Source organism: Streptomyces sp. CA-142005 (genome assembly GCF_050942335.1).
GTDB lineage: Bacteria > Actinomycetota > Actinomycetes > Streptomycetales > Streptomycetaceae > Streptomyces.
Window position 1 is genome coordinate 3,720,607 of sequence record NZ_CP192078.1, and the last position, 57,671, is coordinate 3,778,277.

The following is a 57,671-nucleotide window of genomic DNA, read 5'->3' on the forward strand; positions in this document are numbered from 1 at the left end:
CGAACTGGCGGGAGCCGGAGCGCCGCTCGGTCACCCCGTCGGTGACGCACAGCAGGCTGTCGCCGGGCCGCAGGTCGAAGGTCTCGCTGGTGTACGTCTCGTCCTCGACCACGCCGAGCAGGGTCTGCGGGCCGGCGGCGGTGCGCACGGTGCCGTCGGGGCTCAGGACGAGCGGGAGCGGGTGGCCGGCGGAGGCGAGGGTGCAGCGGACCCCGCCGTCGTACGGGGTCAGCTCGCCGTAGAGGAGGGACAGGAAGCGGGTCTGCGGGCCGTCGCCGGTGGCCACCGGCCGGCCGCCGGCGGCGACGAGGGCGCGGGCGGCGGCGTCGGCGGCCTCGGTGGCGTCGTCCAGGAGGAGCTGGTTGAGGCGGTCGAGGACGTCGGCGACCCGGTAGCCCTCGCGGGCGAGGAGGCGCAGCCAGGGGCGGGCGAGGCCGATCACGACCGCCGCCTCGGGCCCCTTGCCCTGGACGTCGCCGACGGCGAAGCACCAGCGGCCGTCACCGGCCGGGAACAGGTCGTAGAAGTCGCCGCTGGGGCCGCCCTTGTCGCAGGGCTCGTAGACGAGCGCACTGCTCACGCCGGGGATCTCGGCGACCGCGCCGGGCAGCAGGCCGCGCTGCAGGACGGCGCTGATGGTGGCCTGGCGGGCGTACTGGCGGGCGGCGCCGATCGCCAGGGCGACCCGGCGGCCGAGGTCCTCCACGAGCCCGGTGACCTCGTCGGGGAAGCGCGCGAGCCCGCACCGGCCGATGACCAGCGTGCCGAGCGGCCGGCCGCCCGCGATCAGCCGGTACGCCAGCGCCGTGCCGTCGGCGCCCTGCGGGCCGAGCGCGTGGCCGGGCCACGGGTACGGCTCGGGGCCGGAGCGCAGCGCCTCACCCGGGCAGAGCGGCTCCTTCTCCAGGGCGCAGCGCAGTTCCTCGATGCGGTTCTCGCTGGCGTGCCAGACCCGGTCGGGACCGCCGGCGGCGCCGCCGCGCACGGTCGCCTCGTCCTCCAGCCACACCGCGCACCAGTCGGCGAGCCGGGGCACGATGAGCTGACCGGTGAGGGCGGTGACCAGGGTCTCGTCCAATTGTCCGGCGAGCAGGTCGGAGGCCTCGGCGAGGAACGACAGCGCGCCCCGGCCGAGCCAGTCCCGGTCGCCGTCGGCGCGGTGCGGCTGCGGGGCCAGGTCCTCGGCGACCTCCAGGGGGGCGTCCGGGGCGGGGCCGTCCGGGTCCTCGACGCCGCCCGGGGGCAGCCGCGCCCAGACGGTCTTGGCGCCGGCGCGGTAGGTGACGCCCCAGGTCTCGGCGAGCGTGGTGACCAGCCGCAGGCCGCGCCCGGACTCGGGGGTGTCGTACGGCCCCTCGCCGCCGAGCGGGTCGCGCGGGGCACGGGAGGGATGCCGGTCGCCCACCTCCACCACGAACGCCCCGGTCTCCTCCAGCAGCCATTCGACCACCACGTCCGTACCGGCGTGCACGACGGCGTTGGTGACCAGCTCGCTGACGACGGCCATGGCGTCGTCGACGAGCCGCGCCGGGATCGCGCACACCTCGGACGCCTCGGCCAGCGCGGCCCGCACCAGCGCACGCGCCGACCCGGGCGCGAGAGGGCTTCCGGGCAGCGTGGTGCGCCCGCGCACCTCCCGGGCCCGGGGCTCGCTCTCCCGCTGTGTCGGGATGGCCGCCATGTCCATGCGGCCAGGGTGACAGACAGGGCGCACCTATAAGCGCTGAGTTACCGAAGTGGGCAGAAGACGGCCACTTTCGAACGCCCGTGACTGTCAAAGGGGCGCGGGGCTGTGCCCGGTGTGCGGCCCCGCCGCGTGGCGCGAGCGACCACGGCGGAGCCGCACACTCACCGGACCGGCCCTTACTTCTCCCGGGTCCCGGCGTACATCTCCTCGATGAGGTGCTTGTACTCCCGCTCGACCACCGGCCGCTTCAGCTTCAGGCTCGGCGTGATCTCCCCGTGCTCCACGTCGAGGTCCCGCGGCAGCAGCCGGAACTTCTTGATGGTCTGCCACTTCTGCAGTCCGGCGTTGAGCTGCTGCACATAACCGTCGACCATCTCCACGGTCTGCGGCGCGGCCACCACCTCGGCGTACGGCTTGCCCTCCAGCCCGTTCTCCTTCGCCCAGTCCAGGATCGCGAGCTCGTCCAGGGCGATGAGGGCGGTGCAGTAGTTCCGGTCGGCGCCGTGCACCAGGATGTTGGAGACGTACGGGCACACCGCCTTGAACTGGCCCTCGACCTCGGCGGGGGCGACGTACTTGCCGCCGGAGGTCTTGATGAGGTCCTTCTTGCGGTCGGTGATGCGCAGATAGCCGTCGGGCGAGAGCTCGCCGATGTCGCCGGTGTGGAACCAGCCGTCGGACTCCAGCACCTCGGCGGTCTTCTCGGGCAGCCCGTGGTAGCCCTCCATGATGCCGGGGCCGCGCAGCAGGATCTCGCCGTCGTCGGCGATGCGCACCTCGGTGCCAGGCAGCGGCTTGCCGACCGTGCCGGTGCGGTAGGCCTCGCCGGGGTTGACGAAGGAGGCGGCGGAGGACTCGGTGAGGCCGTAGCCCTCCAGGATGTGGATGCCAGCGCCGGCGAAGAAGTAGCCGATCTCGGGCGCGAGCGCGGAGGCCCCGGAGACGCAGGCGCGCAGCCGGCCGCCGAAGGCCTCGCGGAGCTTGGCGTAGACGAGGGTGTCGGCGACCTTGTGCTTGGCGGCGAGGCCGAAGGGCACCGCGGCGGTGCCGGTGCGCCGGAAGTTGTCCTGGCTCACCTTGGCGTACTCGCGGGCCACCTCGGCGGCCCACTGGAAGATCTTGTACTTGGCCGGACCGCCCTCGCGGGCCTTGGCGGCGACGCCGTTGTAGACCTTCTCGAAGATGCGCGGCACGGCCGCCATGTACGTCGGCTGCACCACCGGGAGGTTCTCGATGATCTTGTCGACGCGGCCGTCGACGGCGGTGACGTGCCCGACCTCGATCTGGCCGGAGGTGAGGACCTTGCCGAAGACGTGGGCGAGCGGCAGCCACAGGTACTGCACGTCGTCCATGGTGACGAGGCCGGTCGCGGCGATCGCCTTCGCCATGTACGCCCAGTTGTCGTGCGGGAGCCTGACGCCCTTGGGGCGGCCGGTGGTGCCGGAGGTGTAGATGAGGGTGGCGAGCTGGTCCTTCTTGATCGCGCCGACCCGCTCCTTGATCAACGACGGGTGGGTCTCCAGGTAGGCCGCTCCGCGCCGCTCCAGCTCGGCGAGCGTGATCACCCAGTCGCTCGTCTCCACGCCCGTCGCGTCGATGACGACGACCTTGGTCAGCTCGGTCAGCTCGGCGCGCTTCTCGACCGCCTTGGCGACCTGCGCCGCGTCCTCGGCGATCAGCACCCGGCTCTCGGAGTCGGAGAGGATGAAGGCCGACTCGTCGGCGTTGGTCTGGGGGTAGACGGTGGTCGTGGCGCCACCGGCGCACAGGATGCCGAGGTCGGCGAGGATCCACTCGACCCGGGTGGAGGAGGCGAGCGCCACCCGCTGCTCGGGCTGCACGCCCAGTTCGATGAGGCCGGCCGCGATCGCGAACACCCGCTCGGCCGCCTGCGCCCAGCTGAGCGACTTCCAGTCGTCGGGGCCCTGGCCGGAGGCGGCCGGTACCGGGTAGCGGTAGGCCTCGGCGTCCGGTGTGGCCGCCACGCGCTCCAGGAAGAGGGCCGCCACGGACGGCGGACGGTTCTCGATCAAGGTCTGTGTGTCGCTCACGACATCCTCCGGGGCCCGCGACGGCGCGGCTGTACTCGGTGCGGCTGGGTTAACTCACGGTGGGGGCTCGAGCTTTGTAACACTGTTGTTTAACTCGCGAGTAACTATCGAGCAGGGATCAGAGTAAGCCGCGACCGGCTGCCGCGTAAGGGGCATCGGCCTGTCACTTTCCACGCAGAGCGACGCTACGCACGCGTAGGGGCCCGCCGCACTTTCGCACGACGAGCCCCTTTGTGTCCGCGTTTATGGACGTAACCCGTTGTTACCGCTAGTTACTTCTTGCCCTTGGCCGACCCCGCGCTGTCATCGCTGGACAGGACGGCGATGAAGGCTTCCTGCGGAACCTCCACGGAACCCACCATCTTCATCCGCTTCTTGCCTTCCTTCTGCTTCTCCAGCAGCTTCCGCTTACGGGAGATGTCACCGCCGTAGCACTTGGCGAGGACGTCCTTGCGGATGGCGCGGATGGTCTCGCGGGCGATGACCCGGGAGCCGATGGCGGCCTGGACCGGCACCTCGAAGCTCTGCCGCGGGATCAGCTCCTTGAGCTTGGCGACGAGCCGCACGCCGTACGCATACGCCTGGTCCTTGTGGGTGATCGCCGAGAAGGCGTCGACCTTGTCGCCGTGCAGCAGGATGTCGACCTTGACCAGGGAGCTGGTCTGCTCACCCGTGGGCTCGTAGTCCAGGGAGGCGTAGCCGCGGGTCTTGGACTTCAGCTGGTCGAAGAAGTCGAAGACGATCTCCGCGAGCGGGAGGGTGTAGCGGATCTCGACACGGTCCTCGGAGAGGTAGTCCATGCCGAGCAGGGTGCCGCGCCGGGTCTGGCACAGCTCCATGATCGCGCCGATGAACTCCGTGGGCGCCAGGATCGTGGCCCGCACGACCGGCTCGAAGACCTCGTTGATCTTCCCCTCGGGGAACTCGCTCGGGTTGGTGACGACGTGCTCGCTGCCGTCCTCCATGACCACGCGGTAGACCACGTTGGGGGCGGTGGCGATCAGGTCGAGGCCGAACTCACGCTCCAGCCGCTCCCGGATCACGTCCAGGTGCAGCAGGCCGAGGAAGCCGACGCGGAAGCCGAAGCCGAGGGCCGCGGAGGTCTCCGGCTCGTAGACCAGCGCGGCGTCGTTGAGCTGCAGCTTGTCCAGGGCCTCGCGCAGCTCGGGGTAGTCGGAGCCGTCGAGCGGATACAGACCGGAGAAGACCATGGGCTTCGGGTCCTTGTACCCGCCGAGCGCCTCCGTCGCCCCCTTGCTCTGGCTGGTGACGGTGTCACCGACCTTGGACTGCCGGACGTCCTTCACACCGGTGATGAGGTAACCCACCTCACCGACGCCGAGGCCGTCGGCCGGCAGCATCTCGGGCGAGTTGACGCCGATCTCCAGCAGCTCGTGGGTGGCGCCGGTCGACATCATCCTGATGCGCTCGCGCTTGTTGAGCTGGCCGTCGATGACACGGACGTACGTCACGACACCGCGGTAGGAGTCGTAGACGGAGTCGAAGATCATCGCGCGGGCGGGCGCGTCGGCGACCCCGACCGGCGCCGGGATCTCCTTGACGACCTTGTTCAGCAGCGCGTCGACGCCGAGACCGGTCTTCGCGGAGACCTTGAGGACGTCCTCCGGGTCGCAGCCGACCAGGTTCGCCAGCTCCTCGGCGAACTTCTCCGGCTGGGCCGCCGGCAGGTCGATCTTGTTCAGTACGGGGATGATCGTGAGGTCGTTCTCCATCGCCAGGTAGAGGTTGGCGAGGGTCTGCGCCTCGATGCCCTGGGCGGCGTCGACGAGGAGGATGGTCCCCTCACAGGCGGCGAGCGACCGCGAGACCTCGTAGGTGAAGTCGACGTGCCCCGGGGTGTCGATCATGTTGAGGATGTGGGTCGTGCCCTGGTCGGGGCCCTCGGTGGGGGCCCAGGGCAGACGCACCGCCTGGGACTTGATCGTGATTCCGCGCTCGCGCTCGATGTCCATCCGGTCGAGGTACTGAGCACGCATCTGCCGCTGCTCGACCACACCGGTCAGCTGGAGCATCCGGTCGGCGAGCGTGGACTTGCCGTGGTCGATGTGCGCGATGATGCAGAAATTGCGGATCAGAGCCGGGTCGGTACGGCTCGGCTCGGGCACATGGTTAGGGGTCGCGGGCACGCAGGGTCCTGTCTCTTGAGGCGCCTTATGCCTCGGGTCGGATCGATACGTAGTCTCCATGGTCCCACGCGGAGGGACCGGGCACCGTTTTGGGCCGCTCGCAGGGCCACTGGTACTGTAGATGGCTGTGCCTCATGTCCTCTCAGCGCGAGGCGCGTCAGAGAAATTTTGGATCACCGGTACGGGACCCGCGCGGCCCCGCACCAGAACCTGAAAAGGCTCCTTCGTGGCGAACATCAAGTCCCAGATCAAGCGGATCAAGACCAACGAGAAGGCTCGGCTGCGCAACAAGGCCGTCAAGTCCTCCCTGAAGACCGCGATCCGCAAGGCCCGCGAGGCCGCTGCCGCGGGTGACGTCGAGAAGGCCACCGAGCTGCAGCGCGCTGCCGCGCGTGCCCTCGACAAGGCCGTCTCGAAGGGCGTCATCCACAAGAACCAGGCCGCCAACAAGAAGTCGGCGCTTGCTTCCAAGGTCACGTCCCTCAAGGGCTGAACCTCCTTTTTGATCTGACCGCCGGAAGGACCCAGAGCGGGCCCTCTCTCATCCGCTCCCGCCCGGCACCCCCGGATTCGCACGCGGCCTGCGTTCGCCACGCGGGTGCGAGTCCACCAGCTTGATCCGAAGGCCCCGGCACCCTCCCTTCCCCAGGGTGGGCGGCGGGGCCTTCGGCATGCCCCTCTTACGACCGGAGCCGGGCCGCGCGCGTCGGCGCGCGTGGTGTCGGCCGTGACGTCACGGGTCGGGTAGCGGACGGCGATGGCGGGTGACTCCCGGCCGCACGGTGCCTGGCGTCCGGACCGCCGCCGGCAGTGCCCGCCGGCAGTGCCCGGAAGGGTGTGCGTGTCCCTGCGGGAGGGGGCGTTGTGGGGCTTGCGGACGAGCGTGCGGACGACCGTTGCGGGCAGGGCGTGGGCTTCCCTGGGTGGGCCTCCCTGGGTGGGCGCCCGATCCGCCCCGGCTCAGGAACCGTTCAGGACCAGGTCCGCCCGAGTCCGCGCCGGATCAGCTCCGGCCCCTCGACCGCGCCGCACGGGCGATCGTCACGACCGCCTTCTCCAAGGCGTACTCGGGATCGTCGCCCCCGCCCTTCACCCCGGCGTCGGCCTCGGCAACGGCCCGCATCGCGACCGCGACGCCGTCCGGCGTCCACCCCCGCATCTGCTGCCGCACCCGATCGATCTTCCAGGGCGGCATCCCCAGCTCCCGCGCCAGATCCGCCGGCCGCCCCCCACGCGCGGAGGACAGCTTGCCGATCGCCCGCACGCCCTGGGCCAGCGCGCTGGTGATCATCACCGGCGCCACGCCCGTCGCCAGCGACCATCTGAGCGCCTCCAGCGCCTCCGCCGTACGCCCCTCCACGGCCCGGTCGGCGACCGTGAAGCTGGAGGCCTCGGCCCGGCCGGTGTAGTACCGCCCGACGACCGCCTCGTCGATCGTCCCCTCCACGTCGGCGACCAGCTGGGAGACCGCCGAGGCCAGCTCCCGCAGATCGCTGCCGATGGCGTCGCAGAGTGCCTGGCACGCCTCGGGCGTGGCCGACCGCCCGAAGGAGCGGAACTCACCCCGCACGAAGGCCAGCCGGTCCGCGGGCTTGGTCATCTTCGGGCAGGCCACCTCCCGCGCTCCCGCCTTGCGCGCGGCGTCCAGCAGCCCCTTGCCCTTGGCCCCGCCCGCGTGCAGCAGCACGAGCGTGATCTCCTCGGCGGGCGACCCGAGATATGCCTTCACGTCCTTGACCGTGTCGGCGGACAGGTCCTGCGCGTTGCGTACGACCACGACTTTCCGCTCGGCGAAGAGCGAAGGACTCGTGAGCTCGGCGAGGGTGCCGGGCTGCAACTGGTCCGGGGTGAGGTCGCGTACGTCCGTGTCGGCGTCGGCGGCCTTGGCGGCGGCCACCACCTCCTGCACGGCACGGTCGAGCAGGAGGTCCTCCTGGCCCACGGCGAGCGTCACCGGGGCGAGAGGGTCGTCATTCGCAGTCTTCCTGGCCATCACCCACAGCATCCCACGCGGCACTGACAACGAACCGGCCCCGGCACCCTGACCGGTCCCGGAGCGGACCCGGAGCCCCGTCTCGGGGTCACGGCTCCTCGCGCCAGCCGTCCCACTCCCCGGCGAACTCGTCCAGCTCCGCCGGGTCCAGCCGCCCGTCCTCGTCCCGCAGGACCACCAGCCACTGCGCATCCTCGGCGTCGTCCTCGCCGGCCAGCGCGTCCCGGACGATCCGGGGCTCCTCGTCCAGCCCGAACCGCTCGCCGAGCACCTCGGCCACCTCCTCGGCGGCATCCCGGTCCGGCAGCACCAGCACGTGTCTCACATCGCTCACGGGCCCATTCTCCGGCACCCTTCGGAAGGCCGGGACGGCGCCGTACACCCAGGTCAGGCCTCGGTGCGCGGCGGGCACGTCAGGCGTAGGCCCGGACCCATTTCGCGGGAATCCGACACCAACGCCGGAACCGGACGCATTACGAATCCGGGTTTCTGCTCCGGTTCCGGTTCCGGTTCCGCACAGTCGGCACGCGGTCCAGCTCGATCCCGAACCGCTCCCGGTACGCCGTCAGCACCTCCTCGTCCGTCTCCAACTCCCACGTCGCGCGCGCACCGTCGCCGGCCGTCGTCTTCAGTTCCCGCCCGCTGAGCGTGATCCTCCCTCCGTCCTCGGTGACCCGTGAGCAGACCAGTGACCGGGTGAAGTGCGACAGCGGCGAGGTGCTGTGCCACCAGACCCCGGCCGCGAAGTCCCCGAGCACGCGGGGCCGCGTCTCCAGCCGGTACTGCGGGCTGCCGTCCCGTACGACGTCCAGGTCCCCGGAACCGGCCGAGCCGCCTCCGCTCACCCCGGCCGCGTCCGGCCCGGCCGCCACCACCCGGAACACGCCGGCCGGGTCCACCTGCTCCTCGCGTTCCGCGTAGCTCAGCGGGTGGTGACTGTGCGCGCCGAACCCGACGTCCGCGAGCCAGGTCTCCCCCTCCACCGTCCGCACCCGCAGGGCGAGATGGTCGTACGGGATGCCGAGCCGCCCCTCGTCGGCGTACCCGCGTGCCGCGAGCAGCTCGACCTCGTATCCGAGCGCGGCGAGCAACGTGCCGAAGGCGCCGTTCAGTTCGTAGCAGAAGCCACCCCGTCCGCGCCCGACCACCTTGTCCAGCAGCCGCTCCTCCTCCAGCACGATCTCCTCGCCGAGGTGGATCGACAGGTTCTCGAAGGGGACGGTCCGCAGATGGCGCACCTGCAGCTCGCGCAGCGCCCGGCCGGTGGGCTCCTGCGGGTGCTCGGCCCCGATCCGGCGGAGATAGGCCTCGACCTGGCTTGAGTTCATGGCCCCAGTCTGGCGAACATCCGGTCCTCAGTCTCTCGCCACCCGCACCTCCCCGTCCTTCCCTCCCGTCCCGCCGACCGCCAGTTCCCCGTCCCGGTCGGTGCGCAGCACCAGCGCCCCGCCCTCCCGCAGCGCTGCCACGGTCGCCGGTGCCGGGTGGCCATAGGGGTTGTCGGCGCCGCACGAGATGAGCGCCACCCGGGGAGCCGCGAGCCGTATCAGTTCCGGGTCCTGGTAGGCCGAGCCGTGATGGGCCACCTTCAGGACGTCCACAGCGGCCAGCTCGGCCGCCGCCGGTGACCGCACCAGCGCCTGCTGGGCCGGCGGTTCGAGGTCGCCCAGCAACAGCAGCCGCAGCCCGCCCGAGCGCACCAGCATCGCGACGCTGGCGTCGTTCGGACCGTCCGGCTCGGGCACCGGGCCCGGCCAGTACGGGCTCTGGGTGTCCCAGGGCGGCCGGGTGCTCGGCGGTGGCCACAGGACCCGCCAGGAGAGCGCTCCGCCACGCCGTTCCTCTCCCGCTACGGCCCGCGTGACCGGGATGTGCCGCGCCGCCGCCTCCCTTCTGACGAACTCGGCCTGGTCGGCGGGCTCCTCATACCCCGTGGTCTCGATCGCGGCCACGGAACGGCCCCGCAGTACCCCGGGCAGTCCCGCCACATGGTCGGCGTGGAAGTGGGTCAGGACGAGGAGCGGGATGCGCGTGATGCCCAGCTGCCGCAGACAGCGGTCGACCAGCGCCGGATCGGGGCCGGCGTCCACGACCACCCCGGCTCCCTCGCCCGCCGCCAGTACGGTCGCGTCGCCCTGTCCGACATCGCACATCGCGAACCGCCAGCCCGGCGGCGGCCAGCCCGTGATCACCCGGGTCAGCGGCGTCGGCCGCACCACCGCGAGCAGAAGCAGCACCCCGAGCAGCCCGCACCACCACGGATGCCGGGTGAGCCGCCGCCCGGCCAGGACGACGGCGACCGTGACCGCCGCGAGCAGCAGCGCTCCCGGCCCGCTCCCCGGCCAGTCCACTCCCGCGCCGGGCAGCGCCGCCCCCGTCCGGGCCACACCGGCGATCCACTCGGCGGGCCAACTCGCGCACCAGGCCAGCGCCTTGGCCGGCACCATCGCCAACGGCGCCGTCATGAGCGCCGCGAACCCCAGCACGGTGGCCGGTGCCACCGCCACCTCGGCGAGCAGGTTGCACGGCACCGCCACCAGGCTCACCCGCGCCGACAGCACCGCCGTGACCGGGCCGCACACCGCCTGTGCCGCGGCTGCCGCCGCCAGCGCCTCCGCGAGCCTCGGCGGCACCCGGCGCCGCCGCAGCGCCTCGCTCCAGCCCGGTGCCAGGACGAGCAGCGCGCCGGTGGCCAGCACGGAGAGCAGGAAGCCGTAGCTGCGGGCCAGCCACGGGTCGTAGAGCACCAGCAGCAGAGCGGCCGTGGCCAGTGCCGGGATCAGGGATCTGCGGCGCCCGGTGGCCAGGGCGAGCAGCGCGACCGCACCACAGGCGGCGGCCCGCAGCACGCTGGGGTCGGGCCGGCACACGACCACGAATCCCAGCGTGAGCACCCCGGCGAGCAGCGCGGTCGTCCGCAGCGAGAGGCCGAGGCGCGGGGCGAGACCACGGCGTTCGACCAGCCGGGCCAGTCCGGGCGGCCCGATGAGCAGCGCCAGCAGGACGGTGAGGTTGCTGCCGGACACGGCGAGCGTGTGCGCCAGGTCCGTCTCCTTGAAGGCCTCGTCCAGCTCGGGCGTGATCCGCGAGGTGTCCCCGACGACCAGCCCGGGAAGGAGCGCCCGCGCGTCCCCCGGCAGACCGTCGGTCGCCTCCCGCAACCCGGCCCTGAGCCGTCCCGCGAACCGTTGCGGCCCACTGGGCCCCGCCACGATCCGCGGCACCGGCCGGCCGCGCACCCGCAGCACGGCCGCGGTCCGCTCCCCACCCGCCAGCGCGGGCGCCAGCCGCCCGCCGACCCGCAGCCGCGTGGACGGCAGCAACCCGAGCCAGGCATCACGAGCGCCCTGCCTGCCCCGCGCACCCTTACTGTCGTGCGTGCCCCACGCGCCCTGCTCACCGTCGGCCGTCCCTCCCGGCGGGGGAACATCCGCGTCGACGACCAACAGCACCGGAGTCCGCGTCCGCACACTCGTCCCGTCGCTCTGTTCGACGCGCCGCACCTCCGCCCGGGCCAGTACCGCCTGCGGCGCGGCGTGATCACCGCGCACCCGTGGGCGGCTCAGCCAGGGGTCGCCGCTCACCTCGACCTCGGTGGTCACGATCGCGTACCGCCGGGCCAGCTCGGGTACCGGCCCGCGCCGCAGGTCCGCTCCGTGCAGCCCCGCCGAGGTGGCAGCCGCGGCGACGCACAGCAGCACGGCGGCGATCGAAGCGCGGGCCCACGCGGACCGCCCGAGCGGCCGTCCGGCCTGCGCTCTCCGCGTGACCTGCCCGGCCGGTACGGGCTGTGCGGGCCGTGGAGCCCTCCGCGCCGCCAGCAGGGCGAGCCCGCCCACCAGGCAGACGATCGCGATCCCGGCCGTCCAGCCCGCCGGGGTGTCCAGCGTCAGGGCCGCCGTGCCCCAGGCCGCGAGCGCGGGCGGCACCAGACGCAGGTCCATGGGCCCCGCCCGGTCGCCGCGAGCGGCGGTCCCGTCTTCCCTGGTGTCACGGACTACGGCGTCGCCGGCCTCCGGGTGTCCTGACCGCCGGCCTCCCCGCCGGGCCTGCGCGAGTACGCCGGAACTCCCGTGCCCCGGCGGCCCGTCGGTGATCGCCCGGCTCATGGCCGCACCAGGTTCCGCAGATCACCGAAGCGGCGGTCGCCGATGCCGTTGACCTCGCGCAGTTCGTCCACCGAGCGGAAACCGCCGTGCTGTGTGCGGTAGTCGATGATGTGCTGAGCGAGGACCGGGCCGACTCCCGGCAGCGCGTCGAGCTGGTCCGCCGTGGCCGTGTTGAGGGAGACGGGCGCCGCGGGGCCCGTGCCGGCCGGTCCGGAGGCGGGCCCGGTCGACGGGCCGGGCGGAGGTACCGCCCCGGCGGGCGCGCCGACGACGACCTGTTCGCCGTCGACCAGGAAGCGGGCGCGGTTGAGCCCTTCGACGCTTACGCCTGGCCGGACACCGCCTGCCGCCCGCAGCGCGTCGGCCACCCGGGAGCCTGCCGGCAACCGCTGGATGCCCGGGTGACGGACCTTGCCGCTGACGTCCACGACGATCTGCCCACCGGGAGTGGCCGAGGCGCCCGCACCCGCGCCGGCGGCCTCAGCGTCGCCTTCCTTCCTGGTGTGGTGCGTGTCCGACTTGGCGTAGGGCACCTGCGCGCGCACCACTTGAGGCGCGCTCACGGACTCGGTCCGCCCGGCCCAGAAGTGCTGCAGGGCGAACACCGCGGCGGCCACGAGCACCACGGCGAGCGCCATGACTCCCCGCCGCTCCACCCCGCACCGCGCCTGCAGCCACACCGGCAGCCGCTCCCGCAACCCCGGCCCGAACCGCTCCCACCAGCGGGGGCCTGCGCGGTCGGCCAGCCCTGACCGGCTTACATACCCCGCTGGTTCCGGGTCGTGGGTCGTGCTCGGTACCGGAGTCGGCATCGGCGCCGGCCCGTCGGCCGGCACGGCGTGCGGTGGCTCGGTCGGCGCAGGCACGACCGCGGCCGACATCGCCCTCGCCGGGACCAGCCCGGGTGCCCGGCCCGTGACAGACGCCGTGGCCGATGCCGTAGCCACCTGCGTATCCGCCCCCGTCGGCGCCTCGGTCGCGGCCCCGCTCGCCATCGTGGTCGCCGGGCCGTCGGACCCCTCCCCGTCCGGCGGCCCGTTCCCCGACTCCCGCCGTCGCACGGCCCGTTCACCGAAGAGGAGTTCCGCTCGGCGGCGCAGTTCCTCGGCCGGCGCCGGCGGCCGCTGGCGGGTACGGCCGCGGTCGATGCCACGGCGGTGGCGGATACGGCCGTCGGAGGTGGGGCCGCGGCCGGGGCCGCTGGTCGGAGTCGCTGTGCGTGAACGTGATCGAAGAGCCATGCGACGAGGATGGGACATCCCGCCGAATCGCGATGATCTTGTTCAATTCCCGGGGACAACAGCCCGGTTGTGGATAACTCCGCCACCCGTACGAGTGACTGGCTCAGCGGGGTGAGATCACCGCTCCGAGCAGCCCGGGACCGGTGTGTGCCCCGATCACCGCCCCGATCTCGCTGACATGGAGGTCGGCCAGGCCCGGCACCCGTTCGCGCAGCCGGTCGGCGAGCGCGGCGGCACGGTCGGGGGCGGCGAGGTGATGGACGGCGATGTCGACCTCGGCATCGCCCGCACGCTCGGCGGCGATCTCCTCCAGACGCGCGATGGCCTTGGACGCCGTACGGACCTTCTCGAGCAGGTCGATGCGGCCGCCGTCCAGCTGGAGCAGGGGTTTGACGGCGAGTGCGGAACCGAGCAGCGCCTGTGCGGCTCCGATGCGGCCGCCACGGCGCAGATAGTCGAGGGTGTCGACATAGAAGTAGGCGGACGTGCCCGCGGCGCGCTTCTCGGCGGCCGTGACGGCCTCGTCCACCGTGCCGCCGGTTCCGGCTGCCTCGGCCGCGGCGAGCGCGCAGAAGCCGAGGGCCATCGCGACCATCCCGGTGTCCACCACCCGTACCGGCACCGGCGCCTCGCGGGCCGCGAGGACGGCCGCGTCGTAGGTCCCGGACAGCTCGGCGGACAGATGCAGGGAGACGATGCCGCTCGCTCCGGACTCGGCGATCCTGCGGTAGGTTTCCGCGAACGTCTCGGGGCTCGGGCGCGAGGTGGTGACGGGACGCCGCTTCTGCAGAGCCTGGGCCAGGGAGCGGGTCGAGATCTCGGTGCCCTCTTCGAGCGCCTGGTCGCCGAGGACCACGGTCAGGGGCACCGAGGTGATGCCGTGACGCTCCATCGTCCGCGGCGGCAGGTAGGCCGTTGAATCGGTGACGATCGCGACATGGCGGGACATGAGCTGGAGGTTACCTGCCGTAGTGCTCGTGCGGCAGCCCGCCCCCCGAGGTGGGGGCGGGAGCGGCCGGGTCAGGTGGTGCTCTCGGGGCGCGGCTTCTTCTGCCAGGGGTAGGTGAGGCGCGGCGACGGCGGGGTGATCGCCTGGCGCGCCTGCTCCTCGGCGGACGTCCGCGAGCGGGCGTGCTGGGCCGCCGGGCCGTCGGGTGTGGACGCGGCGGATGTCTCGGGCTGCGGTCGCTGCGCCGGACCGGGACGGGCCGGGGTCCAGTGGCGCAGGGCGTCGGCCTCGATGTCTATCTGGTCGCCGAGCGCGCCCAGATCGTCGTCCACGAAGCGGCGCGCCCGGTCGCGGACCGCCCAGCGCAGTGAGTCCGCGGACGTGGTGATGCGTTCGGCGCGGCTGCGCAGCTCGGGCAGCCGCGCGCCGAGTTCGGCCCGGTCCGGTTCCGACTCCAGCCGCCTGAGGTCGGCGTCCAGTTCGTGCCCGTGCACGCTGAGCCGCTCGAAGAGGCCGAGGGACTCCTTCAGCGACTCGTCCTCGGCCGCACCCGCGCGCAGGGCGTCCTGAGTGGCACGCATGGAGGTGCGCAACGCGAGTCTCAGCTGCGCGATCTCGGCTGCCGGGCCGATCTGGACGAACGACTTGGCGCGCAGCGTGTGGTCCTCGACGGTGCGGCGGGCCTGCTCGATGGTCCGGTCCACCCCGCGCTTGGCGGCGCCGACCGCCTTGACCGTGGCGTACGCGCCAAGACCGATGAAGAGCACGAAAAGCAGGGCGAACACGGCGATCACTGCTTCCACGGCGCTCCTCCTCCGGCAGGTGCGGCACACGCCGCTGTGCTTTCCACGGTAAACGCAGCGGGCAGGCCCGGAGTTCCAGAAAAACCCCGAACCTGCCCGTAGGGGACTACCCCGAGACTGCCCGCTCCGGTGGCCTGACGGTCACGCCGGAACGATGTTCACCAGCTTCGGCGCCCGGACGATCACCTTGCGGATGCCCGCGCCGTCCAGCGCCGCGACGACCTTCTCGTCGGCCAGCGCCACCTTCTCCAGCTCCTCCTCGGAGATGGCCGGCGGCACCTCCAGACGGGCCTTGACCTTGCCCTTGATCTGCACCACGCAGGTCACGGTCTCGTCCACGACGTACTCCGGGTCGGCGACCGGGAAGTCCTGGTGGACGACCGAGTCGGTGCGGCCCAGTTTGCGCCACAGCTCCTCGGCGATGTGCGGGGCCAGCGGGGCGACCATCAGCACCAGCGGCTCGGCCACCGAACGCGGCACCGCGGTGCCGGCCTTGGTCAGGTGGTTGTTCAGCTCGGTGACCTTGGCGATGGCGGTGTTGAAGCGCAGGTTCTCCAGGTCCTGGCGGACACCGTCGATCGCCTTGTGCAGGGCGCGCAGGGTCTCCTCGTCGGGCTCGGCGTCGGTGACGGTGACCTCGCCCGTCGCCTCGTCGACGATGTTGCGCCACAGCCGCTGCAGCAGCCGGAACTGGCCGACCACCGCGCGCGTGTCCCACGGCCGGGAGACGTCCAGCGGGCCCATGGCCATCTCGTACAGGCGCAGGGTGTCGGCGCCGTACTCGGCGCAGATCTCGTCCGGGGTCACCGCGTTCTTCAGGGACTTGCCCATCTTGCCCAGCAGGCGGGTGACCTTCTCGCCCTGGTAGTAGTACGCGCCGTCCAGTTCCTCGACCTCGGCGGCCGGCACCGCGATGCCACGGCTGTCGCGGTAGACGTAGGCCTGGATCATGCCCTGGTTGAACAGCTTGTGGAACGGCTCGGCCGACGACACGTGACCCAGGTCGTACAGGACCTTGGACCAGAAGCGCGCGTACAGCAGGTGCAGCACGGCGTGCTCGGCGCCGCCGACGTACAGGTCTACACCGCCGTGCGGCCGGCCCTCGCGCGGGCCCATCCAGTACTGCTCGATCTCGGGGTCGACCAGCTGCCGCTCGTTGTGCGGGTCCAGGTAGCGGAACTCGTACCAGCAGGAACCCGCCCAGTTGGGCATGGTGTTGGTCTCGCGGCGGTACTTCTTGGGCCCGTCGCCCAGGTCCAGGGTGACGTTGACCCACTCCTCGTTGCGCGACAGCGGGGTCTCGGGCTGGGTGTTCGCGTCGTCCGGGTCGAAGGTGCGCGGGCTGTAGTCCTCGACCTCGGGCAGCTCCAGCGGCAGCATCGACTCGGGCAGCGCGTGGGCGACGCCGTCCTCGTCGTAGACGATCGGGAAGGGCTCGCCCCAGTAGCGCTGGCGGCTGAACAGCCAGTCGCGCAGGCGGAAGTTGACGGTGCCCTCGCCGATGCCCTTGTCCTGCAGCCATCCGGTGATGCGGGCCTTGGCCTCGACGACACCCAGGCCGTCCAGGGAGACCTCGTCGCTCGCGGAGTTGACCAGCTTCGCGTCGTACGAGACGAAGGCGTCGTCCCAGGCCGCGGTGTCGGTGCCGCGGCCGTCGGTCGGCTCGACCACGCAGCGGATCGGCAGCTCGAAGGCGCGCGCGAAGGCGAAGTCGCGGGTGTCGTGCGCCGGGACGGCCATGATCGCGCCGGTTCCGTAGCCCATCAGGACGTAGTCGGCGATGAAGACGGGGATCTGCTCGCCGTTGACCGGGTTGGTCGCGAACGCGCCGGTGAAGACGCCGGTCTTGTCCTTGGCCTCGGCCTGGCGCTCGACGTCGGACTTCGAGGCGGCCTGCGCGCGGTAGGCGGCGACGGCCTCGGCCGGGGTGGCGTGTCCGCCGGTCCACACCTCGTGCGTGCCCTCGGGCCAGGCCTCGGGGGTGAACTTCTCGACCAGCGGGTGCTCGGGCGCCAGCACCATGTAGGTCGCGCCGAACAGGGTGTCCTGGCGGGTGGTGAAGATCGTGATGTGCTCGCCGTCGATCGGGAAGTCGACGCGGGCGCCCTCGCTGCGGCCGATCCAGTTGCGCTGCTGCAGCTTGATGGCCTCGGGCCAGTCCAGCGCCTCCAGGTCCTCCAGCAGCCGGTCGGCGTAGGCGGTGATGCGCATGTTCCACTGACGCAGCTTGGCCTTGAAGACCGGGTAGTTGCCGCGCTCGGAGCGGCCGTCGGCGGTGACCTCCTCGTTGGCCAGCACGGTGCCCAGGCCCGGGCACCAGTTGACCGGCGCGTCGGAGGCGTAGGCCAGGCGGTACTCGCCCAGGATGTCGGCGCGCTCGCGGACGTTCAGTTCACTCCACGCGCGCGTGGTGCCCGGAATCGCGCGCTCACCGGACTCGAACTGCGCGATCAGCTCGGAGATCGGGCGGGCCTTCTTCGCCTCGTCGTCGTACCAGGAGTTGAAGATCTGCAGGAAGATCCACTGGGTCCACTTGTAGTAGTCCGGGTCGATCGTGGCGAAGGACCGGCGCTTGTCGTGGCCCAGGCCCAGCCGGCGCAGCTGGGCCTTCATGTTCTCGATGTTGGACTCGGTGGACACGCGCGGGTGCGTGCCGGTCTGCACGGCGTACTGCTCGGCGGGCAGGCCGAAGGCGTCGAAGCCCAGGGTGTGCAGGACGTTGTGGCCGGTCATGCGCTGGAACCGGGCGAAGACGTCGGTGGCGATGTAGCCCAGCGGGTGGCCGACGTGCAGACCCGCACCCGAGGGGTACGGGAACATGTCCATGATGAACTTCTTGGGCTTGGCGGCCAGCCCGGGGTCGCCCGCCAGGTCGCCCTTGGGGTTCGGCGCCGCGTACGTGCCGTCGGCGTCCCAGAAGTCCTGCCAGCGTGCCTCGATCTCGGCTGCCATGGCGGCCGTGTAGCGGTGCGGCGCGGCCTCCGCCGACGTGGCGGCGGCAGCGGGGTTCGTCTCGCTCATGATCCTCAAAGCTCCATCGATCGTCTCTGCCTGCGGAAATGAAAAAACCCCTCGCACAGGAGGGGACGCCGCGCCGATGCCGACCTCACCGGTTCGACCCGGGGTCGGTACTGATCAGCGCGGCCCGCTAAGCAGAAGGCGTACGGCACGCATGGCGCTAGGGTACCGCAGGCCTCGAGCGAGCGGCGACGGCCTTGAGCAAGCCGCGATCCGCTTCCGTATCCCTGGTGGACATTGCCACGACCACGAGGGGAGCTGAACCAAGGTCAACGATTACTTCGCGTACCGTCCGCAAAGGGACATCACCCCAGTCGCATGGTCCGTTGATAACAACGCAATAACTCAAACCCCCGTACTGATCGGTATGGCGCCACTTAGAGTTCGGCAGCGGGACCGCCTTCCCGAAACTGCTCGGAGTTGCCCCCATGAACCCTCGTCGTAGTACCCGCTCCCTCCCCAAACCGGGCCGCTCGGCCTATGGGGTGGCATCGGCTGTCGTCCTGCTGCTCATACCCGTGGTCGTGCTGGCCGGAGGCAACCAGTTCCGCGACTTCCTGAATTTCGGCGCGGGTGTGTTGTCCCTGGTCTCGCTCAGCTGCTCGGTGATCTGGGGCCTGTTCGCGCAGGACCGGATCTTCCTGAACATCCGGCAGCGGATCGTCGGCCAGGCGGTGCACCGCACGCTCGGGGTCGCCTCGATCGCGTTCCTCCTGCTGCACATCACCACGAAGGTCGCACTCGGCCACACGAAGGCGATCGCCGCGATCATTCCGTTCTCGCTCGGCGTCACCGGAATCGGCGGCCTGATCGGACTGGGTTCGCTGGCGGGCCTGCTGATGATCTTCGTGGGCGTCACCGGCGCCCTGCGCAGCAATTTCGCCACCCCGGCCCCGGTCGCCGCCCGCTGGCGCGCCATGCACATGCTCGCCTACCCGGCCTGGTGCGCCGCGCTGATCCACGGCCTGTACGCGGGTCGCGCGGCCAAGCCGTTCTTCGTGATCTCCTACGGCCTGTCGCTGCTGGGCGTGATGGCCGCCCTCGCGCTGCGCGCCGCCCCGCGCCCGGTCAAGCGCCGGGTCGCCGACCGGCTGGTGGCGCTGTTCGGCAGCTCGGAGCGGCCGGGACTGGAGGAGCTGGACGCGAGCCGTTCCCGGGTGGCCGAGCCGGCTCCGGCGGGCTTCGAGGGCCGGCGCGAGCCCAGGGGGGCCACCGCGCCGGCCGCGCCGCTGTACCAGTCCCCCGCGGCCCCCGCGGCGGAACCCGCGTCGGGCTTCGCGGCCGCCTACCGGGCCGTTTCCACACCGGGCCGCTCCCGGCAGGCGTACCCGGCCGGCCAGACCGCCCGCATGGACATGCCGCTGGACATGCAGGCCACGGAGGCCATGCCACGCGTGGACGGCGGCTCCAGCACCTCGGGCAGCTGGCCGATCCCGTCCCCGCCGCCGGTCGGCGAGGCCCCGCCGTCCGTGTACGACCCGCTCCAGGACACCGGGCAGACCATTCCGGTCTACGGCAATCCGGGCACCGCTGGGTACGGCGGAAGTGACATGTACGACACCGGTGAGACAAACGGCCTCTACGGCACGTACAACGCCGGTGACACGTACAACAGCGGTCCCGCTACCGAAACGCTGCCCGGCGCGTCCTACGACACTCCGGGTTCGGGCGAACCTTGGAACACGCCGTCCGGAGGCTTTAAGTGAACGAGGCCCTGCCCGACGTCCCAGAAGTCCGCGTGGTCGGCCTTCCGCAGCTCACGTCGGGCTTCGACCTTGTGGAACGGCTCGACCTGCCCATGCACCTGAAGGTGCACGGGCCGCTCGACCCGCTCGGCGGCGAGCAGCTCGCGCAGCTCGCCGAACGCATCAACCTCAGGGGCCGCGGCGGCGCGGGCTTCCCCTTCCACAAGAAGCTGCGCTCGGTCGCCGAGTCGGCGATCAAGCGCGGGGTGCGGCCGGTCGTCGTGGTCAACGGCAGCGAGGACGAGCCGGCCTGCCGCAAGGACACGGTGCTGATCAACCGCGCCCCGCATCTGATCCTGGACGGCGCGCTGCTGTGCGCGGAGGCGCTCGGCGCGCGGACGCTCGTGATCGGTGTCACACGCGAGTCCACGCAGCGTTCCATGGAGGCAGCGCTCGCCGAACGCGGCCTGAGCAACAGCCGTAGATCGGCGCTACGCGCGTGGGTGCAGCGCAACCCGGTGCGGATGGTCACCGGCGCCGCCGCCTCCCTGATCCGCTCGATCGACGGCGGCCCGGCGATCCCGCCCGGCCGCAAGATCAGTGCCTCGCAGACCGGCGTCGGCGGCGCGCCCACGCTGCTGTCCAACGCGGAGACGTTCGCGCAGCTGGCCATCGCCGCCCGCATCGGCCCCGAGCGCTACGGCAACACCGGTCTGTACGACGAACCGGGCACCGTCATGCTCACCGTGTCCGGAGCGGTCGCCCGCCCGATGGTGATCGAGGTCCCCACGGGTGTGCCGCTGCGCTACGTGCTGCAGCTGGCGGGTGCCCCGCCGGTGCCGCAGGGCGTGCTGACCGGCGGCTACCACGGCAAGTGGATCGACGCCGCGACCGTCAACGAGGCGATCGTCTCCCGCAACTCGCTGGACGCGGTGGGCGGTTCGCTGGGCGCGGGCGCGATCCTGCCGATCAGCCAGGAGACCTGCCCACTGGGCGAGTCGCTGCGGGTGGCGCAGTGGCTGGCCGAGGAGAGCGCGGGCCAGTGCGGGCCCTGCTACCTCGGACTGCCGGCCGCCGCGCGCGGCATGGAGGACATCCTCAACGGCGGCGGTCCGGCCGCCCTGGAGGCGCTGAAGCAGGTCGCGAAGAACGTCAAGCGCCGCGGCGCGTGTTCGCATCCGGACGGCTCGGCGATGTTCCTGGAGTCGACCATCAAGGCGTTCACCGACGACCTGGCCGCGCATGTCCTCGGAAACGGCTGCGGACGGCGCGTGGAGGGCGTTCTGCCGCTCTTCGAGGGAGGCAGGGCCCCCACGGGCATCCCAGGCGGCGGAGAGCCCGAGGAGACCGGTGCGAGCCGTCAGAAGATCTACGTCGACTGGACGCTGTGCCGGGGCCACGGACTGTGCGCCGACATCCTCCCGGAGGTGTTCGAACTCGGCGCCGACGGTTTCCCGACCGTCGCCCAGGCGCAGGTGCCGCGGTACGCGGAGGCGAAGGCCCTGCGCGCGGTGCGCCGCTGCCCGGCGCTCGCCCTGCGCATCGAGGAGGACACGCGCGGGCAGGCGCCGTCGCGCAACCTTCCGGTCGTCTCCCAGGGCCGCGGCCGGCGCGCTCTCGGCCGCTGAGCACACGAAGGGGCGTCACCCGGACCGGGTGACGCCCCTTCGATCGACTGCGACTCTCCGGACGCAACACGCCGAAAGCGGACCATCCGTCGGGATGATCCGCCTTCGACTTCTGTGGAGCTAAGGAGAATTGAACTCCTGACCTCCTGCATGCCATGCAGGCGCTCTACCAACTGAGCTATAGCCCCTTGTTTTGTTGTTTCGCCCGGTTCCCCCGGCGACGACTTAAACATTACAGGGCCGGGGACGCAGCGCCAAATCGGTTTCGGCTTCGCACCGATGCAGCCACTAATGTCTTATTTTGTTCGGTGATCGCCGTCCTGGTGCTTCGGGACCTGAGCCGCCGGACGACGCCATGGTTGCGGCACGCGCGCGGTGCGGCCGTCCCGCCGTACGGCTCATGGCGGTTCCGGGCGGACACGGTGTTCGCTGCGGGCCGGGCCGGTCATGCCGAGGGAACGGTCAACCGGGCTGCGTGGCGTTCTGGCGCGCGTTCTGCGCACACCCGACCCGGGAGCCCTCTCTGGGCCGCCTCGGCGGCCGTCGTGACCGCTCTGGGTCTCGCGGCCGCCGCGGCGGCGGAGTTGCGCGGGCGGCGGTACCGGGCGGTGTGCGCCTGCGCGGTCACCGTCCTGGTGGGTGCCGCACGGAACCGGGCGCCCCGAACTGGTCCAGGGGAACCCGGAATTGACGGTTTCGGCCCTCTATGCGCCAGCCGGGGCGCTGGTCCCCGTGGCGGTCCGGACCTCGTCGCCGTAACGCGACCACGGTGCGCCCCGGTATCAGGCGGTGACGAAGGAGTAGAAGCGCTTGAGTGTGCAGTGCTCTTCCAGAAGGCGGCCGTAGATCGGTTCGCCCTCCAATTCCCGGTACGTCTCGATCGGGTCGCCTTTTATGATCAGCGCCCGCGCGCATTCCTCGCACCAGTACTGGTAGTCGGGATTGATCGGCTCCATGTCACGGACGATCGGCGTACCGCTCCCACACCAGTCACACTTTCGCCTGTGTGCACCCATCGATCAGCTCCAGCAGTGGCCGCAGGCCGTGCACACGTAGGAGATTCCACCGTTGTCGCCGAGGACCTGGGCGACATGCGCGGAACCACAGGAAGGGCAGCTCAGCCGGGTGGTCGTGTCCCGTATCAACGCCGCACCGAGGAGGTGGCCGCCCTCCTCAAGGATGCTCGCAGGCATCGCTACTCCCTCCCGTCGGGCCACGCCCCCTTCCGGCCGTTTGATTCTGCCACGGCCGGAGCAATACGGTCAGCGACGCCTCAGTACCAGTCCGGACACGGCGCCCGCCGCAGCCGCTGAGGCCAGCGCCCAGGCACACACCGAGAACGCCTCCGCAGAGGTATACGAGCGCAGAACACCGAATGACTCAAGCCGGTTCAGGAACAGTGTGCCGAAAGACGCCACCCCGATCAGCTGGCCGAGCTGGGTGACCGTCGCCAGCAGACCGCTGGCGTCCGCCGCGTCCTCGGGCCGCACGGTGGCGAGCGCGCCGGTGAGCGTCGGGCTGAAGGCGAGCGCCAGCCCGGCGCCGAGGCCGGTGTATCCGGCGTACAGGACCGCTCCCCCGTCGCCGCCCCCGTGGAAGGCGAGCCCCACGACGGCCACGGACACCGCGGTCAGCGCGAACCCGGCCGGGGTCAGCGCCCGCTGCAGCCCGGCGGGCCACCTCCGCCAGGTCAGGCTGACGGCACCGAAGACGCCGGCGGTCGGGGCGAAGCTCAGGCCGGCCCGCAGCGCGCTGTAGCCGAGGCCGCCCTGGATGTGCAGGGTCAGCGCGAAGAGGAAGCCCGCGTTGACCGACATCACGGCGAGGATGCGGAAGACGGCCAGGCCGATGCCGGGGTGGCGCAGCACCCGGGGCGCGATCAGCGGGGCGCCGCCGCGCCGGGCCAGCCGGGTTTCGAACCCGCAGAACAGCGCGAACAGCACGACAGCGCCGGCCAGTGACAGCCAGGACCACAGCGGCCAGTCCTCCTCCTGCCCGAGCACCAGCGGCACCGTCAGCAGCGACACGGCCGCGCCCAGCAGCACGAGTCCGGGCAGGTCGAGCGCACGGGCCCGCTCCCTCCCGCTCACCCCGCCCAGCGGCAGCACCCGGCGGCCTAGTACGAGCAGCACGGCGCCCACCGGCACGTTGACGAGGAACACCGGCCGCCAGCCGGTGCCGAACAGATCGGCGCTGACCAGGACGCCGCCCGCGATCTGTCCGGCCGCCGCGCCGACGGCGAGGACCGCGGAGTAGGCGCCGAGCGCCCGGGCCCGGGCCTCGCCGGTGAAGGTCCGCTGGATCAGGCTGAGCACCTGCGGGATGGCCAGCGCCGAACCGGCGCCCTGCACCAGCCGGAAGACGATCAGCTCGGTCGCCCCCTGCGCCAGACCGCAGGCGAGCGAGGCCGCGGTGAACAGGGCGACGCCGGCGAGGTGGACCCGGCCGTGGCCGAGCCGGTCGCCGAGCCGGGCGCCGGTGATCAGCAGCACGGAGTAGGAGATGGCATAGCCGGCGACGACCAGTTGCAGGTCGGCGCCGGAAGCACGGAGTTCGGTACCGATGGTGGGGGCGGCGACGTTCACGATGAAGACGTCGAGGGCCGCCATGAACAGGGCGGTGAGCAGGACCGCGAGCAGCAGCCGGGGCCGGTTGTCAGTGCGGGGTGCTTCACTGTCGGTGACGGGTGATGCGGGACCGTCGGCGATCGAGGGGTCACTGTCAGTGGCGGGTGCTTCACTGATCGCAGGGTGGGAACCAGGCCCGTTGCCCGGCCCGGTTCGGGATGTCGTCGTCATGGCACCGAGCCTGACGACGGTCCGGTACGGGTGCCGAGAGCCCGGCGATGCTGGTACTGCCAGCACCTGGCAGGGCCGGGCCCGGGTGCCGACGATGAGGACGGGGGACGACGGGGATGACGGGGGATGACCGGGGGAGCGCAGGACATGACGGGAATGGCGGGCGATGACGGGGGTCTCACGATGGCGACGAACACGAGCAGCGTGACCAGCACGACCAACACGACCAACGCGACGAGCACCGCGGCGGCGAGGACGGCCGACAGGGCGCGGGCGGCGAAGCCGCCCCGGCCGGCGAGCGCTCAGCGCCGCAGGCCGGAGCTGGCCGCCTTCCTGCGCAGCAGGCGGGCGCGGGTGACACCGGCCGACGTGGGGATGCCGCCGGGCCTGCGGCGGCGCACACCCGGGCTGCGCCGGGAGGAGGTCGCCCAGCTCTCCGGCGTGGGTGTGACCTGGTACACGTGGCTGGAGCAGGGCCGGCCGATCAACGCCTCGCCGCAGGTACTGGACGCGGTCGCCCGCACGCTGCGGCTGGACGCGCCGGAGCGGGAGCATCTGTACCGGCTGGCAGAGGTGCCCTTCGAGACGGAGCCGGGTGCCCTGCCCCGCCGGGTCGCCCCCGGGGTGCAGGGCATCATCGACGCCCTCGATCCCCTGCTGGCGGTGGTCTACAACTCGCGCTACGACATCCTGGCCGCCAACCCGGCCTACCGTGACCTGTTCGCGCTGCGCAAGGCCCGCGGGATCGGAGTGCCGAACGCGCTGTGGACGCTGTTCACCGTGGCGGACGAGGACTGTCCGGTGGTGCACCGGGAGCGCGAGCTGCCGGTGATGGTGGCGACGCTGCGGTCGGCCTACGGCAGACACGTGGGCGAGCCGGCCTGGGAGGAGTACATACGCGCGCTGTCTGCGGCGAGCCCCTGGTTCGCGCAGCTGTGGGCGAGCGGTGAGGTGATACCGCCGGGCCCTCGGGTGAAGACGTTCCGTCACGCGGCGGTGGGCGACATGCGAATGACCTCGCAGTCGCTGTCCATCGACGGGATGCCCGAGTGCCGGATCGTCGCCTACACCCCGGAGGACGAGGAGTCGCGCGAGAAGGTCACGTTGCTGCGGGAGCGAAGAGAGCGGCTGTGGCCGCCGGAGTACACAACAGAAAATCCCGCCCCCTGAGGGGACGGGACCTTCAACACCGATCTTTGACAACTCAACAGAGTGTCGATCAGTGGAGCTAAGGAGAATTGAACTCCTGACCTCCTGCATGCCATGCAGGCGCTCTACCAACTGAGCTATAGCCCCTCGGTTCTTCCCGCTCGGCGGGGCGAACAAGAAGAACTTTAGCCTGTGACCTGCCAGAAAGTGAAATCCGGGGTCCGCGAGCCTCCGGACGCTCAGTCGTCGTCGCCGAGGACCGGCTCCGGGAGGGTGCCGGCGTTGTGCTCCAGCAGGCGCCAGCCGCGGGCGCCCGCACCGAGCACGGACCAGCAGCAGTTGGAGAGGCCGCCGAGGCTCTCCCAGTGCGCAGCCTCCAGGCCGAGCAGCCGGCCGATGGTGGTGCGGATGGTGCCACCGTGGCTGACGACGACGAGGGTGCCGTCCTCGGGCAGCTTCTCGAGGTGCCGCAGCACGACGGGCGCCGCGCGGTCGGCGACCTCGGTCTCCAGTTCACCGCCGCCGCGGCGGACCGCCTCGCCGCGCTTCCAGGCGGCGTACTCCTCGCCGTAGCGGGCGATGATCTCCTCGTGCGTCAGCCCCTGCCAGACGCCCGCGTAGGTCTCGCGCAGGCCTTCCTCGCGGGTGACGTCGAGTCCGGTGAGGGCGGCGAGCTCGGCGGCCGTGTCCGCCGCCCGCTGCAGGTCCGAGGAGATGATCGCGTCCGGGCCCAGGGAGGCGAGCAGCCGGGCGGCGCGACGGGCCTGCCCGATGCCGGTCTCGGTCAGCGCGACGTCCGTGCTGCCCTGGAAACGGCGCTCGACGTTCCAGGCGGTCTGGCCGTGCCGCCACAGGATGATGCGGCGGCCGCGGGTCTTGCGGTCGGTCACCTCGCCGGTGGCGCTCATCACCACTCCCCGCCCGGCTCCTGCTCGGCCTCGGCGGCCTGCAGCTTCGCGTGCTCCTCCGCCTTGCCGCGGGTGGCCTTGGCGTCGGCGGGCAGCTCCAGCTCGGGGCAGTCCTTCCACAGCCGCTCCAAGGCGTAGAAGACCCGCTCCTCGCTGTGCTGGACGTGCACGACGATGTCGACGTAGTCGAGCAGGATCCAGCGGGACTCGCGGTCGCCCTCGCGGCGCACCGGCTTGGCGCCGAGTTCCTTCAGCAGGCGCTCCTCGATCTCGTCGACGATGGCCCTGACCTGGCGGTCGTTCGGCGCGGAGGCCAGCAGGAAGGCGTCCGTGATCGACAGCACGTCGCTGACGTCGTAGGCGATGACGTCGTGGGCGAGCTTGTCGGCCGCCGCCTGGGCGGCGGTGTTGATGAGCTCAAGGGAACGGTCGGTGGCGGTCACTACGAAGCTTTCCGGTCGGCGGTCACTGGACCTCAAGGGTCTCACGGACCGCCCGGCGCACCCCACGTGATTACGGTGGCACGTGGGGTGGCCGGGACCCGGTCAGGAACTGGCGGGCCTGTAGTCCCGGCCGAGGACGACCGAGACGTCGGCGCCGGAGGACACCGTGCCCTTGACCACGGAGCCGGCGGGCAGGCCGAGGGTCTTGGCGACCTCGGTGGCGTCCGACTTGTGGGAGGCGTCCGAGTAGAGCACCTTCGAGGTGGCCTGCGCGCCGGAGGCGGTGCCGCCCTCCAGGAAGGTGAAGCCGCCGTTGAGCAACACCACGCGGGCCTTCTCCGAGTCGTCCTTCACACCGGTGGCGTTCTGCACGGAGACCCGGACCGCGGAGCCGGCGGCGGGGCTCTTGGCGGTGCCGCCGAGGATGTCCTTCACCACGCTGTCGCTGGTCTTCGCGCTCAGGGTGCCGTCGGCCTGCACGGGCAGCAGGGCGGTCTTGTAGGCGCCGCCCTTGGCGAGGTCGGCGAGCTTGGCGAGGAAGGCGCCGAGGTCCTTGTCGGTGAGCGGCGGATCGAGGATCTGCGCGAGGGTCTGCACGGTCGTCGTGGCCGCCGACGGGTCGGAGGACATCTTGCGCAGCACACCCTGCATGACCTGGCCGAACCGCTCCAGCTGGGCGTTCTGGGACTCACCGGCGGCGCGGTAGGTGGCGTAGGCGACGGCCATCTTGCCGCTGAGGGTCTGGTCGCTGCCCTTGTGGACGAGGGGTTCGGCGCCCTTCTTCTTGGCGTCCGGATCGGGCACGTCGGTGTTGGTGTCGATGTCGATGTTGCCGACCAGGTCGACCAGGTTCTGCAGGTAGGGCGTGTCCAGGCGCCAGGTGCCCTGGATGTCGGTGCCGAGGACGGTGTCGAGCTGGTCGCGGGTGCCGGAGGAGCCGTCGTCGTCCACCGACTTGGCGAGGGTCGTGGTGGAGCCGTCGTCGCCGCTCAGGGCGAGGGAGTTGGGCAGCAGCACGGTGCTGCCCTGCTTGGTGGTGGTGTTGTCGACCAGCAGCGCCGTGGAGGTGCCGCCCTTCCCGGTGTTGTGCAGGTGGACGACGATCACGTCGCGTTTCTGGGCGCCGACCGGGGTGGCCGCACCGGGCTTGGAGGCGGCGGAGGACCGGCCGGGCAGCTTTCCGGCGTACCAGAGGTAGCCGACACCGCCGACGGCGACGAGGGCGAGGACGACGAGGAGAGCGATGATCCGGCTGCGGGCGCGGCGGCGGGCCTCCTCGCGGCGCTCGGTGCGGTTCTCGGTGAACTTCAGCCAGTCGATGACGTCCTCGGAGTCGCCGTCCGGCTCCTCGACGAACGCGAACTGCTCGGTGTGGTAGTCCCGGTCGCCGTCGTCGTGCGGCCGCTCGGGCTCCGCCGGGGCGTGCGGGCGCTGCGCCGGGCCGGCCTGCTGCGGGATGTGGGCGGTCTGCTCGGTGACCCGGGGCTGCTGCCCGCTGTTGGCCGCCCGCCCGTAGGGCTCGTAGCCGGCGGGGTGCTGGGTGCCGGTGCCGTAGGGGTCGTACGGGGGCTGGGAGCCGTAGGGGTCGTACCCGGGTGCGGGCCGGCCGGCGTCGTAGGAGGTCACCGGCGGCTGCTGGCCGGTGGCGTACGGGTCGTAGCCGTAGCCCTGCTGCTGGTCGTACGGGTCGTAGGTCGCCTGCTGAGCCTGCGGTGCCTGCTGTGCCGGGACCTGCCGGTATATGGGCCGGCCGTACTCGTCGTAGCCGACGATTTCGTACGGGCCGGCGCCGTAGCCGCCGTCACCCGCGTCGTATCGGTCGTTCACCGGTGCCCCTCTCGGCTCACTCGCCGCGGTACAGCTCGCGCTTGTCGATGTAGCGCACGACTCCGTCCGGCACCATGTACCAGATGGGTTCTCCCTTGGCGACTCTCGCACGGCAGTCCGTGGAGGAGATGGCCAGCGCCGGAACCTCGACGAGCGAGACGCCGCCTTCCGGCAGGCCGGGGTCGGTCAGGTGGTGGCCGGGCCGGGTGACGCCGATGAAGTGCGCGAGGGAGAACAGTTCCTCGCTGTCCCGCCAGGTCAGCAGCTGCGCGAGGGCGTCGGCGCCGGTGATGAAGAACAGGTCCGTCTCGGGGTTGAGGGCGCGCAGGTCGCGCAGGGTGTCCACGGTGTAGGTGGGGCCGCCGCGGTCGATGTCGATGCGGCTGACGGAGAACTGCGGGTTCTCGGCCGTGGCGATGACCGTCATCAGATAGCGGTCCTCGGCCGGGGAGACCTTGCGGTGGGATTTCTGCCAAGGCTGGCCGGTGGGCACGAACACCACCTCGTCCAGCTGGAACTGCGCGGCGACCTCGCTGGCCGCCACCAAGTGCCCGTGGTGGATCGGGTCGAAGGTGCCGCCCATGACGCCCAGGCGCCGCTTGCCCGTGCGGGCGGGGCCGTGGCCCGGCCGGTGCTGCCGGTACTGCGGGTGCTCGACCGTGTCGTCGGCGGTCTCGTACGCCGGACCGGTAGGCATGTCCTGCTCTCCCATGCGTGCAGACCCTACCGGCCCGGCCTGTGACGTCCGGCCGGGGACGGGGTCCCGGCTCAGCGGTCGCGGTTGAAGCGGGTGGTGATCCACAGCAGGAGCAGCAGGATGGCGAGGGCGCTGCCGCCGGTGACCGCCGGGTTGAGGCTGTTGTGGTGGCCGCCCTCCTCGGCGAGGGTGACCAACTGGGCTGCGGTGCTGTGAAGGCTCATCTTCGGCAGGACCTAACGCGTGTGGGCGGGATAAAGATGTCGGCCCATCGTATGCGGGCGCCCCGTCGGCGATCACGCCGACTCCACCGTTCGGGCCGGGCGGGGAACTTTCGCGAGCCGTCAGTCGTCTTTCCGCTTGTAGCCGCGGAGCAGGAACCAGGCGGTCAGTACACAGCCCAGGATCATCACGATCAGGACGATGCGGAGCAGATTCCCCGCCCCGTGCTGCTGGACGGCGCTCGCGGCGGCCTCGGTCAGCCGGGCGGCTGCGGGGTGGTGCTCCATGAGTGGACTCCTTCGGCTGTACTGCCCGTCCACGGTATCTCCGCCTAGGCTGGGCTCCGCTTCGGGGGCACAGTGGGCACTCACACGAGCACATGGGGGAAGACATGTCCGACGACGGCCAGCAGCAGACGGGGCACGAGCGTGTGCCCAGCAGGCAGCGCAGGCGCTTCCCGGGGATCTCCTCGCGTGCCTACGAGCATCCGGCCGACCGCTCGGCCCTGGTCGCGCTGCGCAAGCTGAGCGGATTCGACACCGTCTTCAAGGCGCTCAGCGGGCTGCTGCCCGAGCGGAGTCTGAGACTGCTGTTCCTGTCCGACTCGGTGCGCGTCTCCGAGCGGCAGTTCCAGCATCTGCACGACATGCTGCTGGACGCCTGTTACATCCTGGACCTGGAGAAGGTCCCGCCGATGTACGTCAACCAGGACCCGCAGCCCAACGCGATGTGCATCGGCCTGGACGAGCCGATCATCGTCGTCACCACGGGGCTTGTGGAGCTCCTGGACGAGGAGGAGATGCGGGCGGTCGTCGGGCACGAGGTGGGACACGCGCTGTCCGGTCACTCGGTGTACCGCACGATCCTGCTGTTCCTGACCAGCCTCGCCCTCAAGGTCGCCTGGATCCCGCTGGGCAACTTCGCGATCATGGCGATCATCACGGCGCTCAGGGAGTGGTTCCGCAAGTCGGAGCTGTCCGCGGACCGCGCGGGGCTGCTGGTGGGGCAGGACGTCCGGGCCTCGATGCGCGGCCTGATGAAGATCGCGGGTGGCAACCATCTGCACGAGATGAACGTGGACGCGTTCCTGGAGCAGGCCGAGGAGTACGACTCCGGGGGCGATCTGCGCGACTCCGTGCTGAAGATCCTGAACGTGCTGCCCCGCTCGCACCCCTTCGCCACGATCCGTGCGGCCGAGCTGAAGAAGTGGGCCGAGTCCCGGGACTACCAGCGGATCATGGACGGCCACTACCCGCGGCGTGACGGGGACAAGGACACCTCGGTCAGCGACTCCTTCCGCGAGTCGGCGGCCAGCTACGCGAGCGATGTGAAGACCTCCAAGGACCCGCTGATGAAGCTGGTCACGGACCTCGCGGGTGGCGCGGGCGACCTGGGCGGCCGGGTCCGCCGGGGCTTCGACGGCTTCCGCAGCCCGCCCCCGGCCAAGGGAGGCCCGTCGGACGCCCCTCAGGAGGGGTGACACCGGCCGGCCCGACCGACACCGGCTCCTCTCGCCCCGCGGCAACGGCGCTCAGCCACCGCGGCGGGATCCGGCGTGCCGAACCCCCCTCGGCCCGAGCGTGCCGAGCCCTCCTCGGCCAGATGTGTCTCTCTCGGACTGCCCGGAAGGCCCCAGGGGTGCCCGAACCGCCCACGATCACCGCGGCCGGCCCCGAGAACTGTCCTCGCTCACACCTTCGGCTGAGCCCCAGCGGCCAGCGTCCCGCACAGGGCCGTGGGACTGTCCGTCTCGTAGGGGTCGGTACCCGCGGGGCCGCCGGTGCGGGCCGTCTGGCCGGCCAGGAGGGGGCGGAGGTAGGACGTGGAGTCCTCGGCGCAGGCGAGGGGGCCCGCCTGGACGTAGGACGTGACCAGCTGGACCTGATGGGTGCGCAGGTCGTCGCGGGTGAAGCGGAAGGTCAGCTCGCGGCGGACGGTGAACAGGGACACCGGCGCGTCCGCCGCGGCGCCGGTGGGGCGCAGGGCGTAGACGAAGGTGTGGTCGGCGGTGACCTCCAGCGTGCCCGAGTCACTCTCGATGGCCTGAAGGTCGCCCTGGACGCGGATCCGGTCGTCGGCGAGCTGGGCGCGGGAGGGGTCGAGGCGGACCAGCCAGCCGGTGGGGGCGTGCCGGCCGTCCGCCGCCGGGCGGTCGAAGCTCTGGTCGAACTGGTCGAGCTGGTCGGCGTCGACGAGGGACCGGGCGGGTCGGACCTGGCGGCCGGTGAGCACCTCGGGGTAGAGCGAGGAGCGGACGATGTAGTCCTTGGCGGTGGTGAGCGCGGTCACCACCTGGCTGTCGGAGAAGTGGGCGGTGCTGCGGGAGGCCGGCAGGGGGATGCCCTCGGCGCCGACCTCGTACTGGGCGGCGGGGCTGTGCGCGTACAGGGTCTCGGCGTCGGCGGTGCCGGGCACCTTGCCCGTCGGGGCGAGCGGGATCACCGTCATCCGCAGGGGCTCGGCGGGGCGCCGGGTCTGCGGGGCGCCGTAGGGGTGGCGGACGCCCATGTAGATCGCGGTGCCGAAGGCGACGGCGATCAGCAGGACGAGGATCAGGGCCTGCCGGGTGAGTCCGCGGTGCAGGGGCGGGCGGCGGCGTACGGCGGGCGCGTGGTCGGCCATGCGCTCCTCGGCGGAGTACTCCTGGAGGCGGGCAGCGCGGACGAACGACTCGTCGAAGACGACGGATCGGTACTCGTCCTCCCCACCTCCGGGGCCGCCCTCGGGTGTGCCCTCCGGTGGGTCTCCAGGCCCGCCCATACTTTCAGAGTAGGTCGCGTAGGCCTCAGGTAAACGCCCTGCTACACGACAAGTTCTGACAGGTGCTCACCAAGAACGAACGCGGGCGTTCAGGGGGAGCGCGGGATGGCCGAGGCGGCCGGCTGGGAGGTGTCGGCGGAGACGGAGGGCGCGGCGGCGCTGCCCTGTTCCAGGCCGGTCGGGGCGGGCGCGGGGACCCCGTCACGGGTGCCGGCGGTGCCGCCCCGGTAGACGGCGGCGAAGGCCAGGGCGACCATGCCGATGCCCATCACGACGGCCAGCACCCAGGCCACGGGACGGTGCCAGCGGACCTGTTTGCCGTATCCCCTGAAGTGGCGGTCGCCGAGGACGTAGGTGTCCTCCAGCTCGTCGTCCGGATCTTGGCCGAATTCGGTCCCCTCGGGGCCGTAGGCGTCGTCGTAGCGCTCGCCTCGGGCGTGGGCGCGGCGGGCCTCTGCCTCGGAGGCCTCGGCTCTGGCCTGTGCGGCGGCAAGGAGGCGCTCGACGGCGGTCGGCTCATGGACCGCGGCCGCCTGTACGAAGGCCTCGTCGAAGACCACGGAGGCGAACTCTTCGTCCGACACCCCGCGGTCGTGGTCGTCGTCGGGCTCCCAGCCGTCAGGGAACGGCGTGCCCCCCACGTCCTCCGGCACGCATCCAGAGTAGACCTGGGGGGTCAATTTGGGCAGACGGTATGGAAATTCGTCTGACTGGTGAGACGACGTTCCGGCCGTCCGCCACGGCTCCGGGACGTACGGCCGAACGGGTGAATGTCAGGGGCGCACGTGGCCGTCGCCGGTGACGATGTACTTCGTGCTGGTCAGCTCGGGCAGGCCCATCGGTCCGCGGGCGTGCAGCTTCTGGGTGGAGATGCCGATCTCGGCGCCGAAGCCGAACTGGCCGCCGTCGGTGAAGCGGGTGGAGGCGTTCACGGCGACGGTGGTGGAGTCGACCAGCTGGGTGAAGCGGCGGGCGGCCTGCTGGGAGGCGGTGACGATCGCCTCGGTGTGGCCGGAGGTCCACAGCCGGATGTGCTCGACGGCCCTGTCCAGGGAGTCGACGATCGCGGCGGCGATGTCGTGGGAGAGGTACTCGGTCTCCCAGTCCTCGGCCACGGCCTCCACGACCGTCGCCTTGGAGTCCTTGGCGTAGGCCATCACCCGCTCGTCGGCGTGCACGGTGACGCCGGCCTCGGCGAGGGCGTCGAGGGCGCGCGGCAGGAACACCGGGGCGATGTCCTGGTGGACGAGGAGGGTCTCGGCGGCGTTGCAGACGCTGACCCGCTGGACCTTGGAGTTGATCAGGATGTCGATGGCCATGTCGATGTCGGCGTGGGCGTCGACGTAGACGTGGCAGTTGCCGGTGCCGGTCTCGATGACGGGGACGGTGGACTCGCTCACCACGGTCTGGATCAGGGAGGCGCCGCCGCGCGGGATGAGGACGTCGACCAGGCCCCGGGCGCGCGTCAGCTCGCGGACGGACTCGCGGCTCTCGCCGGGCACCAGCTGGACGGCGTCGGCGGGCAGCCCGGAGCCGCCGACGGCGTCCCGGATGACGCGGACGAGGGCGGTGTTGGACTCGTAGGCGGAGGCGGAGCCGCGCAGCAGGACGGCGTTGCCGGACTTCAGGCAGAGGGCGGCGGCGTCCACGGTCACGTTCGGGCGGGCCTCGTAGATGATGCCGACGACGCCGAGCGGGACGCGGACCTGACGCAGGTCGATGCCGTTGGGGAGGGTGGAGCCGCGGACGACCTCGCCGACCGGGTCGGGCAGCTTCGCCACGTCACGCACATCGGAGGCGATGGCGCGGACCCGCTCGGGGGTGAGGGTGAGCCGGTCGACGATGGCCTCGCTGGTGCCGTTCTCCCGGGCCTTGGCCACGTCGCGGGCGTTGGCCTCGACAATCTCGGCGGTCCGGACCTCCAGCGCGTCGGCGATGGCGAGCAGCGCGTCGTCCTTCACGGCCCGCGGGAGCGGCGCGAGGTCGGCGGCGGCGGCCTTGGCCCGGTAGGCGGCCTGGGTGACCGGGGACATCGAGTCGTACGGCGAGAGCGTGGTCATGAGGGAAGGGTAGTGCGCGAAACGGGTCACCCACCGCTCATCCCAAACCCCGAGACAAGGTCTCAGGTGCACCCAAGGGACTCAAGGGGACCCAAGAGAGTCAAGGGGGATCAAAAGGGATGGACGCCGACCGGTGTCGCGGGGGGTGGGCCGTAGCCCTCGGCGATGCGCTGGTGGTAGGTCTCCCGGTCGATGACCTCCAGGCCGACGATCTCCCACGGGGGCAGTCCGGCGGTCTGCCGGTGCTCGCCCCACAGGCGCAGGGCGACGGCGGCGGCGTCATGCAGGTCGCGGGCCTCTTCCCAGTACCGGATCTCCGCGTGGTCGCTCGCGTACCGGCTGGTCAGCAGGAAGGGGTGGTCGTGGGCCAGCTGCTCCAGGGCCCGCCGCAGATCGGTGAGGGGGACGTCGGGGCCGGAGACGCTGAGAGTGACGTGCCAGAGCCGGGGCATGTCCTTGGGCTCCTCATAGGTGTCGCCGGCAGCGACGCTCGTCAGGGCACCGCGGGTGGCCACCCCAGGGCGCACTCGTCTCACGACGGCCTCCTTCACCCACCGCTCGGGGACGTCTGTCGGAACGCCCCTCTGAGACAAAGTTGAGCAGGCCGTACGGCAGCGCGGGGCGGTTTTACGGAACGTCCCCCACGGGGGGCTGTCGTTACGTCCCGTTTTACGCGTGCAAGAGCACCAGGTCGTCCCTGTGTACGACCTCGCGTTCGTACGCCGGGCCGAGTTCCCGGGCCAGTTCGCGCGTCGAGCGCCCGATCAGCCGGGGGATCTCCTTGGCGTCGAAGTTGACGAGTCCACGGGCCACCGCGCGCCCGGAGGTGTCGCGCAGTTCGACGGGGTCGCCGGCGCTGAACTCGCCCTCCACGGCGGCGATTCCGGCGGGCAGCAGCGACTTGCGCCGCTTCACGACGGCGTCCACCGCCCCGTCGTCCAGGGTCAGCGCCCCTTGCGGGGTGGAGGCGTGCTGGAGCCACAGGAGCCGGTCGGCGGAGCGCTTGCCGGCGGGGTGGAAGTAGGTGCCGGTGTCGCCGCCGCTCAGGGCCTCCGCCGCGTGCACGGCGCTGGTGAGGACCACGGGGATGCCCGCCGCGGCCGCGATCCGGGCCGCCTCGACCTTGGTGACCATCCCGCCGGTGCCGACCCCGGCCTTGCCCGCGCTGCCGATCTCGACGCCCGCCAGATCCTCGGGGCCCTTCACCTCCGCTATCCGCGAGGTGCCGGGCTTGCTGGGGTCGCCGTCGTAGACGCCGTCGACGTCGGAGAGGAGGACCAGCAGGTCGGCGTGGACGAGGTGGGCGACGAGGGCGGCGAGGCGGTCGTTGTCGCCGAAGCGGATCTCGTCGGTGGCGACCGTGTCGTTCTCGTTGACGATCGGGAAGGCGCCCATCGCGAGGAGCTTGTCGAGGGTGCGGGAGGCGTTGCGGTGGTGGGCGCGGCGGCTCATGTCGTCGGAGGTGAGAAGGACTTGGCCGACGCGGACGCCGTAGCGGGCGAAGGAGGCGGTGTAGCGGGCGACGAGCAGGCCCTGGCCGACGCTGGCGGCGGCCTGCTGCCGGGCGAGGTCCTTGGGGCGGCGGCGCAGCCCGAGCGGCGCGAGGCCGGCGGCGATGGCGCCGGAGGAGACGAGGACGACCTCCCGCTCTCCCCCGCTGCGGCTCTTGGCCAGCACGTCGACCAGTGCGTCGACTCGGTCGGCGTCCAGGCCGCCGGCGGCGGTGGTCAGCGACGAGGAGCCCACCTTGACGACGATCCTGCGGGCCTCGCCCACGGCCTGCCTTGCCCTTGCCACCTTGCCCTCTGTTCCCTCTCGGTCCCGCGCGCTGTTCCGGCTGCCTGAGCGGCAATCTACGCGAAGTGGATCGTCCCTCGCCCATCGGTCCAGCCTCCGGACACGCGGTCCGTAGCCGTTCGTTCACGATTTGCGTACGGCAAAAAGGTTGTACTGGTTGCGTATAGAAATTAAAACTAGTCCCAACATAAGTTGAAGTTCGTGAAGCGCATTCTGTTGCGATCGGGCAAGAGCCCGTACGACGTCCTGTCCGTCGAGGAGGCCCTGCACCGGGACGTCATCGCCACCAACTCGGGCAATCTGATCTTCAGCGACGCGGCGCACAAGATCCTGCAGACACCGGACACCGAGGTCGTCTCCAACGGCATCGGCACGGACCTGGCCGCGGCCGCCCGGATCAACGAGGAGTACGACGCGTTCGTCGTCCCGCTGGCCAACGCCTTCCGGCCGTCCTTCGAGGGCCGGCTGAACCGGCTGACCCGGCTGATCGACAAGCTCAGGATCCCGGTCGTGGTGCTGGGCGTCGGCGCGCAGACGGGCGTGACGTACAACCCGGCCCGGCTGAAGCCGATGGAGCAGTCGGTGCGCGCGTTCTGCACGGCGGTGCTGGAGCGCAGCTCGTCGATCGGGGTGCGGGGCGAGTTCACCGAGCAGTACCTGCGGGACATGGGCTTTCGTGACGTGGAGGTCATCGGCTGTCCGTCGCTGTTCCTGTACGGCCCCGAGCTCGACGTCCGCAAGCGGGTGCCGGCGCTGGGTGCCGAGTCGCGGATCGCGGTCAACGGTTCGCACAGCGCGGTGCAGAAGCAGGGCCTGGAGCGGATCATCGGCCGTACCCACGCCCGCTATCCGAACCTGCGGTTCATCGGCCAGAACCTCAGCGACGCACGGCAGTTGCACTGGCGGGACCTCACGGATCCCAACTCCCAGGTGACCGCCATGCCGACGCACCCGGACCACCCGATGTACCGGGAGGACAAGGTGCGGGTGTACGTCGACCCGGTCACCTGGATCGACGATCTGCGCGGCTTCGACTTCTCCTTCGGCTCGCGCATCCACGGCAACATCGCGGCGCTGCTTGCGGGGACGCCCGCCACCGTGCTGTGCGGCGACTCGCGCACCCTGGAGCTGTGCCGGTACTTCGAGATCCCGCACCAGCGGCTGGACAAGGCCGCCAAGGACCCGGAGGCGGCGGATCCGGCACGGCTGTACGAGGAGGCGGACCTCGGCGGTCTCGTGGGCAACCACCGGGAGCGGTTCGACCGGTTCGTCGGCTTCCTGGACAAGAACGGGCTGCGGAACACCTTCACGCACGGCGACGGCGGCGCGGCGTTCGAGGAGCGGCTGCGGTCGCTGTCCTTCCCGCCGGGCATCCGGCCGTGGAACGACACCGACCTCGCCTCGCTCAGCAGCCGGTTCGGCTGGCTGCACACGCAGATCGGCGAACTGGCCCAGGACAACGCGAAGTTGCGCAAGGAGCTGGCCCGGTCGCGCAAGGCGCAGGCCGCGTCCCCCGCGCCCGCCGCCTCCGTCTACCGCCGCGCCCGCCGCGTGGTGGGCCGCCCGCTGCGCCGGGCACTGCAGTCGGGCAAGCAGTAGGGCCGCTCCCCTCATGCCGTAGTGCGGTCCGGGTAGGCAGAACCGACCCGGGCCGGCACGGCCGCCTCGCAGCACAGAGCCCGGCCGCGCCGACCACGACCGCGCAGACCCCGGCGGCCAGGCTCGCCTTGGCCGGCCCGTGTGGGGCGGTCTGGGCGCCGGCCCTGTGCTGCGTGGCGGCCCGAGCGGTCGGTCTCTGCCGTATGGCGGCCTGCAGCGGCCGGAATCTGTGCTTCGCGGCCCCCCGAGGCCCCACACAAGCCCAGCGACAGCCACACCGGCCGCGAAGGCCCCACATACACGCCAGGCACACATGCGCGACACAAGCGCTACCGGCCACTTAAACCGTCACACACACCGGCAACGGCGACTTCGGCCGATCCAGCCGCCGCGCACACGTCCGACCAGAAGCACTCCCAGCCGCTCAAGCCGCACACAAGCCCGGCAGCAGTCGCACTGGCCGCGCAAGCCCCGCGTACACGTCAGCCACACGCGCCCCGGTGTCAAACCGCCCCGTGCACGCCGGCACAAGCGCCCCCGCCGACTCAAACCGCCGCCCACACACCCGGCACCAGCGGACGTCAGCCGATCAGGCCGCCGCAGCCTTGAAGTCCTTCACCGGCAGCATCCGCCGTGCCTTGCGGAGTGCCCGACGCAGGAAGGAGTTGGCGGCGGCCTCGCGGTAGCCGTGGACGGCACGGGCCTCGCGGGGTGCGGCGAGGTAGATGTCGTCCGGGATACCGGCCGTCTTCGAGCGGAAGTGCGGGTAGGCCAGGTAGACGCGGGTGCCGCGCTTCTCCAGGAGCGCGGCGGCCTGCTTCTTCGCCTTGACGAACTCCACGACGTCCAGCAGCAGATCGGCTCGCTGCAGGGCGACCAGATGCAGCCGCAGCCGCTCGTGCACCTTCAGCCGACGGGCCACCCCGGGCGTCCAGTAGGCGTCCATCAGCGGCTTGGCCAGCTCCAGCTTGTGCCGACGGACCTTCTCGCTGTCCTTGAGGAACTTCGGACCGAACTGGGGCAGCAAGGTGATGACGAAGGGGCGGACCATGAGCAGGTCCCGCTTGTCGCCGGCCGGGACCATGTCGGCGATCAGCTTCATCAGGGCCCGCGCGGAGTCGAAGCGCAGGGTGTAGCTGCCGCTCTTGGTGACGTGCTTGCCGTCGTCGCGGCCGACCAGGTAGTAGCAGGGGTAGTCGGCGAGGACGGAGACACCGTCGGCGCGCAGGTACGCCTCCATGGTGAACAGGGCGTCCTCGCCGGTGAACAGCGACTCGTCGAACCGCATGCCGTGCTTGTCCAGCAGGTCACGGCGGAACAGCTTCTGCGCGCTCAGCGTGAACTTGATGTTGGAGGAGAAGACGTCGGTACGGCCGAGGGTCTTGCCCCACATGGACTTCGGCGGAGTGCGGTTGATGCCCTCGACCTTGCCGAGCACCACGTCCGTGCCGTTCTCGTCGGCCATGGCGACCATGCGCTCAAGGGCCTCGGGGCCGAGCCGGTCGTCGGCGTCGAGGAAGAACACGTACCGGCCGGCGGCCTTGCCGAGGCCGACGTTGCGAGGGCCGCTGGGACCGCCGGAGTTCTCCTGGCGGATGACGGTGACGCGCATGGGGGCGCGGGCGGCGAACTCCTCCAGGTACTCCCCCGTGCCGTCCGTCGAGCCGTCGTCGACCGCGATGACCTCGAGGCGTGCCGGGTCGATGCTCTGCGCCTCGACGGACGCCAGGCACTCGACCAGGTACGGCATCGCTTCGTACGCCCCGATGATCACACTCACATCAGGCTGCGGCACGACGGTCACACTTCCCCCTTGCTTACCAAAAGCGCATTTTCCCCGTATTGCCTTGATGGCAACCTGTTAGACGGACATCTCATGCAACCGGTTGCCCCCCTCGGGGTGATCAGTGGCGCACGTCACACGGGGTTCGGGTGCCCACCCGACAGTACGTAGGGTCGGTAAGAACCGCTCACCGACGGTCGGCGGCCGAGGTAAGAGCGATCGGTAAGAAACCTGAACATAAGCGACACTGAACAACGGATCCGCAATGACGAAAGGGCCGGCCCCGGGATCGCTCCCGGGGCCGGCCCTCGTCGGCAGGGGGTGTCAGCCCGCGTTCACACCGTCCTGGTCACCGGCGGACGCGGCCCGCTGGCCGGGCACCGCGTTGGTCAGCTCGGCTGCCTCGGCGGGGTCCGCGCTCGCGGCGCCCAGCCGGGACTGCTGGCCGACGTTGCGGGCCTCGGCCTTGAGGGCCAGGTCGGTCACCGCTGCGTTGAACTGGACGATGGACGCCGGCTCGTCCGGGCCCAGCAGATAGCGCTTGAGCTCCTTGCGGGCGTCCCGCAGCGGGTCGGCGGACGGGTCGCGTACGGCGTCCAGCAGGCCGCCCAGCTCCCGCGCGTCGTTGGACAGGATCACCGCGGCGCGCACCGCCGTGTTCTGCCGCTTGAACTCCTCGTGACCGAGCTCCCCGGAGTCCGTGACCGCGTACGGCTTGCCGCTCGCGATGAAGTCGGAGACCACGGAGGAGATGTCGGAGACCATCGCGTCGGAGACGTTGAAGCAGTCGTACAGGCGCGGCTCGGCGCCGGTGATGACGCGGTGCTCGTACGACGGGAAGGAGCGCCAGTAGGCGGTGTTCCACTCGGCGCGCAGCCGGGCGATCTCCTCGTGCCTGGCCACGTCGACGACGCCGTCGCGGGTGGCCTCGGCCTCGTCGCCCTTGTCGCCGCCGGCCGCGACCAGCTCGGCGAGCCGGGCCTCGATCCGGGCCAGGTCGGCCTTGGCCTGGGCCATCGCCGCGCCGTCGGCGGTGAAGCGGGAGTCGGCGGCGCGCTCGGCGGCGGCCTTCTCGACCAGGGCGGTGATCCGCTTGTGCGCGGCGCCGGCCTGCTTGCTGACGGTGCCGGTGAACGGGTGCGGCTTGTACAGCACGCGGACCGGCGGGTCCGCCGTCACCAGCTTCTTCACGATGGTCTCGCCGGCGAGCACGATCGAGGTGTTGCCGGGGTTGCCGTCCCAGCCCTCCCAGGTGGGCGCGTACAGAACCGTGGGGATGCGGTCGTCGGGCACGCCCTGCCAGCCCTCGATGGGCGCGAGCTGCGGACGGCCGACCTCCACGATGTCGTCGTCGCGGACACCGACGTCGGCGATGGCGTAGCGGTCCCGGCCCGCGCGGCCGGCGGTCCACACCTCGTCGTAGACCTTGCTGTACGGGTTGACGCTGGCGAGCTTGTCGCTGTCGCCGTGGCCGATGAAGACGTGCTTCATGGTGGGCACGCGCAGCAGGTGGATGTTCTTGCCGACGTTCGCGGCGTACAGGGCCACGCGCACGGTCGACAGGTCCAGGTTCATCAGGTGCACCCCTCCGGGCACGCAGATGACGGGGACCGTGGTCGGCGCGAGGTTGTTCAGGATGGCGCGCTCGCGGAGGATGATCAGCGGCCGGGTGTCCAGCTGCTCCATCGTCTCCAGCCACATGTTGACCTGGTACGCGGAGTCCTTGGAGCCGGAGAAGTACAGGACCGTCTCCGGCTTGTAGCCCGCCAGCCAGTCGTCGACGGCGGCGAGGACGACCTCGGCCTTCGGCGGGATCCTCCGGCCGCGCACGTACGGCACGAGCACCAGGACGTACAGGACGCCGAGGCCTACGGTGAGGCCGACGCCGGCGAAGCCCGGGGCTGCGGGGGCGCCCTGCCCGGCGGAGATCAGGATGCCGATCACCGCGAACAGGTCGAGGTGGAGCATCTTCTCCGCGCTGCGGTTCAGCAGCCGGCGCGACGGGGCGTCCGGGATGCGGATGCGGGACTTGAGGTCGATGTTGCGGGTCGCGACCGGCATCCGGCGGCGGTTGCGGATGAGGGTGACCAGCGCGCCGTGCGGGGCCTGCAGGCCGTAGAAGGCGATGAAGCAGGCGACGGCGGCGTAGAAGATCAGGTCGTCCGCGTGCGACAGGCGGGCCAGCAGCAGGATCAGCAGCAGCTGGCGGATCAGGAAGCGGATCGACAGACCCGCCCGGATCTTGCTGAGGCGGTTGATCAGGTAGCTGCCCTTGCGGTGCAGATAGTGGTCCGCCAGGTACGTCACGGCGGCCAGGGCCGCGAAGGCGGGAACGCTCGGGACGAGCGCGGCCAGCATGAGCGCCGGGAAGCCCAGGATCATGAGGGCCGCCGCGGTCAGCTCGGCCGCGCTGCCCACCCGGGCGACGCGAATAGCGGTGGATATCACGGAGAAACCTGCTCTGGGAGGGGGAGTGCCGGTTCGCGGGGAATTGTGTGAGATGTACGGATTCAGGCCTCTGCTAACGCCCAGTGAATGAGCGACGGCAGAGGCCTGAAATTCCTAAAAGCTATTGACGAATTATTACATGCCGTTCTGGCGGTCCAGAACAGCGGCCAGCGCCTGCTCGAAACCGGAGGCCTGGGCGGCGCCCGCCGTCGGGTCCTGCTGCCGGACGTCGATGACATGGCCGGTCAGCTCCGACAGCAGCACGTCCAGGGACGTACGGGCCACGGCCTCGGAGGAGAGCAGCGTGCCCGCGGGCTCCTGGCCGAAGGCCTTGGTGCGCATCGGGGTGGCGGTGCGCTCGGGGTTGACGCAGTTGACGCGGATGCCGTCGCCGGCCCACTCGTCGGACAGCGCCTGGGTGAGGTTCACCATGGCGGCCTTGGTGGAGGAGTACAGGGAGTACTCGGCGCGGCCGCGGGTGTAGCTGCTGGAGGTGTACAGCAGCAGCTGGCCCTTGGTCTCGGCGAGGTACTTGTAGCTGGAACGGGCGATCTGCACCGGGGCCAGGTAGTTGACCTTCAGCGCCTCCTCGATGGTGGCGTTGTCGGTCTCGGCGAGCTTGCCGATGCGCAGCACACCCGCGGTGTTGACGACGTAGTCGATCCGGCCGGTCTCGGCGTACGCCTTGGACAGCGCGTCGTCGACCTCCTCCGGGTTCTCCACGTGGGTGCCGGTGGTGGAGCGGCCCAACGCGTAGACGTTCGCGCCGTAGGACTCGGCGAGTTCGGCGATGTCCTTGCCGATGCCGTAGGAGCCGCCGAAGATGACGAGCGTCTTGCCGGTGAGGAGCTCGCGGTAGGCGTCCTCGCCCTTCTGCTCGGGCGCGGCGGCGGAGGCGAGCTGGAACAGCTTGTCGGCGATGAAGACGTCGACCGGCTGGGTCACCTTCATGTTGTACTCGTCACCCGCGACGACGTGGATCGGCACGTCCGGCAGGTACTTGAGCACGACGGAACAGTCGTCCGTGGCCTGGAAGTTGGGGTCGCCGGCGGCGACCTCGTAGGCGCGGCGGATCGTGGACAGCTTGAAGGCCTGCGGGGTCTGGCCGCGGCGCAGCCGGGAGCGGTCCGGGATCTCGGTGATGAACTCGCCGTCCTCGCCGTGCGTGCGCGTGACGATGATGGTGTCCGCGGACGGGATGGCGACGTCCACGGCCTGGTAACGCTCCAGCGCGGCCACGCAGTCGTCGATGACGCGCTGCGAGAGCAGGGGGCGTACGGCGTCGTGGAAGAGGACGTTGAGGTCCTCGCCCTCGGCCAGGCCCTCGCCCAGCGCGGAGATGGCTCGCTCGGTGGTCTCGTTCCGCGTCGAGCCGCCCTCGATGACCTTCTTGACCTTGGTGAAACCGGCCTTGGCCACGATCTTCTCGACGTCCGGCACATAGCCCGGCGCCATCAGCACGATGACGTCGTCGATCGAGTCGGCGTTCTCGAAGGTGGTCAGGGTGTGCTCGATGACTGCCTTGCCGGCGATCTTCAGCAACTGCTTGGGGATCGACAGACCCACCCGCTGACCGGTGCCACCGGCCAGGATCACTGCGGTGGTTCGGGGCTTGGCTATGTGCTGGGACACAGGTGACCTACCTTGGGGCGTCAGGGAACCGTGAAATGGTCCCACTCTTGGTAAGCGCAGTGCAAGGTGAGCGACATCCCATGCATATGTGAGCGCAACCTGTCATTCACCTTGTACCCCTGGTGATTGGCCCCAGGCCTCGCGAACCCCCGTGAATTTGCTGTGAGTAAGTCCACAGGTGCGGCATGGGACGGCGGCGAGGCCCGTTCAGCGCCGCCCGAGCCGCTTCAGACAACGGTGCCCGAGCACCCGCACGAGCTCCCTCGACGACGTCTGATGCACGCTCCGCACGGAAGCCTGCTCGGCCTCCGCGGCCAGGGCTCCGTACGGTGCCTGCGCAGCGACTTCCGGGGCGAGCCGGGGCTCGGCCGGGCCGGGCTCCGGCTGTTCGGGAACGGTGGACAGCAGGGCCGGATCACCGAGGATCCGCACCCCCAGCGCGGCGATCCGCTCGGCGGATGCGGCGCCGATCGCGGCCGCCCGCTCGACCGCCCAGCGCGGGGTCACGATCTTCACGTCTCCGGGCGCGGGAGGGCACGCGTTCTTCATATGAAGCACCGCGCCGCCCCGGACGAGACGGGAATACAGCTCGTCGGGCAGTCCATTGCCGCGGAATTCGACATTAAGATTCCGCAGCATTTCGGTCTCGGCGAGGGTAAGCGAGCGATTAGCGGTGTCCGGAACGGGCCGGAGGAGATTCTCCGGCAGCCCGAGCAGCGCCTCGAAGGTGCGCAGCAGGCCACCGCGGTCACGGTCGTCCACCACGACCACGGTCACCCGCCCCGGACCGACGGCCCGCGCCCAGCGCTCGGCCAGCCGGTCGTGCCGGTGCCGGTGCCAGAAACTGGGATTGGGCTTCTCGTACGGCGGCCTGCGGAGCATGTGCTCCAGCCAGTCCGCGTAGCCCATGCGCAGCCCGTTCTGCACGTACTGCTGCCACTGCGAGGGCATGATCCTCACCAGGGGACGCAGCGTGACCAGCACATGCACCCTGTCCCGCTCTCGGCCTCGGTCGAGCGGGGGCACCCCGCGCCGCCGAGCTGCTCCACGATCCGGGCGATCGTCGCATCGCCCCGGGCGTCGGCGAAGAACTCACTGCTGATCACCGAGGTCCGCCCGCCCGTGGCCGCCACCTGGTCCAGCAGCCGCCTCCAGCGCCGGTCGGTGGGCACGGCGTCGCCCATCATCGCGGGGCGGGCGCAGGCGGCGAGGGCGGCTTCCATGGGGTGCCGGGTGTGGGCGGGGAACTCCACGCCGCATTCCGGCAGCCGGTCCTTCGCGGCGAGCAGGGCCCCCTGGATGGCGGTCGTCCCCGTCTTGTGCGGGCCGATGTGCAGCAGGGGGGTGCCGGGCGGCAGGGGTGCGGGGGTCGTACAGTCCGTCTCCATGGTCACGGGACGGTAAGAGACTTCCCTGAGACTTACCTGAGAGCACGGTGGGACTGCGATGAGTCCCACGGTGCCCGCACGGAGACCGCAGAAGATCCGTTGCGACGCGAGAACTCCCTCGCGCCGCAACGGATCTGACGGGGGTTCGGGACCCGCCGCGGAATCAGGAGCCGAAGCGGTAGCCCAGCTGCGCGCCCGTCGCCACGGTGCCGAGGGTGCCGCTCGCGAAGGTGAACGAGCCGGTCGGGGTGATGCCGGTGGAGGTGCCGCGCAGCACCCACACCGCCCCGGCCTTCGTGTTCTCCCCCGGCGCGCCTACGGCCAGGTCGGCGCGCCCGTCGTGATTGGCGTCCACCAGGCGGACGGCCGAGCCGAACGAGTCGCCCGACTCGCCGGCGCCGGGCACGCCCGTGGTGTCCTGGCTGAACGACTTCGCTCCACTGCCCGTCGGGCCGTTCGCGGTGCCGCGCAGGGTGACGACCCGCCCGCCGCCGCTCGCCCCGGGCACGCCGACCGCGATGTCGCGGTAGCCGTCGCCGTCGATGTCGGCGATCGAGAGGCCGGCACCGAAGCGGGACCACGGCACGGCGGTGCCCGGGACGCCGGAGCTGTCCTGGTTCATGATGACCGCCTTCGTCCCGTCGGGTCCGGCCGCGGTGCCCGGGATCCAGGCGATCCGGCCGCCCTTGGCGAGCGGGGTTTCCACGTCGCTGTCGGCACCCTCGGCCGTCCGGCCCACCACGATGTCGGCGTAGCCGTCCCGGTTCACGTCGCCGACGGCGAGGCTCTCGCCGCCCTGCATGCCGTAGCCGCTGTTGTCCCGCACCACCGTGTACGGGTTGAGCCCGTTGTGCGCGCCGGTCCAGACGACGACCCGGCGGGAGTCCGGCTCGTCGCCGTCGTGGACGGCGGCGACGACGTCGGTGATCCCGTCGCCGTTCACATCGCCTTTGGCCAGGTCCAGAAAGCGGCTGTTGCCCGGGTCGACGACCACCTGTCCGCCGTGCGTGGTGGAGCCGTTCCGGGCGAACGGCCCGCTGAGCACCCGCAGATCCTTGGCGTTCTGCACGAGCACGACATCGGGCGCACCGTCCCCGTTGACGTCCCCGACCGTCCCCTGGGCGCCGAGCGATTCGTACGCCGTCCCGCCGGCCAGGGACGCTCCGCCGGACAGCCCCGTGGGGCCGCCCCAGACCACCTCCACCAGCCCGGCGTCGGTGCCGGCGGCCGAGTCCTCGCCACCGACGCCGACGACCAGGTCGGCGTAGCCGTCCCGGTCGAGGTCGGCGGAGGACACGGCGCTGCCGAACCCGTCATCGGTCTCGGCGCCGCCCGGCACACCGGCGCTGTTCTGGCTGAGGACCTGCTTGGTCGAGGTCTTCAGCCCGCTCGACGAGCCGTACACGACGGCGACATAGCCGGCGCCCTTCTTGCCGTCCACGGTCGCCGAGGGCGCGGCGACGGCGAGGTCGGCGTAGCCGTCGCCGTTGAAGTCGTCGTGCAGATGCCTGCTGCTGGGCACCGACGTGGTGGCCGCGTGGGCGGGGACCGTGAGAGCACCGACGGCGAGGGCGATGCCGGTGGCGATCGCCAGGGAACGCCGGCGGAGGGGACGGGGGTGGGACACGTGAGCTCCGGGAGTGGTGGAGACAGGAGTGCGGCGCCGAGAGATCTCGGCGCCGCACCGTTCGACTCACCGGGGTGGGCCGGGGTTGCCCTGAGTGCACCCTGTGTTTTCCCGATGTTCAGAAGAACTCAGGAGGTCACGAGAACTCAGGAGGTCACGGAGACGAGCCTTACTCGAACGGGTCGAACTCGTCGTACTCGCGCAGCGCCTCGTCCCGTTCCGCCTGCTTGTCCCGGCGGCGCTGCGCCGCGGGCCGCTGCGCGTCGAAGCGGTGGTCCTCGCCACGGCGGCCGAGCATCTCCGCGCCGGCCATGACCGTCGGCTCCCAGTCGAAGACGACCGCGTTCTCCTCGGGGCCGATGGCGACACCGTCGCCGGCCCGGGCGCCCGCCTTCATCAGCTCCTCCTCGACACCGAGGCGGTTGAGCCGGTCGGCGAGATAGCCGACGGCCTCGTCGTTGTTGAAGTCGGTCTGACGGACCCAGCGCTCGGGCTTCTCGCCGCGCACCCGGAACAGCGGCTCGCCGCCGACCTCCTCGCGGGTGACGGTGAAACCGGTGTCGTCGACGGCCTTCGGCCGGATGACGATCCGGGTCGCCTCCTCCTTCGGCTTCGCCGCGCGCGCCTTGGCGACCAGCTCGCCGAGCGCGAACGTCAGCTCGCGCAGCCCGATGTGGGCGACGGCCGACACCTCGAAGACGCGGTAGCCGCGGGCCTCGAGGTCGGGGCGGACCATCTCGGCGAGGTCCTTGCCGTCGGGCACGTCGACCTTGTTCAGGACGACGATCCGGGGCCGGTTGTCCAGGCCGCCGTACTCCCGCAGCTCGGCCTCGATCACATCGAGGTCGGAGACCGGGTCGCGCTCGGACTCCAGCGTCGCGGTGTCCAGCACGTGCACCAGCACGCTGCACCGCTCCACGTGCCGCAGGAACTCCAGGCCAAGGCCCTTGCCCTGGCTGGCACCCGGGATCAGACCCGGCACGTCGGCGATGGTGTAGACGGTCGAACCGGCCGTCACCACACCGAGGTTCGGCACGAGCGTGGTGAACGGATAGTCGGCGATCTTCGGCTTGGCCGCGCTGAGCACGGAGATCAGCGAGGACTTGCCGGCGCTCGGGTAGCCGACCAGCGCCACGTCGGCGACGGTCTTCAGCTCCAGGACGATGTCGTGCAGGTCACCGGGCTCGCCGAGCAGCGCGAAGCCGGGCGCCTTGCGGCGGGCGGAGGCCAGCGCCGCGTTGCCGAGGCCGCCCCGGCCGCCCTGCGCGGCGATGTACGAGGTCCCGTGGCCGACGAGGTCGGCGAGCACATTGCCCGCCTTGTCCAGCACGACCGTGCCGTCCGGCACCGGCAGGACGAGGTCCTGGCCGTCCTTGCCGGAGCGGTTGCCGCCCTCGCCGGGCTTGCCGTTGGTGGCCTTGCGGTGCGGGGAGTGGTGGTAGTCGAGAAGTGTCGTCACCGACTGGTCGACGGTCAGGATGACGTCACCGCCACGGCCGCCGTTGCCGCCGTCCGGGCCGCCGAGCGGCTTGAACTTCTCGCGGTGGACGGAGGCACAGCCGTGACCTCCGTTACCCGCGGCGACATGCAGTTCGACGCGGTCCACGAAGGTGGTCATGGTTCAGTGCCTCCAGAAAACGAGCGGTATGTCTAGCTGTCAACACGCGAAAGGCGGACCCGCCTTCCCGTTCGGGAAGTGAGGTCCGCCTCGCGAAACGTTCGGTCTGAGCCGTAAGCCGGAAGACTCAGGCGACCGGAACGACGTTCACGACCTTGCGGCCGCGGTGGGTACCGAACTCCACCGCACCGGCCTGCAGGGCGAACAGCGTGTCGTCGCCGCCACGGCCGACACCGGCGCCGGGGTGGAAGTGGGTGCCGCGCTGGCGGACCAGGATCTCACCCGCGTTCACGACCTGACCGCCGAAGCGCTTCACGCCGAGCCGCTGGGCGTTGGAGTCGCGACCGTTCCGGGTGGACGATGCGCCCTTCTTGTGTGCCATTTCTCCTCAGTCCCTTACTTCGCAGCCGCGGGGATCGACGTGACCTTGATCGCCGTGTACTGCTGGCGGTGGCCCTGCCGACGGCGGTAGCCGGTCTTGTTCTTGTAGCGCAGAATGTCGATCTTCTGGCCCTTGTGGTGGTCCACGACCTCGGCCTGGACCTTGATGCCGGCCAGCACCCACGGGTCGCTGGTCACGGAGTCGCCGTCGACAACGAGCAGGGTCGAGAGCTCGACCGTGTCGCCAACCTTGGCGGTGGAAATCTTGTCAACCTCAACGATGTCGCCGACAGCAACCTTGTGCTGGCGACCACCGCTGCGCACGATGGCGTACACGCGGATCTCTCTTTCGCTCGAAGAAACGGCACCCCCGCAGGCCAGCCGCCCAGGAAAACCGCGGACGACCTCTCCCGGCCAACCTTGTGTCCGGGAGGAAGAGGTTTACGGGGATGTGGCGTGCTCAGTGGACACGCCGACGGTCAAGGTTACGGGGCCATGACCTGGAGGGTCAAACCGGGCCCCGGTGGGTGTGGGGCCGGTCACCCGGACCGGCCCCACACCCCGGGCGTCAGCCCTCGTCGGTGGCGTCCGAAGGCGCGGCGACCGTGGTGGTCTTCTTCGCCGTCGACTTCGCGGCGGCCGTCTTGGCCGCCTTCTTGGCCGTGGTCTTCTTGGCGGCCGTCTTCTTGGCCGCGGTCTTCTTCACCGCGGTCTTCTTGGCGGCGGCCTTCTTCGCCGTGGCCTTCTTGGCGGTCTTGCGGGCCGCCTTCTTGGCCGGAGCCGTCGCCTCGGCCACCTCCTCGGCCGTGACCTCGCCGGCCGGAGCCTCCTCCGCCGCGGCCGACGGGAGGACCACGACGGCCGCCTCCTCGGACGCGGTCGGCGCGCCGACCTTGCGCACGGCACGGCGCCGCGGGCGGGCCGGGGCGGCGGGCTCGGCGGCCTCGGGCGCCTCCTCGGCGGCGACCGGAGCCGGGGCCGCTTCGGCAGGCGCCTCCGCGGCAGGCTCGGCCACCGGCTCGGCGACGGTCACCACGGCCGCCTCGGCCCCCGCCGGGGGACCGGCCGGCGCCGACACCTTCCGGGTCGCACGACGGCGCGTACGGCCCTTGGGCGCGGCCTCCTCGGCGGCCTCGGCCTGCGGCGCCGGGACCACCTGGTCCTCGACGGCCGCGGGCTCGGCCAGGGCCTCGGCGGCCGGCTCCTGCCGCACCGGACGCTCCGCCGCCTCTTCGGCGGTGACGTCCTGCGCGGTCGGCGCCTCGGCGGCCACGGCGGCCTCGGTCTTCGGGGCCTCCGCACGGCGGGCGCCGGCCTTCGGCGCACCCGCCGGAGCAGAGGCCCGGCGGCTCGCCCGGCGCCGCGTACGGCCACGGCCGGCCGCGGCCTCCGCCTCGGCGACGGAGCTGTACAGCTCCTCGTCCGGCGCGAACTCGGGGGCCGGCAGGGCGACCGGCTCGGCGGCCTCGGCGGCCACCTCGACGGCGGTCTCCACCTCGGGCTCGACGGCCTCGCCGGTCTCCACGGCCACGGCGGCGGTCTCGTGCACGTGCTCGGGCACCTCGCCGCCCCGGCCGCGCTTCTTGCGCTTGCCGCCACCGCCGCCGGCGGACACCGGCTGCTCCATGTGCACGATGACACCGCGGCCGTTGCAGTGGACGCAGGTCTCGGAGAAGGACTCCAGCAGGCCCTGGCCGACCCGCTTGCGGGTCATCTGCACCAGGCCCAGCGAGGTCACCTCGGCCACCTGGTGCTTCGTACGGTCGCGGCCCAGGCACTCCAGCAGGCGGCGCAGCACCAGGTCGCGGTTGGACTCCAGGACCATGTCGATGAAGTCGATGACGACGATGCCGCCGAGGTCGCGCAGCCGCAGCTGGCGCACGATCTCCTCGGCCGCCTCCAGGTTGTTCCTGGTGACCGTCTCCTCCAGGTTGCCGCCCTGGCCGGTGAACTTGCCGGTGTTGACATCGATCACGACCATGGCCTCGGTCTTGTCGATCACCAGCGAACCGCCGCTGGGCAGCCAGACCTTGCGGTCGAGCGCCTTGGCGAGCTGCTCGTCGATCCGGTAGGTGGCGAAGACGTCGACCTCGGACGTCCACTTCGACAGCCGGCCGGCGAGGTCCGGGGCCACGTGGGAGACGTAGCCGTGGACGGTCTCCCAGGCGTCGTCACCGCTGACGATGACCTTGGAGAAGTCCTCGTTGAAGATGTCGCGCACGACCCGGACGGTCATGTCCGGCTCGCCGTACAGCAGCGTCGGGGCGTTGCCGTTCTTCGACTTCTTCTGGATCTCCTCCCACTGCGCCTGCAGCCGCTCGACGTCCCGGCGCAGTTCCTCCTCGCTCGCGCCCTCGGCGGCGGTGCGCACGATGACGCCCGCGTCCTCGGGGACGATCTTCTTGAGGATGGTCTTCAGCCGGGCCCGCTCGGTGTCGGGCAGCTTGCGGCTGATGCCGGTCATCGAGCCCTCGGGGACGTACACGAGGTAGCGGCCCGGGAGGGAGACCTGGCTGGTCAGACGGGCGCCCTTGTGCCCGATCGGGTCCTTGGTGACCTGCACGAGGACCGACTGCCCGGACTTCAGCGCGGACTCGATGCGGCGCGGGCCGTTGGCCATGCCCAGCGCCTCGAAGTTGACCTCGCCGGCGTACAGGACGGCGTTGCGGCCCTTGCCGATGTCGATGAAGGCGGCCTCCATCGACGGCAGCACGTTCTGCACCTTGCCCAGGTAGACGTTGCCGACGTACGAGGTCGACTGCTCCTTGTTGACGTAGTGCTCGACGAGCACGCCGTCCTCCAGGACGCCGATCTGCGTGCGCTCGCCGTGCTGGCGCACGACCATCACGCGCTCGACGGCCTCGCGGCGGGCCAGGAACTCGGCCTCGGTGATGATCGGGACACGGCGGCGCCCCTGCTCACGGCCTTCCCGGCGGCGCTGCTTCTTGGCCTCCAGACGGGTCGAGCCCTTGATGGACTGCACCTCGTCGGAGGGCTCGGCGGGTTTGCGGGGCTCGCGGACCTTGACGACCGTGCGCTCCGGGTCGCCCTCGCCGGGCTCGGTGTCGACGCCGGTGTCACCGGCGCGGCGGCGACGGCGACGACGGCGACGGCTGCTGGAGCTGGAGACACCGCCCTCCTCGTGGGCCTCCTCGGCGTCCTCTTCCTCCTGCTCGGCGGTGTCCTCGGCGTCCTGAGCGGCCTGCTCGGCGGCCAGTTCCTCGGCCTCGCCCTCGGCGCCCTCGCCCTCGGCGGCCTCACCGCGACGGCGACGCCGGCCGCCACGACGGCGACGGCGACGCGAACCGGCCTCCTCGAAGCCCTCGGCGCCCTCCGTCTCCTCGGCCTCCTCGGCCTCCTCGCCCTCGGCGACGGCTTCGGCGGACTCCTCCGGCTCCTCCTCCGCGGCGGCCTCGGCGGCCCGGGTCTCCTCGGCGACGGCACCCCGGCGGCGACGGCGGCGGCGCGTACCGGTCTCGGCGCGCTCCTCCGTGTACTCCTCGGCCTCCTCGGCCTCCTCCGGCTCCTGCGGCTCGGCGGCCCCGGCGGCGGCCTCGGCGGCAGCGCGCTCCGGGGTCTGGAACCTCGGCTCGGTGAACACCGGCGGCTGGAAGACGGCGACGGCCGGCCGGGCGGGCCGGCGCGCGGCCTCGGCCTCGGGGGCCTCCGTCTCGGCCTCCGGGGCGGGCTGCGTGTGCTGCGGTTCGGAGAAGCCGAACGCGGGGCGCACGACCCGGCGCCGGGTACGACGCGGACCGGCCTCCTCGGCGGGGGCCTGCGGCTCGGCGGCCTGCGGCGCCTCGGCGGCGGGGGCGGGCTCGGTGGTGTGCGTGGTGACGGGGGCCTCCGGGGTCTGGGCGCCGGTGCCGGTCTCGGCGGCCTCGGCCGCGGCGGACTCGGCGATGTCGGTGGCGGGCGCGGACACCCGGCGGGTGGACCGGCGACGGGTACGGCGCGGGGCCGCCTCCTCGGCGACCGGTACCTGGTCGGCCTCCGCGGTCTCCTCCGCCTCCGCGGCGACCGGGGCGGGGACGGCTTCGGCGGCGGGCGCCTCCTCGGCGGCCTTCGGCGCACCGGCGGGCGCCGAGGCACGGCGGGCGACCCGGCGACGCGGACGACCGGTAGCAGCGGCCTCCTCGGCGGCGGTACCGATCACCTCGGCCTCGGGGGCTTCGGCAGCGGCGGCCGGGACCTCGGCGGCAACGGGCTCGGCGGCGGACTCGGCCGCCTTCGGCGCGCCGGCGGGTGCGGACGCGCGGCGGGTCGCACGGCGGCGCGGACGCGCGGGAGCGGCCTCCTCCGCGGCGGGCGCCTCGGCGGCGGGCTGCTCCGGGGCCTTCTCGGCCTCGTCGGCGGTGGACGCGGCACCGGCCGGGACCACGGTCTCGGCGGTCTCGGCGGCGGCCGGGGACCCGGCGGGCGCGGCGGCACGACGGGCGACCCGGCGACGCGGACGGGCGGCAGCGGCGGCCTCCTCGGCAGCGGGCGCCTCGACGACCGCCTCCTCCTGAGCCTTCTCGGCCTCGTCGGCGGCGGACGCGGCACCGGCCGGGACCACGGTCTCGGCGGTCTCGGCGTTCTCGGCGGCGGCCGGGGACCCGGCGGGCGCGGCGGCACGACGGGCGACCCGGCGACGCGGACGACCGGTGGCAGCGGCCTCTTCAGCGGCGGCGGGGGCCTCAGCGGCCTCCTCAGCCGCAGCGGTCTCATCGGCACCGGCGGCGACGGCGGCCGGCGCGGCGACACTGCGCGTGGCACGGCGGCGGACGCGGCGCGGCGCGGCCTCCTCGCCGGAGAGGACCTCGCCGCCCTCGGCGACGGCGGGCTTCTCGGTCTCGGTGGCGGACGCGGCCGGAACGACGGTCTCGACGGCCTCGGCGGACGCCGGCGCCCCGGCGGGCGCGGACGCGCGGCGCGTGGCGCGGCGGCGCGGACGACCGGGCGCAGGCTCCTCGGCAGCGGGTGCCGGGACGGCCTCGGCCGCTTCGGCCTGCGCCTCGGCGCTCTGCGCACCGGCCTCTTCGGCCTCGATCGCCGCTACGGCCTCTTCGGTGCCCTCGGCCTCGAAGGCCTCGGAAGCCTCGGCGGTCTCAAGGACCTCGGCTACCTCCGCGGCTTCCGCGGCCGGTATGGCCGGCACGGTCACCTCGGCGGGAGCCTCGGCCGCGGCGGGCGGGCCCGCCGGGCGGGAGGCGGCACGGCGACGCCTGCGCGGCGGCAGGGTGTCGCTGGGGGTGTTCAGTTCAGAACCCTCGTTGGGTTCGGTCGGCTCGAGCATGCGGGCGTTTCTCCCGTCAGGCCCCCGGGCGCCGCGCCTGGTCCGGCGGCGGTCCGAAAAGACCGTCCGCCGCTGACGTCCACGGCCCGCGCGATGCGCGATGGCCGCCGTCCGGGGCGCGGGCGCCGCACGGGAGCACTCTGTGTCCTGTCTCGCCGGTTCCGTACGCCTTGTCGGTACGGCCTGGCGAAAGTCTTCTGGTCGGTGCGCTGCCCGACCCAGGTGGCTCCCGAGTACGAGGGCGGCGCTACGACGTCCGTCCCTACGCGGGACCTTCCGGCGTCGGCGCCGTCGCGGCGGCGGCCGGTGCGGCCGTCAGGGCCTCGGCTGCCTCGCGGTCGGGCGCGAGCGGGTCGGTCACCGTGCCGGTCTCTTCATCGAACAGCCCCTGCGCCAGCCTGGTCACCGCTGCGGGGACCGGCGGCGCCAGGTCGGCCACGGCGCGGAGACCGGACAGGACGTCGTCGGGTCGTACGGCAGGCGTCACGTGCCGAACAACCAGCCGCAGTATCGCACAGGGCTGGTCGGTAGGCCTATCAGCCGGTGAACCGTGCGTTTCCAGGCTCACCACGGCCGGGCGTGCGTCGAAGGTGCGGACGCCGTTCTTGGTCATCCGCTGGACCTCGACGGTCTCGGCCCGGTTGAACGCGTCGACCGCGCGCTCGGCGTCGGCCGGGTCGACGCCGTCCAGCCGCAGCTCCCAGACGGAGGCCGTCAGCCGGTCGGCGAGGCCCGAGGTCCGCGCCTCGACCGCCTCGACGACGTCGAGCCCGGCGGGCATCGACTCGTCGAGGAGGACACGCAGGGTCTCCGGGTCGCGCGCCGCGGTGAGCGCGATCTCCAGGTATTCCGCCTCACTGCCCGTGCCGGTGGGTGCGGCATTGGCGTACGACACCTTCGGGTGCGGCGTGAACCCGGCCGAGTACGCCATGGGCACCTCGGCGCGGCGCAGCGCACGCTCGAAGGCGCGCTGGAAGTCTCGGTGGCTGGTGAACCTCAGGCGGCCGCGCTTGGTGTAGCGCAGTCGGATGCGCTGCACCGCGGGTGCGGGCGGCGGGCCTTCGGGCTGTCGCTTGCCCAGTGTCCTAGTCCTTCGTGAGTGCGGTCGTACTGCTACCAAGAGTACGTGTCGCGGGCCCGTGAGGTTCCCGCCGGTTCGACTCGGCCGGCTGCCGGGGCTCGCCGAACAGCATCCGCCGGAAGTCGGCGCGAGCCTGCCGTACCGTGTCGCGGGCGCCCGCGAGGGCCTCCCGGACGGCCCGGCCCACCACGCGCGCGCCCTCGGCGACGGGCCGCAGGACGGCGTCCCGGACGAGGTGGCCGACCGGGGTGAGGACGGTCCGGTACACCCGGCGCAGCGGCTCCACGAAGATCCACCGGAAGAGGGTGCCGAGCGCGCGGCCCACGGCCCGCGAGATCCGTCCGGCGATCCGCCAGGCGTGCCCGAGGGCGTCGCCGACCTCGCGCGCCAGGACGGCGAGGAACCGGCCGACCGGCCCGAGGACCCAGCGCCACAACGCGAGGGCGGGCAGGACGAAGAGGACGCGCAGGGTCCAGTACAGGGCGACTCCGATGCCGGTGCCGAGCACGCCGAGGAGCCACCCCAGGCCTCGTACACACCAGGCGACGGCCCATCCGACGGGCGTGAGGACCCGGTCGCACAGCCATCGCGCGGGGACGACGAGCAGATTCCGGACCAGCCAGGCGACGGCCGTGTACACGCCGACGCCCACGGCGGCGAGGACCGCGCCGGCGCCCCTCAGCAGCCAGGTGACCGCATGCCCGATCGGGCGGAGCACGCGCGCGTACGCACAGCTGAGCCCGGCTCCCACCCCGCGCGCCAGCCAGGCGACGGCCTGCCCGACGGGCGTGAGGACGTACCGGTACAGCCACAGGGCCGGTACGACGACGAGGACGGTGCCGAGCCATGCCAGCGCCGTGCCGACGGGGACCAGCACGTAGCGCCACAGGCCCACGAACGGCCACACGAACAGGGCCCTTCCGGCCCACTGCAGTGCCCGGCCGAGCGGCCTGAGCACGGTGTCCCGCAGAAACCTTCCGGTGACGACGAGGGCGTCCCACGCCATGCGCACCGGCACCACCAGCACCAGGACGACGATCCGCAGGGGCACGCGGATCGCGACGGTGAGGCAGCCTTCCGGCTGCCGGGGCCGGGGAGGCGGCTTGCCGAGTTCCATACCGGGGTAGACGCCGGCGCCGCCCGTTCGGATCCGGCGATCCGGCGATCCGGCGCATCCCGCTAGAGCACCCGCGCCTTGTACCGCTCCGGATAGCGGTGCGTGAACTTCACCGCCCCCACCAACAGGGCGATGGGGACGACCCAGTTGAACCAGTCGTCCTGGGACGGGAAGCGGATGGCCAGCCAGGTCGAGACCGTCATCAGGGCGAAGGCCGCGCCCCACACGGTCGTCAGCACTCGGTTGATGTGCCGGAAGACCGGCGAGTCCCACACCTCACGGGGGGACGACTCCCGGGCGTACTGCGCGGTGAAGGGGTCGGCGAGCAGCGATCCGAGCGCGACGACGGCCACCAGACCGTTGGAGATGACCTGGGCGTACGTCTCCACCCAGAGGAGCTGCCCGCGGACCACGGCCAGCCCGAGGACCGACAGGACGGCGAAGAACACGATGCCGGTCACGTCGAGGAGCCGGAGCCTTCCGCGCAGGAGGTCCTGTCCCGACAGCACGATCGAGGCGATCAGCGCGGCGAGGGCCGCGTACTCCCAGGTACTGGGACTGGCGACCACGCCGAAGATGATCCAGGGCGCGAACGACAGGAACACGCTCCCGGTACCGACGGGCTTCCTGACCGGCGCCTTCGTTGCCGTCTGCTGAGCCATGGGAGTCCCTCCCGTCAGCCTGCCACCACCCCGCCCCTCGTCCTCATCGTGCCGCCGCCCGTCCCGAAGGGCACCCGGAAGACCGGATGCCCCATCGCCCCGGACGAACTGGCGGTGTCCTCGTAAGGGCTCCGGTCAGGGAAGCGCTAGGGGTGGGGCGCAGGGCGAGGAGGGCGATGTCGTCGGTGCTGTCGGCGCCGAATTCGATGATCAGTTCGTCGCAGAAGACGTCGAGGGGGATCCTGTGCCTGTTCGGCGGTGTGCAGGCGGAGTCGGATCATGGCGTCGTCGAGGGATTCTCCCCCTCGTTCGATGAGGCCGTCGGTGAAGAGCAGCAGGGTGGAGTGGGGTGGCAGCCGATCGCGGGCGGAGGCGCGGCGCAGGCCGGCATCCAGGCCGATCAGCGGGCCGCTGCCCGCCTCCAGGTAGTGGGTGTCACCCTCTCGGATGGTCAGCAGGGGCGGCAGGTGGCCGGCGGAGGAGTGGTGCAGGCTGCTCCCCCGGTCTTCGTCGCCCTTGATCACGGCGTAGACGCAGGTGGCCGTGGGCTGGGGGTCGAGGGTCTGGCTCGCGAGTTCCGGGCGGCGCAGGACCTCGCCGGGCGGTTCCTGACGGTCGACGGCGATACCGCGCAGCATGTTGCGCAGCGTGCTCATGGAGACGGCGGCCTGGAGGTCATGGCCGGACACGTCGCCGATGACCAGCGCGATGTCGCCGCTGGGCAGGAGGAAGGCGTCGTACCAGTCCCCGCCGACCTCGGCAGTCGTACTGGAGGGGAGGTAGCGGGCGGCCAGCTCCAGATGGTCGACCTGGGGCAGCAGGGCGCGCTGGAGCTGTTCGGCGTTGGAGTTGGTGTACTGGTGCAGACAGGCGTTGTCCACCCCGAGCGCGATGGCGCGGACCAGTTCCGCGATCAGCGGGATGTCGTCCTTGGTCAAGGGGCGCCCGTCCCGGACGCGGACCATGGTCAGGGCGCCGATGACTTCCCGTTGGGCCCGCAGCGGAGCGATGACGGCACTGTTTCCGCCGAGCTGCTCCACCAGCCCGAGTTGCCGGGCGTCCAGCGCGCTCCGCGGCCGGCTGCG

45 protein-coding genes and 2 tRNA genes (2 of these 47 only partly in view) are annotated in these 57,671 nt (G+C 71.7%); 6 read left to right on the top strand and 41 right to left on the bottom strand.

Going from position 1 to position 57,671, the window contains the following annotated elements; all coding sequences use genetic code 11:
* From ACQPXS_RS17595 to lepA, 3 genes are all read right to left on the bottom strand, one after another.
* Nucleotides 1-1,681 carry the 5' portion of a SpoIIE family protein phosphatase gene (locus ACQPXS_RS17595; RefSeq protein WP_433455846.1) on the bottom strand. The gene continues 149 nt to the left of window position 1, outside the view, so the window shows 1,681 of its 1,830 coding nt (coding positions 1-1,681); the start codon lies at nucleotides 1,679-1,681; its stop codon lies beyond the left edge, outside the window.
* Nucleotides 1,682-1,863: 182 nt separating this feature from the next.
* The gene (locus tag ACQPXS_RS17600) at nucleotides 1,864-3,738 is read right to left on the bottom strand and encodes an AMP-dependent synthetase/ligase (protein WP_433450262.1); all 1,875 of its coding nucleotides are present in this window, start codon (nucleotides 3,736-3,738) and stop codon (nucleotides 1,864-1,866) included.
* Nucleotides 3,739-4,010: 272 nt separating this feature from the next.
* Nucleotides 4,011-5,885, bottom strand: a complete 1,875-nt coding sequence (gene lepA, locus ACQPXS_RS17605) for a translation elongation factor 4 (protein WP_351797820.1) — start codon at nucleotides 5,883-5,885, stop codon at nucleotides 4,011-4,013.
* 226 nt (nucleotides 5,886-6,111) lie between these two features.
* On the opposite strand from lepA, the gene rpsT reads away from it, so the two are divergent.
* Entirely contained in the window at nucleotides 6,112-6,378 is a 267-nt protein-coding gene (gene rpsT, locus ACQPXS_RS17610) for a 30S ribosomal protein S20 (protein ID WP_067006864.1), read from the top strand.
* Between the two features lie 510 nt (nucleotides 6,379-6,888).
* Here rpsT and holA read toward each other — a convergent pair.
* The 8 genes from holA to leuS all read right to left on the bottom strand — a co-directional run bounded on the left by holA (nucleotide 6,889) and on the right by leuS (nucleotide 18,001).
* A complete protein-coding gene (holA, locus tag ACQPXS_RS17615) occupies nucleotides 6,889-7,878 on the bottom strand; it encodes a DNA polymerase III subunit delta (RefSeq protein ID WP_351797819.1) in 990 nt (329 codons plus the stop codon).
* Nucleotides 7,879-7,966: 88 nt separating this feature from the next.
* Nucleotides 7,967-8,212, bottom strand: coding sequence for a hypothetical protein (locus tag ACQPXS_RS17620; protein WP_351797818.1), 246 nt, complete (start codon nucleotides 8,210-8,212; stop codon nucleotides 7,967-7,969).
* 139 nt (nucleotides 8,213-8,351) lie between these two features.
* Nucleotides 8,352-9,206, bottom strand: a complete 855-nt coding sequence (locus ACQPXS_RS17625) for an arylamine N-acetyltransferase family protein (RefSeq protein WP_433450265.1) — start codon at nucleotides 9,204-9,206, stop codon at nucleotides 8,352-8,354.
* A gap of 27 nt (nucleotides 9,207-9,233) precedes the next feature.
* Nucleotides 9,234-11,822, bottom strand: a complete 2,589-nt coding sequence (locus ACQPXS_RS17630) for a ComEC/Rec2 family competence protein (RefSeq protein WP_433450267.1) — start codon at nucleotides 11,820-11,822, stop codon at nucleotides 9,234-9,236.
* 161 nt (nucleotides 11,823-11,983) lie between these two features.
* Nucleotides 11,984-13,228 carry a helix-hairpin-helix domain-containing protein gene (locus ACQPXS_RS17635; RefSeq protein WP_433450268.1) on the bottom strand — a complete coding sequence of 415 codons (1,245 nt, stop codon included), beginning with the start codon at nucleotides 13,226-13,228 and terminating at the stop codon, nucleotides 11,984-11,986.
* A 103-nt stretch (nucleotides 13,229-13,331) separates the two neighbouring features.
* The gene (locus tag ACQPXS_RS17640; RefSeq protein ID WP_365333557.1) at nucleotides 13,332-14,177 is read right to left on the bottom strand and encodes a DegV family protein; all 846 of its coding nucleotides are present in this window, start codon (nucleotides 14,175-14,177) and stop codon (nucleotides 13,332-13,334) included.
* 71 nt (nucleotides 14,178-14,248) lie between these two features.
* Nucleotides 14,249-14,980 carry a hypothetical protein gene (locus ACQPXS_RS17645; protein WP_433450269.1) on the bottom strand — a complete coding sequence of 244 codons (732 nt, stop codon included), beginning with the start codon at nucleotides 14,978-14,980 and terminating at the stop codon, nucleotides 14,249-14,251.
* Between the two features lie 141 nt (nucleotides 14,981-15,121).
* Entirely contained in the window at nucleotides 15,122-18,001 is a 2,880-nt protein-coding gene (gene leuS / locus ACQPXS_RS17650; protein ID WP_433450270.1) for a leucine--tRNA ligase, read from the bottom strand.
* 425 nt (nucleotides 18,002-18,426) lie between these two features.
* Here leuS and ACQPXS_RS17655 point away from each other — a divergent pair, with 425 nt between their 5' ends.
* Both ACQPXS_RS17655 and ACQPXS_RS17660 read left to right on the top strand, forming a co-directional pair.
* Nucleotides 18,427-19,704 carry a cytochrome b/b6 domain-containing protein gene (locus tag ACQPXS_RS17655; protein WP_433450271.1) on the top strand — a complete coding sequence of 426 codons (1,278 nt, stop codon included), beginning with the start codon at nucleotides 18,427-18,429 and terminating at the stop codon, nucleotides 19,702-19,704.
* A complete protein-coding gene (locus ACQPXS_RS17660; protein ID WP_351797804.1) occupies nucleotides 19,701-21,311 on the top strand; it encodes an NADH-ubiquinone oxidoreductase-F iron-sulfur binding region domain-containing protein in 1,611 nt (536 codons plus the stop codon). The genes ACQPXS_RS17655 and ACQPXS_RS17660 overlap by 4 nt, the downstream gene beginning before the upstream one ends.
* 115 nt (nucleotides 21,312-21,426) lie before the next feature.
* On the opposite strand, the gene ACQPXS_RS17665 is transcribed toward ACQPXS_RS17660, so the two are convergent.
* The 4 genes from ACQPXS_RS17665 to ACQPXS_RS17680 form a co-directional block, all read right to left on the bottom strand.
* Nucleotides 21,427-21,499: transfer RNA gene (locus ACQPXS_RS17665), tRNA-Ala, on the bottom strand.
* Nucleotides 21,500-22,093: 594 nt separating this feature from the next.
* The gene (locus ACQPXS_RS17670) at nucleotides 22,094-22,327 is read right to left on the bottom strand and encodes a hypothetical protein (protein ID WP_006136074.1); all 234 of its coding nucleotides are present in this window, start codon (nucleotides 22,325-22,327) and stop codon (nucleotides 22,094-22,096) included.
* A 3-nt stretch (nucleotides 22,328-22,330) separates the two neighbouring features.
* A complete protein-coding gene (locus ACQPXS_RS17675) occupies nucleotides 22,331-22,504 on the bottom strand; it encodes a hypothetical protein (protein ID WP_351797802.1) in 174 nt (57 codons plus the stop codon).
* Between the two features lie 69 nt (nucleotides 22,505-22,573).
* The gene (locus ACQPXS_RS17680; protein WP_433450274.1) at nucleotides 22,574-24,109 is read right to left on the bottom strand and encodes an MFS transporter; all 1,536 of its coding nucleotides are present in this window, start codon (nucleotides 24,107-24,109) and stop codon (nucleotides 22,574-22,576) included.
* Between the two features lie 321 nt (nucleotides 24,110-24,430).
* Between ACQPXS_RS17680 and ACQPXS_RS17685 the strand changes: the two genes are divergently transcribed.
* Nucleotides 24,431-25,279 carry a helix-turn-helix transcriptional regulator gene (locus ACQPXS_RS17685; RefSeq protein WP_433455848.1) on the top strand — a complete coding sequence of 283 codons (849 nt, stop codon included), beginning with the start codon at nucleotides 24,431-24,433 and terminating at the stop codon, nucleotides 25,277-25,279.
* Between the two features lie 53 nt (nucleotides 25,280-25,332).
* Here the strand turns inward: ACQPXS_RS17685 and ACQPXS_RS17690 are convergent.
* From ACQPXS_RS17690 to ACQPXS_RS17720, 7 genes are all read right to left on the bottom strand, one after another.
* Nucleotides 25,333-25,405 (bottom strand) — tRNA-Ala (locus ACQPXS_RS17690).
* 92 nt (nucleotides 25,406-25,497) lie between these two features.
* Nucleotides 25,498-26,166, bottom strand: a complete 669-nt coding sequence (locus ACQPXS_RS17695) for a histidine phosphatase family protein (protein ID WP_433450276.1) — start codon at nucleotides 26,164-26,166, stop codon at nucleotides 25,498-25,500.
* A complete protein-coding gene (rsfS, locus tag ACQPXS_RS17700) occupies nucleotides 26,166-26,609 on the bottom strand; it encodes a ribosome silencing factor (RefSeq protein ID WP_228620453.1) in 444 nt (147 codons plus the stop codon). Before rsfS ends, ACQPXS_RS17695 begins: the two co-directional genes overlap by 1 nt.
* Before the next feature lie 102 nt (nucleotides 26,610-26,711).
* Nucleotides 26,712-28,436, bottom strand: coding sequence for an LCP family protein (locus ACQPXS_RS17705; protein ID WP_433450277.1), 1,725 nt, complete (start codon nucleotides 28,434-28,436; stop codon nucleotides 26,712-26,714).
* Nucleotides 28,437-28,452: 16 nt separating this feature from the next.
* Complete coding sequence (gene nadD / locus ACQPXS_RS17710) at nucleotides 28,453-29,148, bottom strand: nicotinate-nucleotide adenylyltransferase (protein WP_365333541.1); 696 nt, start codon at nucleotides 29,146-29,148, stop codon at nucleotides 28,453-28,455.
* Nucleotides 29,149-29,204: 56 nt separating this feature from the next.
* The gene (locus tag ACQPXS_RS17715; protein ID WP_351797791.1) at nucleotides 29,205-29,357 is read right to left on the bottom strand and encodes a hypothetical protein; all 153 of its coding nucleotides are present in this window, start codon (nucleotides 29,355-29,357) and stop codon (nucleotides 29,205-29,207) included.
* 120 nt (nucleotides 29,358-29,477) lie between these two features.
* Complete coding sequence (locus ACQPXS_RS17720; protein WP_351797790.1) at nucleotides 29,478-29,642, bottom strand: hypothetical protein; 165 nt, start codon at nucleotides 29,640-29,642, stop codon at nucleotides 29,478-29,480.
* 104 nt (nucleotides 29,643-29,746) lie between these two features.
* On the opposite strand from ACQPXS_RS17720, the gene ACQPXS_RS17725 reads away from it, so the two are divergent.
* On the top strand, nucleotides 29,747-30,835 hold the full coding sequence (locus tag ACQPXS_RS17725) for a M48 family metallopeptidase (protein WP_433450278.1): 1,089 nt from the start codon (nucleotides 29,747-29,749) through the stop codon (nucleotides 30,833-30,835).
* 209 nt (nucleotides 30,836-31,044) lie between these two features.
* Here the strand turns inward: ACQPXS_RS17725 and ACQPXS_RS17730 are convergent, their stop codons facing one another.
* The 5 genes from ACQPXS_RS17730 to proB form a co-directional block, all read right to left on the bottom strand.
* Entirely contained in the window at nucleotides 31,045-32,115 is a 1,071-nt protein-coding gene (locus ACQPXS_RS17730) for a hypothetical protein (protein ID WP_433450280.1), read from the bottom strand.
* 89 nt (nucleotides 32,116-32,204) lie between these two features.
* On the bottom strand, nucleotides 32,205-32,795 hold the full coding sequence (locus ACQPXS_RS17735) for a hypothetical protein (protein ID WP_433450281.1): 591 nt from the start codon (nucleotides 32,793-32,795) through the stop codon (nucleotides 32,205-32,207).
* 93 nt (nucleotides 32,796-32,888) lie between these two features.
* Nucleotides 32,889-34,175, bottom strand: a complete 1,287-nt coding sequence (locus ACQPXS_RS17740) for a glutamate-5-semialdehyde dehydrogenase (RefSeq protein ID WP_433450283.1) — start codon at nucleotides 34,173-34,175, stop codon at nucleotides 32,889-32,891.
* A gap of 110 nt (nucleotides 34,176-34,285) precedes the next feature.
* Nucleotides 34,286-34,711 (bottom strand): hypothetical protein, encoded by a 426-nt coding sequence (locus tag ACQPXS_RS17745; protein WP_351797781.1) that lies wholly within the window; start codon nucleotides 34,709-34,711, stop codon nucleotides 34,286-34,288.
* Between the two features lie 133 nt (nucleotides 34,712-34,844).
* Nucleotides 34,845-35,951, bottom strand: coding sequence for a glutamate 5-kinase (proB, locus tag ACQPXS_RS17750; RefSeq protein ID WP_351798653.1), 1,107 nt, complete (start codon nucleotides 35,949-35,951; stop codon nucleotides 34,845-34,847).
* A 222-nt stretch (nucleotides 35,952-36,173) separates the two neighbouring features.
* On the opposite strand from proB, the gene ACQPXS_RS17755 reads away from it, so the two are divergent.
* Nucleotides 36,174-37,571, top strand: coding sequence for a polysaccharide pyruvyl transferase family protein (locus ACQPXS_RS17755; RefSeq protein WP_433450285.1), 1,398 nt, complete (start codon nucleotides 36,174-36,176; stop codon nucleotides 37,569-37,571).
* A gap of 589 nt (nucleotides 37,572-38,160) precedes the next feature.
* Here ACQPXS_RS17755 and ACQPXS_RS17760 read toward each other — a convergent pair.
* From ACQPXS_RS17760 to ACQPXS_RS17825, 14 genes are all read right to left on the bottom strand, one after another.
* On the bottom strand, nucleotides 38,161-39,375 hold the full coding sequence (locus tag ACQPXS_RS17760) for a glycosyltransferase family 2 protein (protein ID WP_433450286.1): 1,215 nt from the start codon (nucleotides 39,373-39,375) through the stop codon (nucleotides 38,161-38,163).
* A 303-nt stretch (nucleotides 39,376-39,678) separates the two neighbouring features.
* Nucleotides 39,679-41,772: a hypothetical protein gene (locus ACQPXS_RS17765; RefSeq protein WP_433455850.1), complete on the bottom strand. Its 2,094-nt coding sequence runs from the start codon at nucleotides 41,770-41,772 to the stop codon at nucleotides 39,679-39,681.
* A gap of 165 nt (nucleotides 41,773-41,937) precedes the next feature.
* The gene (locus tag ACQPXS_RS17770; protein WP_351797776.1) at nucleotides 41,938-43,434 is read right to left on the bottom strand and encodes a bifunctional cytidylyltransferase/SDR family oxidoreductase; all 1,497 of its coding nucleotides are present in this window, start codon (nucleotides 43,432-43,434) and stop codon (nucleotides 41,938-41,940) included.
* A gap of 207 nt (nucleotides 43,435-43,641) precedes the next feature.
* Complete coding sequence (locus ACQPXS_RS17775; protein ID WP_433450287.1) at nucleotides 43,642-44,385, bottom strand: hypothetical protein; 744 nt, start codon at nucleotides 44,383-44,385, stop codon at nucleotides 43,642-43,644.
* Between the two features lie 5 nt (nucleotides 44,386-44,390).
* Entirely contained in the window at nucleotides 44,391-44,822 is a 432-nt protein-coding gene (locus tag ACQPXS_RS17780) for a hypothetical protein (protein ID WP_433450289.1), read from the bottom strand.
* A gap of 163 nt (nucleotides 44,823-44,985) precedes the next feature.
* Nucleotides 44,986-46,449, bottom strand: a complete 1,464-nt coding sequence (locus ACQPXS_RS17785; protein ID WP_433450291.1) for an FG-GAP-like repeat-containing protein — start codon at nucleotides 46,447-46,449, stop codon at nucleotides 44,986-44,988.
* 169 nt (nucleotides 46,450-46,618) lie between these two features.
* A complete protein-coding gene (gene obgE, locus ACQPXS_RS17790) occupies nucleotides 46,619-48,067 on the bottom strand; it encodes a GTPase ObgE (RefSeq protein WP_433450292.1) in 1,449 nt (482 codons plus the stop codon).
* A 127-nt stretch (nucleotides 48,068-48,194) separates the two neighbouring features.
* Complete coding sequence (gene rpmA / locus ACQPXS_RS17795; protein WP_055703572.1) at nucleotides 48,195-48,449, bottom strand: 50S ribosomal protein L27; 255 nt, start codon at nucleotides 48,447-48,449, stop codon at nucleotides 48,195-48,197.
* A 14-nt stretch (nucleotides 48,450-48,463) separates the two neighbouring features.
* Nucleotides 48,464-48,784, bottom strand: a complete 321-nt coding sequence (gene rplU, locus ACQPXS_RS17800; RefSeq protein WP_030653874.1) for a 50S ribosomal protein L21 — start codon at nucleotides 48,782-48,784, stop codon at nucleotides 48,464-48,466.
* Nucleotides 48,785-49,016: 232 nt separating this feature from the next.
* Nucleotides 49,017-53,726 carry an Rne/Rng family ribonuclease gene (locus ACQPXS_RS17805; RefSeq protein WP_433450294.1) on the bottom strand — a complete coding sequence of 1,570 codons (4,710 nt, stop codon included), beginning with the start codon at nucleotides 53,724-53,726 and terminating at the stop codon, nucleotides 49,017-49,019.
* Nucleotides 53,727-53,988: 262 nt separating this feature from the next.
* Entirely contained in the window at nucleotides 53,989-54,765 is a 777-nt protein-coding gene (locus ACQPXS_RS17810; protein WP_351797768.1) for a TIGR03936 family radical SAM-associated protein, read from the bottom strand.
* A gap of 46 nt (nucleotides 54,766-54,811) precedes the next feature.
* On the bottom strand, nucleotides 54,812-55,924 hold the full coding sequence (locus tag ACQPXS_RS17815) for a hypothetical protein (RefSeq protein WP_433450296.1): 1,113 nt from the start codon (nucleotides 55,922-55,924) through the stop codon (nucleotides 54,812-54,814).
* A gap of 62 nt (nucleotides 55,925-55,986) precedes the next feature.
* Nucleotides 55,987-56,586, bottom strand: a complete 600-nt coding sequence (locus tag ACQPXS_RS17820) for a hypothetical protein (RefSeq protein ID WP_433450297.1) — start codon at nucleotides 56,584-56,586, stop codon at nucleotides 55,987-55,989.
* A 146-nt stretch (nucleotides 56,587-56,732) separates the two neighbouring features.
* Nucleotides 56,733-57,671, bottom strand: the 3' portion of a protein-coding gene (locus ACQPXS_RS17825; protein WP_433450298.1) for a PP2C family protein-serine/threonine phosphatase. 666 nt of this gene lie beyond the right edge of the window; 939 of the gene's 1,605 nt are visible here — the last part of the coding sequence; its start codon lies off the right edge, out of view; it ends in the stop codon at nucleotides 56,733-56,735.

Coding starts and splice junctions, on each gene's coding strand:
- ACQPXS_RS17680 (WP_433450274.1), bottom strand. CDS start 24,109: ATGACGACGACATCCCGAACCGGGCCGGGCAACGGGCCTGGTTCCCAC.
- ACQPXS_RS17780 (WP_433450289.1), bottom strand. CDS start 44,822: ATGGAGACGGACTGTACGACCCCCGCACCCCTGCCGCCCGGCACCCCC.
- ACQPXS_RS17675 (WP_351797802.1), bottom strand. CDS start 22,504: ATGCCTGCGAGCATCCTTGAGGAGGGCGGCCACCTCCTCGGTGCGGCG.
- ACQPXS_RS17715 (WP_351797791.1), bottom strand. CDS start 29,357: ATGAGCCTTCACAGCACCGCAGCCCAGTTGGTCACCCTCGCCGAGGAG.
- ACQPXS_RS17695 (WP_433450276.1), bottom strand. CDS start 26,166: ATGAGCGCCACCGGCGAGGTGACCGACCGCAAGACCCGCGGCCGCCGC.
- ACQPXS_RS17720 (WP_351797790.1), bottom strand. CDS start 29,642: ATGGAGCACCACCCCGCAGCCGCCCGGCTGACCGAGGCCGCCGCGAGC.
- leuS (WP_433450270.1), bottom strand. CDS start 18,001: ATGAGCGAGACGAACCCCGCTGCCGCCGCCACGTCGGCGGAGGCCGCG.
- ACQPXS_RS17640 (WP_365333557.1), bottom strand. CDS start 14,177: ATGTCCCGCCATGTCGCGATCGTCACCGATTCAACGGCCTACCTGCCG.
- ACQPXS_RS17625 (WP_433450265.1), bottom strand. CDS start 9,206: ATGAACTCAAGCCAGGTCGAGGCCTATCTCCGCCGGATCGGGGCCGAG.
- ACQPXS_RS17815 (WP_433450296.1), bottom strand. CDS start 55,924: ATGGAACTCGGCAAGCCGCCTCCCCGGCCCCGGCAGCCGGAAGGCTGC.
- ACQPXS_RS17670 (WP_006136074.1), bottom strand. CDS start 22,327: ATGGGTGCACACAGGCGAAAGTGTGACTGGTGTGGGAGCGGTACGCCG.
- nadD (WP_365333541.1), bottom strand. CDS start 29,148: ATGGGAGAGCAGGACATGCCTACCGGTCCGGCGTACGAGACCGCCGAC.
- ACQPXS_RS17740 (WP_433450283.1), bottom strand. CDS start 34,175: ATGACCACGCTCTCGCCGTACGACTCGATGTCCCCGGTCACCCAGGCC.
- holA (WP_351797819.1), bottom strand. CDS start 7,878: ATGGCCAGGAAGACTGCGAATGACGACCCTCTCGCCCCGGTGACGCTC.
- ACQPXS_RS17730 (WP_433450280.1), bottom strand. CDS start 32,115: ATGGGCGGGCCTGGAGACCCACCGGAGGGCACACCCGAGGGCGGCCCC.
- obgE (WP_433450292.1), bottom strand. CDS start 48,067: ATGACCACCTTCGTGGACCGCGTCGAACTGCATGTCGCCGCGGGTAAC.
- ACQPXS_RS17820 (WP_433450297.1), bottom strand. CDS start 56,586: ATGGCTCAGCAGACGGCAACGAAGGCGCCGGTCAGGAAGCCCGTCGGT.
- ACQPXS_RS17725 (WP_433450278.1), top strand. CDS start 29,747: ATGTCCGACGACGGCCAGCAGCAGACGGGGCACGAGCGTGTGCCCAGC.
- ACQPXS_RS17775 (WP_433450287.1), bottom strand. CDS start 44,385: ATGCCCTCGCAGTGGCAGCAGTACGTGCAGAACGGGCTGCGCATGGGC.
- ACQPXS_RS17655 (WP_433450271.1), top strand. CDS start 18,427: ATGAACCCTCGTCGTAGTACCCGCTCCCTCCCCAAACCGGGCCGCTCG.
- ACQPXS_RS17630 (WP_433450267.1), bottom strand. CDS start 11,822: ATGGACCTGCGTCTGGTGCCGCCCGCGCTCGCGGCCTGGGGCACGGCG.
- ACQPXS_RS17635 (WP_433450268.1), bottom strand. CDS start 13,228: ATGGCTCTTCGATCACGTTCACGCACAGCGACTCCGACCAGCGGCCCC.
- ACQPXS_RS17805 (WP_433450294.1), bottom strand. CDS start 53,726: ATGCTCGAGCCGACCGAACCCAACGAGGGTTCTGAACTGAACACCCCC.
- rpmA (WP_055703572.1), bottom strand. CDS start 48,449: ATGGCACACAAGAAGGGCGCATCGTCCACCCGGAACGGTCGCGACTCC.